31 protein-coding genes and 5 tRNA genes (1 of these 36 running past the window's edge) are annotated in these 56,045 nt (G+C 39.8%); 19 read left to right on the plus strand and 17 right to left on the minus strand.

Annotation, left to right across the window (positions count from 1 at the left end; genetic code table 11):
* The 16 genes from B3297_RS05360 to B3297_RS05435 form a co-directional block, all read right to left on the minus strand.
* Window positions 1-1,543 carry the 5' portion of an ABC transporter permease gene (locus B3297_RS05360; protein ID WP_286778540.1) on the minus strand. It extends 863 nt beyond the left edge of the window, so the window shows 1,543 of its 2,406 coding nt (coding positions 1-1,543); the start codon lies at window positions 1,541-1,543; the stop codon falls past the left edge of the window.
* A 190-nt stretch (window positions 1,544-1,733) separates the two neighbouring features.
* Window positions 1,734-3,383: an ABC transporter permease gene (locus B3297_RS05365; RefSeq protein ID WP_201639719.1), complete on the minus strand. Its 1,650-nt coding sequence runs from the start codon at window positions 3,381-3,383 to the stop codon at window positions 1,734-1,736.
* Window positions 3,384-3,686: 303 nt separating this feature from the next.
* Window positions 3,687-4,139: an ABC transporter permease gene (locus B3297_RS05370; protein WP_201303468.1), complete on the minus strand. Its 453-nt coding sequence runs from the start codon at window positions 4,137-4,139 to the stop codon at window positions 3,687-3,689.
* 33 nt (window positions 4,140-4,172) lie between these two features.
* Complete coding sequence (locus B3297_RS05375; RefSeq protein ID WP_115047335.1) at window positions 4,173-6,563, minus strand: ABC transporter permease; 2,391 nt, start codon at window positions 6,561-6,563, stop codon at window positions 4,173-4,175.
* A 51-nt stretch (window positions 6,564-6,614) separates the two neighbouring features.
* A complete protein-coding gene (locus B3297_RS05380; protein WP_286778541.1) occupies window positions 6,615-9,008 on the minus strand; it encodes an ABC transporter permease in 2,394 nt (797 codons plus the stop codon).
* A gap of 100 nt (window positions 9,009-9,108) precedes the next feature.
* The gene (locus B3297_RS05385) at window positions 9,109-11,499 is read right to left on the minus strand and encodes an ABC transporter permease (protein WP_286778542.1); all 2,391 of its coding nucleotides are present in this window, start codon (window positions 11,497-11,499) and stop codon (window positions 9,109-9,111) included.
* A gap of 215 nt (window positions 11,500-11,714) precedes the next feature.
* On the minus strand, window positions 11,715-14,078 hold the full coding sequence (locus tag B3297_RS05390) for an FtsX-like permease family protein (protein WP_070566253.1): 2,364 nt from the start codon (window positions 14,076-14,078) through the stop codon (window positions 11,715-11,717).
* A gap of 33 nt (window positions 14,079-14,111) precedes the next feature.
* Entirely contained in the window at window positions 14,112-16,493 is a 2,382-nt protein-coding gene (locus B3297_RS05395) for an ABC transporter permease (RefSeq protein WP_286778543.1), read from the minus strand.
* A gap of 69 nt (window positions 16,494-16,562) precedes the next feature.
* Window positions 16,563-18,971 (minus strand): ABC transporter permease, encoded by a 2,409-nt coding sequence (locus tag B3297_RS05400; protein WP_286709818.1) that lies wholly within the window; start codon window positions 18,969-18,971, stop codon window positions 16,563-16,565.
* Between the two features lie 45 nt (window positions 18,972-19,016).
* Window positions 19,017-21,488 (minus strand): ABC transporter permease, encoded by a 2,472-nt coding sequence (locus tag B3297_RS05405; protein ID WP_115047347.1) that lies wholly within the window; start codon window positions 21,486-21,488, stop codon window positions 19,017-19,019.
* A gap of 34 nt (window positions 21,489-21,522) precedes the next feature.
* The gene (locus B3297_RS05410; protein WP_286778544.1) at window positions 21,523-23,943 is read right to left on the minus strand and encodes an ABC transporter permease; all 2,421 of its coding nucleotides are present in this window, start codon (window positions 23,941-23,943) and stop codon (window positions 21,523-21,525) included.
* Window positions 23,944-24,003: 60 nt separating this feature from the next.
* On the minus strand, window positions 24,004-26,379 hold the full coding sequence (locus tag B3297_RS05415) for an ABC transporter permease (RefSeq protein ID WP_286778545.1): 2,376 nt from the start codon (window positions 26,377-26,379) through the stop codon (window positions 24,004-24,006).
* Between the two features lie 48 nt (window positions 26,380-26,427).
* Window positions 26,428-28,833, minus strand: coding sequence for an ABC transporter permease (locus B3297_RS05420; RefSeq protein WP_083295955.1), 2,406 nt, complete (start codon window positions 28,831-28,833; stop codon window positions 26,428-26,430).
* A 44-nt stretch (window positions 28,834-28,877) separates the two neighbouring features.
* Window positions 28,878-29,555: an ABC transporter ATP-binding protein gene (locus B3297_RS05425; RefSeq protein WP_046672289.1), complete on the minus strand. Its 678-nt coding sequence runs from the start codon at window positions 29,553-29,555 to the stop codon at window positions 28,878-28,880.
* A gap of 95 nt (window positions 29,556-29,650) precedes the next feature.
* The gene (locus B3297_RS05430) at window positions 29,651-32,017 is read right to left on the minus strand and encodes an ABC transporter permease (protein WP_286709817.1); all 2,367 of its coding nucleotides are present in this window, start codon (window positions 32,015-32,017) and stop codon (window positions 29,651-29,653) included.
* 63 nt (window positions 32,018-32,080) lie between these two features.
* Window positions 32,081-33,334 carry an efflux RND transporter periplasmic adaptor subunit gene (locus B3297_RS05435; protein WP_112373733.1) on the minus strand — a complete coding sequence of 418 codons (1,254 nt, stop codon included), beginning with the start codon at window positions 33,332-33,334 and terminating at the stop codon, window positions 32,081-32,083.
* 645 nt (window positions 33,335-33,979) lie between these two features.
* Between B3297_RS05435 and B3297_RS05440 the strand changes: the two genes are divergently transcribed.
* From B3297_RS05440 to B3297_RS05455, 4 genes are all read left to right on the plus strand, one after another.
* Complete coding sequence (locus B3297_RS05440) at window positions 33,980-35,359, plus strand: TolC family protein (RefSeq protein WP_286778546.1); 1,380 nt, start codon at window positions 33,980-33,982, stop codon at window positions 35,357-35,359.
* Between the two features lie 99 nt (window positions 35,360-35,458).
* Complete coding sequence (locus tag B3297_RS05445; RefSeq protein ID WP_286778547.1) at window positions 35,459-36,820, plus strand: sigma-54-dependent transcriptional regulator; 1,362 nt, start codon at window positions 35,459-35,461, stop codon at window positions 36,818-36,820.
* A 3-nt stretch (window positions 36,821-36,823) separates the two neighbouring features.
* The gene (locus tag B3297_RS05450) at window positions 36,824-38,143 is read left to right on the plus strand and encodes a sensor histidine kinase (RefSeq protein ID WP_286778548.1); all 1,320 of its coding nucleotides are present in this window, start codon (window positions 36,824-36,826) and stop codon (window positions 38,141-38,143) included.
* A gap of 124 nt (window positions 38,144-38,267) precedes the next feature.
* Complete coding sequence (locus B3297_RS05455) at window positions 38,268-38,786, plus strand: hypothetical protein (RefSeq protein WP_286778549.1); 519 nt, start codon at window positions 38,268-38,270, stop codon at window positions 38,784-38,786.
* Between the two features lie 175 nt (window positions 38,787-38,961).
* Here B3297_RS05455 and B3297_RS05460 read toward each other — a convergent pair whose 3' ends face one another.
* Window positions 38,962-40,125, minus strand: a complete 1,164-nt coding sequence (locus B3297_RS05460) for a BamA/TamA family outer membrane protein (protein ID WP_286778550.1) — start codon at window positions 40,123-40,125, stop codon at window positions 38,962-38,964.
* Between the two features lie 327 nt (window positions 40,126-40,452).
* On the opposite strand from B3297_RS05460, the gene B3297_RS05465 reads away from it, so the two are divergent.
* From B3297_RS05465 to rpoC, 15 genes are all read left to right on the plus strand, one after another.
* Window positions 40,453-40,525 (plus strand) — tRNA-Thr (locus B3297_RS05465).
* 26 nt (window positions 40,526-40,551) lie between these two features.
* Window positions 40,552-40,632: transfer RNA gene (locus B3297_RS05470), tRNA-Tyr, on the plus strand.
* A gap of 50 nt (window positions 40,633-40,682) precedes the next feature.
* Window positions 40,683-40,755, plus strand: a tRNA-Gly gene (locus B3297_RS05475).
* A gap of 95 nt (window positions 40,756-40,850) precedes the next feature.
* A tRNA-Thr gene (locus tag B3297_RS05480) sits at window positions 40,851-40,922 on the plus strand.
* 71 nt (window positions 40,923-40,993) lie between these two features.
* On the plus strand, window positions 40,994-42,178 hold the full coding sequence (tuf, locus tag B3297_RS05485) for an elongation factor Tu (RefSeq protein ID WP_070566283.1): 1,185 nt from the start codon (window positions 40,994-40,996) through the stop codon (window positions 42,176-42,178).
* Window positions 42,179-42,337: 159 nt separating this feature from the next.
* Window positions 42,338-42,408 (plus strand) — tRNA-Trp (locus B3297_RS05490).
* Window positions 42,409-42,431: 23 nt separating this feature from the next.
* Window positions 42,432-42,626, plus strand: coding sequence for a preprotein translocase subunit SecE (gene secE / locus B3297_RS05495; protein ID WP_028072657.1), 195 nt, complete (start codon window positions 42,432-42,434; stop codon window positions 42,624-42,626).
* Window positions 42,627-42,646: 20 nt separating this feature from the next.
* A complete protein-coding gene (gene nusG / locus B3297_RS05500) occupies window positions 42,647-43,192 on the plus strand; it encodes a transcription termination/antitermination protein NusG (protein ID WP_046672242.1) in 546 nt (181 codons plus the stop codon).
* Between the two features lie 69 nt (window positions 43,193-43,261).
* The gene (locus B3297_RS05505) at window positions 43,262-44,845 is read left to right on the plus strand and encodes a S41 family peptidase (RefSeq protein ID WP_286778551.1); all 1,584 of its coding nucleotides are present in this window, start codon (window positions 43,262-43,264) and stop codon (window positions 44,843-44,845) included.
* Window positions 44,846-45,110: 265 nt separating this feature from the next.
* The gene (gene rplK, locus B3297_RS05510) at window positions 45,111-45,554 is read left to right on the plus strand and encodes a 50S ribosomal protein L11 (RefSeq protein WP_028072660.1); all 444 of its coding nucleotides are present in this window, start codon (window positions 45,111-45,113) and stop codon (window positions 45,552-45,554) included.
* 22 nt (window positions 45,555-45,576) lie between these two features.
* Window positions 45,577-46,275: a 50S ribosomal protein L1 gene (gene rplA, locus B3297_RS05515; RefSeq protein ID WP_028072661.1), complete on the plus strand. Its 699-nt coding sequence runs from the start codon at window positions 45,577-45,579 to the stop codon at window positions 46,273-46,275.
* Between the two features lie 2 nt (window positions 46,276-46,277).
* A complete protein-coding gene (rplJ, locus tag B3297_RS05520) occupies window positions 46,278-46,796 on the plus strand; it encodes a 50S ribosomal protein L10 (protein WP_286778552.1) in 519 nt (172 codons plus the stop codon).
* 78 nt (window positions 46,797-46,874) lie between these two features.
* Window positions 46,875-47,252 (plus strand): 50S ribosomal protein L7/L12, encoded by a 378-nt coding sequence (gene rplL / locus B3297_RS05525; protein ID WP_002992785.1) that lies wholly within the window; start codon window positions 46,875-46,877, stop codon window positions 47,250-47,252.
* Window positions 47,253-47,420: 168 nt separating this feature from the next.
* A complete protein-coding gene (gene rpoB / locus B3297_RS05530; RefSeq protein ID WP_286778553.1) occupies window positions 47,421-51,230 on the plus strand; it encodes a DNA-directed RNA polymerase subunit beta in 3,810 nt (1,269 codons plus the stop codon).
* A gap of 71 nt (window positions 51,231-51,301) precedes the next feature.
* Window positions 51,302-55,579, plus strand: coding sequence for a DNA-directed RNA polymerase subunit beta' (gene rpoC, locus B3297_RS05535; protein ID WP_070566328.1), 4,278 nt, complete (start codon window positions 51,302-51,304; stop codon window positions 55,577-55,579).
* Window positions 55,580-56,045 lie beyond the last annotated feature (466 nt).

Below are 56,045 nucleotides of genomic sequence, written 5' to 3' on the forward strand. Positions count from 1 at the left end.
CGAATGCAGGCTGCATATTGGACCCCAGCAATCCAGGAGTTTCATAAGATAAGCTTACTGATTTTACTTCTGGCTGTTGGCTGAGTTCCTGTTGTAAAGTCTCCATTTTGCGAACACCATCTTCGGACCAATCTCTAGGTACCTGAACGGTTAATAAGTAGTCTTTGTTGTAACCTAGATTGCTATGGAGAAATAGGTCCACTTGTTTGGAAATAATCAATGTGCAGACAAGCAGGAGCAAGGCTACCCCAAATTGAAAAAACAAAAGAATTTTTCGCACCAGTTGTTTGCCCCCCAGCGTCGAAAACTGGCTTTTGACTGCCGGAAGTATCGCGACATTGGAAAGTTTAATGGCTGGATAGAGCCCCGCTAGTAGACCAATGAACAACGTCATTATAATCAGTAAACCAAAAAAGTAAATAGGCAATTCCACCAACGAGGGTAGCTTACGCATCAAGACATGTTCGAAGATTGGACTCGTGATGATGTAAATTGGAAGACTGATCAATGCTGCTATGGCCACAATCAGGATATATTCGGTCATCAGTTGTCTAATAAGTTGCATGCGAGATGATCCCATCATCTTGCGAACACCGATTTCCTTTAATCGCGTAATGTGCTGAGCGATACTAAAATTGATGAAATTGATGATGGCCATGATCAAGATGAAAATGGCAGTCCAAACCAACGTCTGTATCATTTTGCGGACGGCCCCTTGGTTGTCATCCAAATAATAGGTTTTCAATGGTTTTAAATTAGGGCTGTATTGATTGGAAAACTCTTTATCGGTATTCTTTCTTACCAGCGTTTCGATGGCGGCATCTACGCGCTCCACACTTACACCTGGTTTCAATTCGATATAACCGGCAATATAAGGGTTATCCCAATTGTCTATCGATCGGCCAAAGAATTGCTCGTTGATGATCGGTAAAAATATGTCTGCATGCATATTCTTTGTGAGATCCATAATGGCGTTTTGGACATCAGATTTAATGATTGCTGTAATTTCAAAATCATGTTTTTCACCCTTGAAATTTTTTATTTGTAGCGATTTGCCAAGTACATCCTCATTTCCGAAATATTTTATGGCTGCTTTGTCACTGATGACTACTGAAAAGGGATTATTCAAAGCGGTATTGGCATTGCCTGCTAAAATCTGGAATCCGAACATCGTCAATAGACTGGGATCTCCAAGAGACATGCCTTCTTCATGGATTGTTGCTCCGTTCGCTACGATACCGGTCAACCCATCAATCCGATAATAATTGGAGACCAGGTTGGGATACTCCTCATGTAAAGCTTTGGGGAGTGCCCCTAATGTAGTTAAGTCAATACCAAATCCTTCTTTCTTATACTTGCTTTGCAACAAAAATTGCCGATCAATATTTTTGATATTGCTATTCACTTGATGTACATCCCATACATAAGCACCTACAAGTAATAGAAAAGTAATACCGCAGGTCAATCCAATTAGATTGATCAGATTTTGTACTTTTTTCTTTCCGATATTTCGCCAAGCAATCTTGAAGTTTGTAAAGTTCATTGTCTTAAAATATGAATTTATTTTGGTCGTGGAGCTGCTGATAGCTTGTGCTCTACTTAAAAAATTAAAAATACAAATGTTTGGCCAAGTAATTATTCTGTTGATCATTAACGGATTGCATTCCTGATTCTTTTACTCGCTGTTCGATATCGGACAGTGCTTTGTCCATAGCTGAACAGACGAGTCTATTTCATTCATCACGTAGACTGTCGACAGGTTTTGTTAGGGCTGCGCGTATCGCTTGTGAACTTACTGTAATTAAAGCAATAAAAACGGCTAGCGCGCCTGCTAGTACAAACATCCACCATTGCATCTCAATACGGTATGCAAAATTTTCTAACCATTTGTGCATCATCCACCAAGCTAGGGGAGAAGAAATGACAATGGCAATGAGAACGAGTTTGACGAATTCAGTGGAAAGCATGCGTGTGATGTCGGGAACTGTAGCTCCAACAACTTTCCGGATCCCTATTTCCTTTTTGCGTTGATTGGCGGTAAAAATAGCCAAGCCAAATAAACCGAGGCAAGCCACAAAAATAGTCAGCCCCGCAAAGATACTCAGTAACTTACCCGTTTTCACTTCTGCTTGATAGGTTTGTGCGTATCGCTCATCCAGAAAGGAATAGCTGAATGGAATGTCTGTCGGAAAGGAACGATAGAGAGACGCTAATTTTTGAATGAGCTTCTCCATATCGGTTGTTTGTGTTTTAAGAATCAAACTCCCGGCTTGATCGCTAAGAACCATCACAAGCGGAGAGATCTGCTCATGCAAAGAACGAAAGTGGAAATCCTTAACGACACCAATAACACGATAGCTTTTGTTGTCTTTATTGGTTAATATTTTACCAAGGCTATGATTGTTCCAACCCAGATCTTTTGCTGCGGTTTCATTGATGATAACAGAAAGGCTATCATTACCAAATGTTTTTGCGAAATTCCGTCCTTCTTTAAGTTGCATACCCATAACAGGAATATATTCTTCATCAACATCGTAACGAATTGTTTTGACCCATTGATCAGTATTGCCATCTGGATAAATGAAAAAATTGTTGTTGTTGCTTTCTCCAGCAGGAAGATAGGACGAATGAGAGACATGCTTGATCCTGCTGTCTTGCATCAATAAATTATAATATGTCTTTTCGTTTTTTCCCAAAGGCCAGCTCGGTATAATAAGGACATTATCCTTGTTATATCCAAGTTTAATATGACGCATATAATCCAGCTGCTGAACAACAACCACGGTTCCAAAGATAAGCCCGACAGAAATGATGAATTGAAATACAACAAGTCCGCTACGTAAATTAAAGCCTTTAGTCGAGCGGCTTATTTTCCCTTTTAATACCCGTAGCGGATTAAATGAGGATAGATATAACGCGGGATAGCTACTGGAAAATAGACCGACAATTAGACCAAAACCTAGTAAGATGGGGATGATTTTAGATATTTCAAGTTTTTGAATATCAATCTCTTTTCCGGAAATCTGATTAAATAGGGGGAGGGCAAGTAAAACAATTCCCAGAGCTATTCCTAAGGAAATATAAGTCAGGAGGACACCCTCTAGCATAAATTGTCGCATCAGGTTTTGCTTGTCAGCACCCAGTACTTTTCGTACGCCAACTTCCTTACATCGCTTAAAACCACTGGCTGTAGATAAATTCATAAAATTAATGGTGGCTATCAATAGCATAAAAAGTGCAATAGCGCTGAAGATGTAAACGTACCGTATATCCCCAGGGACACTGAGGTCATAGTTGAAATTCGAATGTAGATGGATATCTGTGAGCGGTTGTAGGTAAAGACCGATCTTATTTCCCGTTTTTTTGAATTCTTGGTAACTCATGCCAAAACTGGCCATAAATTATGTGGCAACATGTTTGTCGAATAGGGTGGCTAAGTTTTTTTCGAGCTTTTCACGTGATGCATTTTTTGAAAGAAGCGCATACGTATAGTATTCGGAGGTCATCCATGAATCTGAACGTGAATCTTCCAGTGCATCCAAAGAGGTAAATACATCAAAATGAAAATGGGAGTTTTGAGGAACATCTTTAATTACGCCAGTGATTTTGAGAATATTTGTATTGTCTTTGATGATGAGGTCTCGACCGACAACATCGTTTGTGCCGAAGTATTTTAAGGCGGTGGATTAGGATATCACTGCAGAATTAGGGGAAGAAATAGCTGTAGACAAATTCCCTTTAATAAAAGGGAATGTGAAAATTTTGAAGAAAGAAGCATCCACGAAAGCCATTTTTTCTTCGTGGAAAACTTTATTATTGACGACAAATAGAGGCGATCCACCTATTCTTAGTCGTGCAGTTTCTTCAACTTCGGGCAGCTCTGACTTCATCGTCGAAGCTACAGGTGGCATTACATGTGCCTCATTGATCGTTCCGCCCTTAACCGTTCCTCTGAAAACAACACGTACAATACGGTCTGCATGCTCGTTGTAACGATCAAAACTAAATTCATCGGTCACATATAAGCTGATCAGAAGGCAGGTTGCAATGCCCATGGCCAACCCAACGATGTTGATAAACGAGGTAGAGAAATTGCGGGTTAAATTTCTCCATGCTATTTTTAAATTATTCTTGATCATATTGAGGCCCCCTCTATTACTATAAATGAATATTTACTCGTTTCGTAAGCTATCTACTGGATTGTTTAGTGCGGCACATATTGTTTGGAAATTGACAGTAATGATGCTGATCAAAAAGATGGCAAGCGCGGCAAGGATAAAGAACCACCATTGCACGCCCACATTGTACGCATAATCTTCAAGCCATTTTTTTGAAAAATACCCCGCTATTGGACTGGCAATAAAAATAGCCAAGGTGGATAAGATGAGATAATCTTTTGAAAAGAGACGTGATATGTCAAGCACTGTAGCGCCTAGTACTTTGCGTATGCCAATTTCTTTAGTACGCTGTTCGAGATTTTGCATAATCAATCCTGTAATTCCTAAGGCGGAGATCAACAATGTCAATGCACTGAATAGGATAAATAATTGCACTTGCTTGTTCTCTTTTTCATATTGTTTTGCAATCAACTCATCTATCCAATGGAAGGAAACGTGTTTATCAGGATAGGTATTTTGTATAATTTGAGATACCGATCGAAAGATTTGTTGTTCTTGTCCTTTCCCTACTTTTATCAGAATATTGCCGCTTCCGTTAAAATCTTTTGCCAAAATTACTGTTGGTACTATTTTGCTACGAAAAGACTCACTATGGAAATCTTTAATGATTCCGACGGGGATAATTTGAAGGTCTTTATACAGGATACCGAGTTTGTTTATCCCAAGCTTTTTTGCCGTACTTTCGGTCACAAGGGCATTATTGATACCTTCATCTTCTCCCAGATCCATTTCAACATGCGTATAATCTTCAGGAGTCAATAATCGACCTTTAACCAGCTGGATTCCCAAAGTCTTGGGCAAATCGACATCGCCACCGATGAAACTGACTTGGATATTTTTCCCTGGATCGTCCTTGTCAACGATTGTCTTGGCAAGGTAGCCTGACCCGATTGTCGGCGTCCAGGCAGCGACGCTGACCGATTCAACCCCAGTAAGTTGACCAATTCGATCTTTTATATTTGTATTTTGTGTACCCTTATTGAAATAGTCGATGTTTAGCACATTTTTGACTTCCATTCCCAAGGGAGCTGCTTGCATATAACTGAGTTGGGACTTGATTGTTATAAGGCCAATGATGACGATAATGGCAATGCTAAACTGTGTAGTGATAAGCATTTTTTTGATAAAGACTTCCGCATGGGGAATTTTTGATAGCTTATTTTTTAAGGCATCTGAACTCTTAATACCAGAGATCAGCCATGCAGGATAAAAACCAATTAGCAGGCCGAGGGCGATTGATGTCGTCATAAAGGCCAATAGCAACGGGAGCTGTATGGATTTAATATAAGCGAGATCATAGCCTATAAAGTGTTCCAGTTGGGACAATCCAAGTCTAAAAAGTACCAAACTACATAACGCAGAAATAAAAAACAGTAGGATTGTTTCTAACAGCATTCGTCTGATCATCTGGGCTCGGCTGGCCCCCAATACTTTATGTATATGAAGTGCTCTTAATTTTTTAACTGTTCTTCCAGCGTAAATATTAATAAAATTGATACAGGAAATAATAAAGACCAAAACGGCAACACCCACAAATATGTTTGTTGTTTTTTGGTTGCCGCTGATATCTGCACTGCCTAATGGCTCCATATATATATCCTGAATAGGCTGCAGGCGAAATGAAGTCACATGTTTTGTGTTAGGACTGAGGTATCCTTTATACCAATGATTTAGTTTCTGCTCGAGATCTATTCTTGGTGTCCCGGGTTTTAGTTGTACAAATTGTTCGGTGTAGTAGCCTGAGCCATCTTTGCTTAATTCCATCGATATTTTGGGGACTAAAGCAATGGCGGAAGCTCTGAGCGTTGAATTATAAGGAAGAATATCCATAACACCCGTGATGATATAATCGGATGGCTTATCGGTATAGGGGTCGGCACTTTGGATGACTTTGCCGATGACATTTTCGTTCTTAAAGTACTTTTCTTTGAATTCTTTGCCGATGAGCAAGTTTGTTTTTCCTTGGACCAGCTGTTTGGGATTGCCTTCGAGAACCTTGATGCTCAACATATCCAAGATATTTATTTCCGACTCCAAAACCTGTATGCCTATGGGCTGTGCTGAGCTTGCATGCGGTTTTAAATAATATTTTCTGGATTCTATCCGAGCCTCATGTTGAATCTCCGGAAATACTTGTTTGAGTTCCGTACTTAAATTAACGAATGTCCTGGACATTTGGCGTTCAAGGCCAGCCGTTGAATCTATCGTGACAATCCGAAAGAGATGATCCGCATTTTTCCAGCTTTTGTCGTACGAATTTTCCTCAATGACAAGAGCGAATACAAGAAGACACAAGGAGAACCCAATACTTAGACCCAAGATATTGATCCAGGTATATTGTCGTTTGACAATGATGCTGCGAAGAGCAAGTTTGAATGAATTCATAGTCTTCTATCTGGTTTTAAGCTATCGAAAAAAATGTTGTTTGACTTTAAGCTACTCATCACGTAAGCTATCGACAGGATTACCCAGTGCAGCCTTAATTGCTTGATAGCTTATCGTGGCCATACTGATCAGAATAGCCAATAGTCCAGCAATGACAAAGTAATACCACTGTATCTCAATTCGATAGCTGTAATCTTGTAACCATTTATCCATGGCCCACCAAGCAATAGGTGTGGCGATAAAAATTGCGACCACAACAAGCTTAATAAAATCGATTGAAAGTAAAGAAGTTACTTGGGTGACACTTGCTCCAAGAACTTTGCGGACAGCAATTTCTTTCAAGCGCGTTTCGGCCATATAGGCGATTAATGCCAATAAACCAAGACAGGATATAAAGATCGTCAATCCTGCAAAGATCATGGCTAGCGTACCTATAGCTTTTGTCTCTTTAAATTTTTCTTCGTAGGTCTTGTCAATGAATTGATATTCAAAAGGATAGTCTGGGTTGAACTTTTTAAAGATGGACTCAATCGTTTTTAAGTTGTCTCCGATGTCATTGTTTGGATTTAAACGATAATGGATCGTTGTAAACCAGGCTTGCGGTCCTAATATCACCATGGGTTTATTGTCTCCAAATGGCGATCCCATAATGAAATCTTTGACCACCCCAACTACGGTCCATTTTGTTCCATCACCATCCACAATGCTATTGACCGGGTTTTTGAGGTGCAAACTTTTTACCGCGGATTCATTTAAAATCAAAGCAGTACTGTCTGTCGCAAACTTGTAAATATCGATATCCCGCCCCTGTATAAGAGTTAGGCCTAGATTTTTTACGGCATCTGCATCGGTACTAAAACGGTTATAGGAAATGCGTTTGTCCTGTTCCGTTGGTGTCCCAGACGTAAATCCCCAGCCATTGCTATAGAAATCGGTTACTGGCGACATATTTTTTGATACAGAAACAACTGCGTTGCTGGCTAGTAATTCGTCGCGTAAAATTTTATAATTCTTTTCTAAGTCACCTTTGATACTGCTATAAAGCAACCCATTTTCATTATAACCACGGTCGCGCTGTTTAGTGTACTGGATTTGTTTGGCGACAATGACCGTTGCGATAATCAATATAATCGCGAGACTGAATTGAATGACCACTAAGATGGAGCGAATACTAAGACCCCTCGTTTTAGAAACGAATTTCCCCTTCAACGTTTTGATAGGTTGAAAGGAAGAAAGGAAAAAGGCGGGATAGGTGCCGGCTAATATACCTGTAAATAAAGCAAAGCCAATTAAAAATAGCCAGGTTGGTAAGTTTAATAACGATAGGCTAAGCTGTTTTCCGACAAGCTCGTTAAAGAATGGCAGGACAATAAAAACAAGTATCGTCGCGAGTACCATGCCGATTAGGCTGATCAATATGCTTTCAACGAGGAACTGCGCCATTAGGCTTGTCTTATTTGCGCCAATTACTTTGCGGACACCGACTTCTTTCGCACGGCGTTCGGAACGTGCCGTACTCAAATTCATAAAATTGATGCTTGCCACCAATAAAATAAATACACCAATCCAAGCAAATAGCTTGACGATATCGATACGTCCGGACGTATAATTTCCTCCTTTTCCGCTATTGTAAAGAAACGAATCGGGATAGGGAAAAGCAAAGATCTCACCCGTATTTCTAGCCGATTGGTAACCGGCAGCCTTATTACTTGCATTGATATGATCTCTCAGATAGGTTCTGATTTTGCTGTTAAACGCGGTAAGTGAGACACCTTTTTTTAGGAGCACATAGGTGGTTAATGAATTATTGCTCCAGTTATCATCCACGTAACCAATTATTTTTGCATATTCAAATGGTAGGAGAATATCAAATTTGAAACTTGAATTACTCGGAAGGTCTTTAAGTACCGCCTGTACGGAAACCTGATTAACAGAGTCTATCCGAACTGATTTTCCAATAGGATCTTCGCTGCCAAATAAAGCCTTGGCATAGATTTCTGTGAGAACAAGGCCTTTAGGGTTATCAAATCTAATATTCTGTTCTCCTTTCACAAAAGGCAAAGAAAACATCTTGAAAAAACCAGGATCGATGAAAACAGTATTTGCGATCAGTTTTTTATCCTTGAATGTCGTTAGAAATTGGCCGCTCTCATTATATCTGGTAAAAGTTTCTATATCTGGAAAATCGGCGGACAAGGAGGGACCTAATATTTTAGGAGTGAAGGCCCAAGCTGATTTATCGCCCTGAAATTCGTCTCGATTACTCAATACATGCAGGCGATCACCCTTTTCATGAAAGCGGTCCATGGTTAACATGTTTTGCAACCAAAGTGCTATAAGTAATGCTCCGGCCATGCCGATCGCCAATCCGATGATGTTAATCAAAGAGAAGGATTTGTTTTTCATCAGGTTGCGCCATGCTATTTTGATATAATTTTTAAGCATATTTGTCGTATTGGTTATTGCTAAATAGAAAAAACTTGAATTTTAAAGGTCCAGCTTGTTATTTATCAGGTGTCTTTATTTTTAATAGCTACTAAAACAATTACTCATCTCTTAAACTATCAACCGGGTTTAGAATCGCAGCTTTTATGGTTTGAAAACTAATGGTGATAAATGATACCAATAATGCGCTTATCGCCGCCACAATAAATACCCACCAGTCTAGCGTGATGTGGTAAGCAAAATTCTCTACCCAGCGGTGCATGGCATACCAGGCTAAGGGTACACTGATCAATACAGCACACAGGACGAGGGCCATAAAGTCAACACTCAATATGTTGACAATCTTGATCGTTGAAGCACCTAATACTTTACGGATACCGATCTCTTTAAAGCGTTGTTGTACAGCATAAGCTGATAGGGCAAAAAGGCCCATACAAGCGATAGCAATTGTAATGATGGAAAATAACTGCATTACCCGTGTTGTTTGCTGATCTTTGAGATATAATTTGTTATAGTCGTCATTGAGAAAATGATATTCAAAGCTGTTTTTTGAATCAATATCTTTGATGACAGCTCTTATCTGCGCAAGAGCATCTTTTATCGGCGACGTCGGATTGAGTCGAATGAAAATATTACCGAAATAATCATATTCAGGAAAAAGCACAATTGGTTTGACTTCGTTATGTAATGACGCAAAGTTAAAACTCGCAACGACTTGTTTGATGCTGCCCTTACGCCCATTCAAGTTGATTTTCTTTCCAATAGCCTGTTCAGGAGTAAAACCCATGGCGGATGCAGCAAGTGTATTCACTATAAAACCATATTCTGGTGAAATAGTGTCTTTTGCGCGCAAAATGTCCGCGTCTGACAACGGTGCACCGGCAACAGATGGAATATGGAAAACGGATACGAAATCTTTTTCAATCGGAATTGCAGTGACATTCATATCAAAATCATTGGGTTGGCCTTCTACTTCACTGATGCTGTAGCCACCTTGGATATTGACGGGGTTGTCATACGAAGCGGTAACCCCCTGGACACTGTTGAGCTGCATTAACTTTTCTTTTAATAGCTGCCTTTCTTTATCTTGCCATCCTCGGCCATCGATGACAAGCATATCAGAGCGATCTAACCCGGTATTCTTAGACTGGATAAAATCCATCTGTCTACTCGCAAATAAGGTACAGATAATAAAAAATATAGAGATACTGAATTGAAAAGTAACGAGCACCTTGCTTAAAGATAGGCCACGTAGTTTTTCAGTTAATTTTCGCTTGAAAATAGAAATAGGCTTTGAACTGGCAATTGAATAGGCTGGCCAGCCACCTGACAAAAGCGTCAGCAAGGCTATGAAAACAAGTAAAATTGTATAAAACCGAGGGTCTGTCCATATGGTTAATTTCATTTCGGCCCCCATAAATGAACTGAACACGGGCAACAAGAGTACCGTAGTCAGAAGGCTAAATACAACAGCTAGAAAAACCATCAGGCTACATTCAAAAAAGAACTGGAAGAATATCGTTTTCTTTGCTGCACCCAAAACTTTCTTGACACCGATTTCTTTCTTGCGTTCAAGCGCATGTGCTAAGACCAAATTTGTAAAATTGATGCAGGTTAAAATAATAAGTGCAGCACCTAATGCCAATAAAATATAGATATAAGTGATGTTTCCCGTACCTGCTGCTTTGGAGTGAAGATGGATATCGGTCAGCTTTTCCAGGACGAATCGAAATTGATAGCCTTGTTTTGTTGCTTCGGCGAATTTTGATTTTGTCATTTGGTCCAATTTCTGTTGGATCGAACCGACCTGATCTTTGTTTTTTAGGAGCGCTATGGTTATATCATTTGCAGATGACCAAGCCATTTCTTTGTAGCGTTCTAATCCTTTGTTGGAAAGGAGCGCAGAGAAGTTCAACTGTGTATTTGTGGGCAAGTCTGCGATGATACCTGTGATTTTCCAGTTGACTTTGTCAATGGATAGTGTCTGACCGATGGCCGACTGATTGGGGAAATATTTCGCTGCGAGATTTTTTGTTAAGACAATCTGATTTGGTTCTGCTAAGGCTGATCGTGAATCACCTTCGAGAAAGGTATAACCTAAAGTTTTAAAAACATTCTGGTCAGCATACAGTAGGCCTTTTTCAGTTATTAGTGCCTCTTTGGATTCTATTTTGCCGCCTTTGGAATAGCCGTATAATCTGGTTGCCTGTTCTACATCCGGAAATTCAGCCTGCAACGTAGGAGCTAAGCCTGTCGGTGTTACGGCAGAATTTACTTCTTCCGTGCTATTGGGTGCTTTATAGGTGAGGCTAATATAAGTCAGGCGGTCCGCATTGGGAAGGAAACGCTCATAACTGGATTCATGATAGATGTACGCTGCCAACAAAAGGAAACATGTTATTCCGATGCTGAGGCCAAACATATTTAAAAGAGAAAATCCTTTGTTTTTTCTGATATTCCGCCAAGCAATTTTAAAATAGTTCTTTAACATGGTTATGAGCATTTATACTGTTAATTAGGCTATATTCTTGTCACTTAGCTCGCTTTAGTAGAAGGCTCCGTTATTCGAAAAATAGCAAAGCCAAGTAGTTCAATTCGTTTGCCATAAATATAATGTATTGATTTTTAGGCTTTTGTTGTGTTTTTATAGCGGTTTTAAATGTTCGGAAACGGACAGTATAGTGTCCGTCCCCGAACAAATTGGTATTATTCGCTTCTTAAGGTTTTTACAGGATTTGCTAATGTTGCTTTAATCGCTTGGTAACTAACGGTTAATAAGGTGATGATTAGGGCGGTTAAGCCTGTGATAGCAAAGACCGTCCATGTAATTGATATGCGGTAGACATAATCTTCGAGCCATGATTCCATTAGCAGATAGGCTAAAGGGGCTGCGAGTAAAAAGCCAATGCCTGTGAGCCAAATGTATTCTGTGGAAAGTAGTCGCCACAAGCCAAGTTCTGATGCGCCCAATACTTTACGAATGCCAATTTCTTTTTCTCGTTGCTCCGTAAGAAAGGAAACCAGCGCGTAGAGACCAAGACATGAAATGAGTATGGCCAACCCTGTAAATAAACTGGTTAAGCTCTTGATCATTTCCATCTGTTGAAACTCTTTGGCATATTCCTGATCCGTAAAGGTATAATCAAAAATAAGATCAGGATCTATGCGGTTGAATGCTGTGGCAATAGCTTTTAGGTTTTGTTTGACATCTTGATTTTCATCCAGTTGAAGCGTGATTTTATTCTTTGGTAAAAATTTTAGAAAATAAGCCGTCGGTGTAATGGATTTGAACGGCGATTCGGACAGCGTGTTCTGGATAATACCCACGATATGGTAATTAATACCGGCACGTGAAAGTTGTTTGCTGTTTAGGTCGGTAACTCCCATAAATTTGGCCGCAGCTTCGTTCAGAATAACAGCTGTTGAATCTGTTTTGAAATCTTTTGAAAAATTGCGTCCTTTTATAAAGTTCCATTGTACAGTATTAGCAAAGTTTTCATCCACGGTGAAGATCCCCATGATCGCACCGTCCCTGGTATCATTGCCCTGCCAATTAAAGCCACCACCCGTTAAGGATAGGTGGTTGACAAAGTTGGAAGAAAGGGAAGCATCTTTAACTAAACGCTGACCGATCAACTCTTTTCTAAGGACATCAAAGTTTTTGACGATAGTTGAATTGGATGAAGTAATGTTTATCAAATTTGAACCTTTATAACCTATTGGGCGGTCCTTGGTATAATGCAGTTGTTGAATCACCAGATAAGTGGATATCATCAGGAAAATAGAAATCGCAAATTGCACGATGACCATTGCCTTTCTACTTCTTGATCCGCCTTTTCGGTTGTTGATCTTACCTTTAAGTGCAAGAATAGGATTAAAGGCCGATAGAAATAATGCCGGATACATACCCGCTAAAAGCCCTATAACGCCTATTCCTAATAAAGAATAGCCATAAAAACGAATATCCGCAAAAGGTATATGCAATGAAGTGTGTGTAATCGTTTTGACCCAAGGCAAAAGCAATGTAGCGAATAGAACAGCGATCAAAAATGCGCAGGCTACCGCTAGGATTGACTCAACAAGAAAGCCTGCAATAAGCTGCCGGCGGTTGACACCAACCGATTTTAAAACCCCGATTTCTTTTCCTCTTTTCAGGCTTCTCGCCGTACTCAAGTTAATAAAATTAATACTGGCCAATAAAATAATGAATACGCTTATCCAAACAAACATCCATACATATTGAATCTGCCCGCCGACGTTCTTTCCATTTTTAAATGAATCGTATAAATGCCATTTGGACATCGCATGTAACAGGATTTCAGGTTTTATATCCGTCAGTTTTTTGTTGATGATATTTGTTAGTTTATTTTCCAAAGCGGGAACAAAGGCAGCATTTTCGATCTTAGCGAAAGTGCTGAAATAACAGCTGGACCAGCTTTCTTCAATACCTTGGTCTTTAGCAAGATAATCGACAAACGGCAATACATAATCTAAGCCATAAAAAGTGTTGTTTTCAGGAATATCTTTATAAACGCCCTGAACAGTATATTGTTCTTTACCATTCAATTGGAGCGTTTTCCCGATAACACTTGTCTGATTGAACAGTCGTTTTGCTAAGGATTCGGAAATTATGATGGTCGATGGATTGCCCGGTGTGGTACTATTTCCTTCTAAAGATTCGAGGGAAAATAATTCGGCGAATTTTCCCATGGCATAGAATCCCGGTGCATTAAGCTTTTTATCACCTACTTTAAGATTGTTGCTTTCCATATTGGTGACCAAAGTGGCATCTGCCATCTCATTTTTGAAATCAGACGCGATTGTTTTGACCAAGGGAATAGGGGTGGAGCGATCAGTAGATTTCTCATCATTGAAGGTTCCAGTCATCATGACCTGATAAATATGTTGATAATTGCTGTAATGCTTATCAAAAGAAAATTGTTTCAGTACCCATAATGTACTTATCAGGGCAACAGTAAACCCCAGTGCTAACCCCAAAATATTTATTGTTGTGTTTAAGGGACTGCGCTTCAAATTTCTCAGCGCTGCTTTTAGGAATAATCGAATCATTTTATGCTGTTGTTTTTGGTTCTCAAATATAAACTATTCATCGTGCAAACTTTTCACAGGATTGGCGTATGCCGCTTTAATGGATTGGAAACTCACCGTAAATAATGCAATAGCAATGGTTATCCCCGCCGCATATAGAAATATGGTGAATGGGAGCGTCGTTCTAAAGGCAAAACCATCGAGCCAATTTATACTGAAATATACAGCAATTGGTATTGCGATGACATTGGCCAAAATGACTAAGAGTAGAAATTCCTTGTTTAATAATTGCATAATGCTAAATACCGTTGCGCCAAGGACCTTTCTGATACCAATTTCTTTGGTCCTAACCTGTGCAGTATAGGTACATAGTCCTAAGAGTCCTAAGCAGGAGATGACGATGGCGATCAGGGCAAAAAAATTGAATAAAGAGCCTTGTTTCTGCTCATTCGTATATTGCTTTTGATAGCTTTCGTCCAGGAAGCTGTAGTTCATAGGCATATCATCATAATAACTTTTCCAGATGTGTTGCAAGGAGTTTAATGCGGATTTTGTACCAGAAGTTGTTGTTTTGATGTATAGCTGCCAGCAATCTTTTGGGCTATATTGAAAGACCATCGGCTCGATCTTTTGTCTAGCGCTCGCATAATTAAAATCTTTTACAACCCCAATAATAGTTCCCGGAACTGTTCGAATGCGTAAACGTGTGCCAATAGGATCTTTTAAACCCATTTCCCGTACTGCCGTTTCATTAAGAATGAAATGTGTTGAATCTGCTATGGAGCCTGTGAAATTACGACCTTGTGTTAGTTTTATCTTAAAAAAGTTGAGTGCAGATTGATCAGAATAGGTCATATTGAACCAGAGATTGGATTTGCTGGGCTTTCCTTCCCAATCGTTGTCTCCAGTTGAAGCTCCACCATAAACCATATCCCGGCCAAGACGGATAACATCATCAATATCCTTGTTTTTTAGAAGTTCGGTTTTGACAGCATCAAAATGTTTGGACATTTTTGGTGCCATAGCAACGGAAATAATATGATCCTTTTCGTAGCCTAAATTTTGATGTTTTATAAAATCCAATTGGCGACCGATAACAATTGTTAAAGTGATAAGGATGATGGAAACAGTGAACTGCAGGACAACCAGTATTTTTCGTGCACTGGAATTTTTTATGGTAAACCGGCCTTTAAGTACTTTAATCGGATCAAATCTCGATAAAAGCAGGGCAGGATATACACTTGTAAGTACAAGTGTTCCTAAAAGCATGAGCAGTAGGCTTATCCATAACGTAGGATTAAAGAGCTGTAGGGAAATCTGCTTCCTCGAGAAATTATTAAACAAAGGGAGGCCAATAAATACTAGCGCAAGTGCCAATGTTGATGCAATGACAAATAGTATGGTTGTTTCCAATATAAATTGGAAAAAAAGTTCCTTTTTACCAGCGCCGATAACTTTACGTATCCCCACTTCTTTTGCGCGCGACAACGACCGTGCAGTAGAAAGATTGATATAGTTAATACTTGCGATAACAAGAATCATAATCGCTACGCCTATAAAAACTCGAACATTGTCAATTCCTGCATCACTACCATCCATTTGGTAGAGATGCACCTTTGCGAGTGCTTGTGTAACGTAGGGGACAGGGGCATCCTCAGGTTTATTCCTTTCGTGTATCGCCTGTAGCTTTTTTGAAACTGTGGCAAGATTTGCATCAGGCCTCAGTTGGAGATAAGTTTCGAATGAAAAATTGGACCAATCTTCATCCATGGAAGATAAAAAGGTCTTATTATCATAGGTCGTTTTGTTTTTAATGTAAGCCTGTTCGTTAAATCTCGAAATGGGGAGCAGAACCTGAAATTGAAAAGTAGAGTTTTCTGGATAATCAGCAATGACACCTGATACAACACAAAGGTCCTCGATACCCAATGTCACAGTTTTTCCAATTGGATTTTCATCACCGAAGTACCGACGTGCCGTACGTTGCGTAAGTACAATGGAATTGTTGTCGGGGAAGGGTTGTTTTGAATTGCCCTGTAGTAGTGGAAAATCGAAAACCGTAAAATAACTGGGGTCTACAAATGCAAAGTTCTTTTCATTAAATCTCTTCTCTTTATATTTAAGTGCAGCATCTCCAATTTTGAAAATACGGACTGCATCCTGGACTTCAGGAATTTCCTTTTTTGCGAAACTTCCTACGGGAGCAATGATGGATCCAAAGATTCGTTTTGATATCCCAGTTCCTCCTTCTATTCCAATTTTGTAGATGGAATGCTGATTTTTATGGAACCGGTCAAAGGACAACTCGTCTTGTATCCACAGCAATAAGAATATCCCCACAACCATTCCTGCTGTTAATCCTAAAATATTAATGGCGCTGTAGAATTTATTAGAAAAAATACTTCGCCACGCGGTTTTGATGAAGTTCTTTATCATTGTTATGGGGTTTTAAGTTCTTAATATATGTTATGCACAGGAGTACGCTTATTGCTTTTACCCGCTGATTTATTCATCCCTTAGACTATTGATCGGATTTGCTTTTGCTGCAAAGACACTTTTGGTTGATAATACAAGACTTGCAAATGCAATCAAGCCCAGTGCAGACAGTCCAAAAATCCAGGGACTTATCGTGGTTCGATAAACAAATTCATTGAGCCAGCTCTGCATAAAATAATAAGCAATTGGAAAGGCTACTAGACAGGCTATTGCAACCAATGATAGCAAATTCCGAAGCAGTAGAAAGGTTATCTGGAAAACAGATGCCCCCAATACTTTACGGATTCCAATTTCCTTTGTGCGTTGATTTGCCGTAAATATGGCTAATCCAAATAAACCTAGGCCAGCAATCAGGATTGAAAGCCCTACTGCCCATGATAGAAGCTTAGAAAGCTGTTTTTCTTGGGTGTAGAAATTTTGGACGACATCATCCAAAAATTTCAGATCCAGTTCGTCGTCTGGAAAGACCGATTTATAATTAGCCGTTATTTTATCAATGGTATTTTTCCAGTTTTCGGGATGCGATTGGTCCAATGCAATATGGAGTACGTATCCTTCCTTACTGCCTGTATACAAGACTGGTTTAACCGCCTGTCGGGCAGAGGCTAGATCAAAATCCTCCATTACACCAACGATGATATTCTGCCCATTTTCGAAAGTTTTACCAATGGCATCCTGGGGATCTTTGATATGCAGTAGCTCAAGTCCTTTTCTATTGATCAGCATTTCACTGGTTGAATCCAGTAAACGTATATTCCTTCCTGCCAGAAGTGGAATTTGATAGACTTCCAAATAATTTTCATCACCTGAGCGGCTATCGAATGTTAGCGATTCCTTTGTTGGCGACTGATCATAAGTGATTCCTGTGGTCATCCAGCCGTTCATCGCGGGTGCAATGTTCCCAAAACTAATCGCTTTGATATCCGGCAATTTTTTGAGCTCATTTTTAAGCACGAGACCTTTCGTAGAATTTTGGAAAGCTCCAGGAATATTGATGTTGACGATCGCGTCTTTCTGAAAACCCATGTCTCGATGGGAGACGTAATTGATCTGCCGCACGACAACGAGTACACAAATCAGAAAAGCCTGAGCTAAGACAAATTGGAAAATAGTCAGTGCTTTGCGGACCCATACGCTTCGGGAAAGATTGGTGTTTTTTCCAAGCTGGTTTTTGAGTGCCAATACAGGAGCGTATCCTGTCAATACCCAAGCTGGATAAAACCCCGCAAGAATGGTGACCACGATAAGCTGTCCGAATAAGAATAAAAGAATAACGGTTTTGTCTAAACGGTCTAAACTTAAGTTTTTGGGAATAAATCCTTCAAAAACATGTAAGAACAAAGGAAGCAATAAAACCGCGAGTATTGTCGCCGATAAGGTAATCAGAAATGTCTCTAGTAAGAATTGTTTAATTAATGTTGCCTTAGAGCTACCCAATGTCTTGCGAATACCCACTTCTTTAGCTCTTTCGATGGATTGTGCTGTGGATAAATTGATAAAATTTACCGCCCCTAGGGCTAACAGGAAGAATGCCAGTAAAATGAGGTTGCGAAGTGCTTCTGGATGAGTCGCTTCATAATTAAATCGCGTGTCGAAATGAACATCAGATAAGGCTTGTAATTCAAGTTTATCGTTGATTTTTTCACCTTCTTTGTATTTGTATTTTTTAAGGAGATTAGCAATATTCCGTTCCAGAAGACGCGGATTGCTGTGTGCTTTTGTCTTGATGAGTACCTGATGTGAATCAGAGATGCTGTTCCAAGCTTCCCAACTATACATCTTCTTTAGGTTGTTGTCTTGGACGATGGTCGCATCAGCGATGAAACTATCAAAATTAAAATCCGAATTATGTTGTGGATTTTCGATTACACCAGCGACCTGAAGTGGGATACTATCTGCATAGATGATGGTTTTGCCAATTACATTTGCAGGCAGTTCTTTTCCATAAAACTTTTCTAGTGTTTTCTGTGTAAGGATAATATTTCCGGATGAATTCAAAGCCTTAGGACTTCCAGCCAACCATTTCGAAGGGAAAATATCGAAGTATTGACTGTTGGTAAAAGCCATCTTTTGCTCTTTTGGAAAAGTTTGGAATTTATCCGTCGCGGTTGAAACTTTTAGTTTGGGAATATGGCTTCGATAAATGGGGGCTACTGCTTCTAAGTTCGGTAATTCCGATTCCATGGTACGAACCAATGGTACGTAAACACCGGCATTTTTAAATTCACCATTATTGACAACACGATAGACCTGTTCTTGATTTGGAACGTGTTTATCAAAACTGTAGTCGTATTGGATCATTAAGAAAATAACCAGCGTCGCCGTAATGCCAATCGCGAGACTGGTGATATTGATAAACGTGATCAACTTATGTTTTTTTAAAAAACGATAGGCTGTTTTAAGTGAATTTCCAATCATTGTTATTTCGTTTTTTGTTAACCCCAATTTGATATTCTAGTGTTGCTATTCGTCCCGTAAGCTATTTACGGGATTTTGGATAGCTGCCTTGATCGATTGAAAACTAATGGTCAGTACCGCCGCAGATAGTGCTAGCCCAGCGCCTAATAGAAAAGGTGTTGCCGTAAGATCGATGCGGTAGTAAAAATCTTCCAGCCACTTGCTACAGGTCCACCAGGTCAAGGGTGCGGCAATAAGAATGCTGATTAAAATAAGCTGTACAAAGTTTTTAGCCAATAAATGAAAGATACTTGGAATACTTGCACCCAAAACTTTACGGATACCGATCTCTTTGCTGCGTTGGAAAGCCGCAAGGGTAATCAGCCCAAAGAGGCCCAAACAACCGATCAAAACAGCAACAATTGTACTCACGTTAATTAATTTGGCCAGATTTTGCTCTTTTTGATAGAGTGACGCAATCGTTTCATCGTAGAACTTTATTTCTATGGGGAGTTCCGGAAAAAACTGCGTATATACTTTGTTGATCGCTTCAATACTGGTTTTCCATTCTTTGCTGTTTCCCGATAGTTTTATATTGAAGGTATAGGCACCACGGCTAAAACTGCGCAAAGCCAAAGGTGTGATCTCTTTATAGAATTCCTGGGCATGAAAATCTTTAATAACGCCAACGATCGGGAAGGTACTGTCTTCTTGACCAATTGACTTCCCAATAGCATCTTGAGGCGAATTGAAACCGAACGCCTTGACAGCAGATTCATTAATAATATAAGCATTGACAGTATCGGATTGTGGTAGATTGGTGCCCGCAATTAACTTCATGTCATAGACAGCGATATAATTCGCATCCGCATTTTTAAAGAAAATATCGGATGAAATTTTCTCTTTTAACGTAGGGTCTTGTCGATGAAACCAAGATGATGAATAATTATTTGATAAGGGCTTGCTGCCGATTGACGCTGCCGAAACACCTTTTATTTTTTGGATCTCATGTAGGAGTGTTTGTTTCTTACTTTGATCCAGTTTTTCCTCATAAAATTTGTTGATGAGCTTGGAAGGTAGATCGAAGGTAACAACAGCATCTTTGTCGAATCCCATATCTTTGTTGAGGGTATAGGAGAGTTGTTGGCCGATAATGAGTGCTGAAACCGTAAAAAATTGAGCAATAAAGAATTGGAATACAATCAATGTTTTCCGAAGGTTGATTTGTGTTTTTCCGATTTGGAACTGCTTGCCGGCACGAAATAAGTTGACAGGCTGTACCTTTTTAATTAACCAAGAAGGATATGCCGAGGAAATTAAAGTCGTTACGGTCAGTAAAATTGCGATAAACAGCATGGATGTCGTCGAACTTGTAAAATCCTTTACTTTCTCCGGAATCATTTCCTGAAAATAGAAAAAGGCCAGTTTCGTCAGAAAGACCGAACAAACAAGTGCAATAGCAATGGTTAAAAGCGATTCAAAAATAATTTGGCTAACCAATTTTCCCTGACTACTTCCCAATGTTTTACGGACACCAATATCTTTACTCCGCGCTGGTATTTGTGCCGTACTAAGATTGATATAGTTGATACAGGCCAAAAGCATCAGAAAAGCAGCTACGGCAATTAACCCATAAATAACGGTTTTGCTTGTTCTTTCTGCGTACCATTCTTTTATGTGTACTGCAAAATGGGAATCTTTTAGTGGCATGACTACGACCTTACGGTTGTAGTCAAACTTCGGTTTTTTTTCCTGGCTGAATTCCTGCCATTTTTTTTGTCCGATCTTATTGATAGCTGCCTGGATTGGAAGGTCTTTTACACCATCTTTTAATCGGATATAAAGTCTGTCAGTACCATTGGTATTCGTCCAGACATTCAGTGGGTAGACTTCTTCTTTAAGCAAGACGAATTCTGTGCCATTGAACTCCGTGTTGAAGCCAAGGTCATCAACAATGCCAGTTACTGTTTTGGGTATACTGTCGTTATAAAAGATGGTTTTACCGATTAAGCCCTGGACAGCCTGGTTTGGGAAATAAATGGCTGCCCTTTTTTTTGTCAATACGATGTCGTTGGCAGTTGAAAATGCTTTCTCTGGTGAACCTGCTAACCATTTGTAGCCAACGAGCTTGAAGTAGTCGCTGGTAGTCTCCGTCACATTGCCTTCAGCCTCATCAAAGTCCTCGACAAGTTTTTGATTTTTTTGTCCCTTGTTGATTGTGACAGATTCCATTTGATAATTTCTGAATGCTGGAGCGACCAGTTCCACGCCCGGAATTTCTTTTCGGATGGCCTGATAAAACGGCTTGGCCAATCCCCCATTGTAATTATCCTTGCCATCATTTTTAAACTGAGAAATGATCCTATAGGTTCGTTCAAGCTGAGGAACTCCAGCTTCAAAACTATACTCATAATTGACAATCTTAAATATGACCCAACATGACGTAATACCGATGGCTAGTCCAATAATATTTAATAGGGAGAATAGTTTATTCTTCCAAAGTTGTCGAATTGCCGATTTTAATAGGAGGTTGTTCATAGCTGGAATATCGTGATGGGATTAAATTATATTGTTATTCGTCTCTTAAACCATCTACAGGATTTGCCTTGGCAGCCTTGAGTGTTTGAAAACTCACCGTTACTAATGCGATAGTGATTGTAGCAAAACCAGCAAAGACAAACATCCACCATTGTGGTTCAATATGGTATGCAAAGTTGTCAAGCCATTTTTTCATCGCCATCCAAGATAGCGGTGTCGCGATGAGGAGCGCTACAGCCAATAACTTGATGAAGTCGGAAGAGAGCAGGAGGATTAAATTATAGATGGATGCACCGAGAACTTTCCGTACACCGATTTCTTTGGTACGCTGTTGGGCTGTATACGTAACAAGTCCCAATAAACCTAAACAGGCAATAAAAAGTGCCAGTCCGGAGAAGGCTGTAAAAAGTCTTCTAAAATTAAAATCCGCTTCATATTGTCGATTGAAATTGTCGTCGAGAAAGCTATATAAAAATGGACGGTTTGGTACAAGTTCATTCCACAGCTTGCCGATTCTGGCAACGGTCTCAGGCTGGTTTACATGTTGGATATTCAAGGTTAAATACCGGCTGCTGCTTGGTTCAAGTCGCAAAGCTAAAGGCTCAATCTTACGGTGTAAAGAAAGGTAATTGAAATCTTTCACTACACCGATAACCGTTCCTTCTCTTCCCCATTGACGAAATTGTTTGCCAATAATATCTTGTGGATTTGAATAGCCCCATTGTTTTGCAGCAGATTCATTGATAACAAGTGAATGGGCCGTATCCGCTGGGAAATCTCTGGAATAGGCACGTCCTGCGGCCATTTGCAGACCAATATTAGGAATAAAGTCAACATCGACTTCATATAAGAAAGGAGCGAATTGACTCATCGTTCCGTTTGCTGACATGATTTCTGTTCCTGCATTTGGAAAAAATGTTCCCGGTACCGTACGTGATGCAGTGACAGACAAAACATCTTTATCTTTTGCTAGTGTAGATTTTATCGCTTCCAGGTTATTGTTTACCTTATCATCGAAATTATAATCTATCACAAGCCGTTGATCTTTTTGAAATCCAAGATTTCGGTGCTGTAATTGATCTAGTTGAGAAAAGACGACGACTGTACCTGCAATGAGCGCAATAGAAAGGCAAAATTGGAAAACAACTAATACGCGACGTAATAATGTACCACCTTTGCTGTTGCTATAACTTCCTTTAAGTACTGCAATCGGTTTGAAATTTGCTAGAATCAACGCGGGATAGCTGGCGGCAAGAAGTCCCGTAAAAATGGTAGTGAATAGGAATATTGCCCAGGTCGTCCCATTTTTCAGGGATGAATAATTGAGGTGTTTGCCCGAGAATGCTTCCAAAAAGGGGAGAAAGGCCATAACGAGCAGTATAGCCAAAATACTACTGACGAATACAAGAACCAATGATTCAGACATAAACTGAAAGATCAGATTGCTTTTGCTTGCTCCTATGGTTTTTCGTACGCCTACTTCCTTTGCTCTTTCCATTGACCTTGATGTAGCCAGATTCATAAAGTTCACACAGGCGATCAGTAAGATGAATCCGCCAATAATGCTGAATATGTATAAATTCTGATAGCTTCCATTGGTACCGGGTTGACGATCTGCAGACGAGTGCATGTAAGCTTGCAGAAGTGGCTCGATATGGAAATTGTATTTTGCATTTGGGTTTTCATTTGTTGGGAGATGCCGCTTGAGAAACTCCGGTATTTTCTGGTCGAACTTTACAGGATCAAAGTCTTTTGAAGCGAGAAAGTATGTGTAGAAGTCTACATAATCCCAGCCTTCTTTATTAAATACGTCTGGCCGTGCTTTTCGGAATGTACTCATCGAGAGCAATGCATCGAACGTAAAGTGTGAATTAGCAGGTACATCGGCCATTACTGCCGTTACAGTATATAGACCTGCGTCAGCACGGCCCGCAGCTAAACCTCCCTCCAGCGTCTTGCCAATGGGATTTTGATCTCCGAAATATTTCTTTGCGGTACTTTCTGTTAATACAACAGAATAGGCGTTTTTTAAAGCTGTATGAGGATCGCCGGCCAAAACCTTCCAACTGAAGACATCAAATGCAGTGGAGTCCATGAAAAATACATTTTCCTCCTGGAATCTTTTATCGCCCTGTTTGAGCAGGATAGATGTTTGACCCGAGAATTGAACAACTTTCTCGATTTCTGGAAAGTCTGCTTTGATAGCATCACCAATAGGTCCATTGCCCCAGATTTGATGCTGCTCTGTGCTGCTAACATCTTTATAGTCGTGTACGATGCGGTAAATCCGCTCTTTGTTTACGTGATATTTATCGTAGGAAAGTTCGTTCTGAACATAAATTGCGATCAATAGGCAACAGGCCAAACCTATTGCAAGGCCAATGATATTGATGGTCGAGTATCCTCTGTTTTTCTGGATATTGCGCCAGGCTATTTTTATATAATTCTTGATCATAGCTTTATTTCTTAAGTGCCAGTGTATACATGCCAATCATCCACTTTCTTATATTCGTTTTTATTCGTCCCTTAAACTATCTACGGGATTGGATAAAGCTGCCCGAACAGCCTGGTAGCTGACGGTAACAATGGCGATCAGCAAGGCCAAAATACCACCGAAGACAAATGTTTGCAGCTCTAGATCTGTTTTATAAGCAAAATTGCTTAACCATTGTTTCATCAGGTAAACCGCTATGGGACAGGCTATCAGAATGGAAATGGAAACGAGTAGCACGAAATTTTTTCCCAATAGCCGGACGACACCAAAGGTGCTAGCTCCAAGAACTTTACGGATGCCGATTTCTTTTATACGCATTTGCACTTCGTGAGTTGCCAATGCAAACAGACCTAAAGCAGATATAAAAATGGCAATACCTGCAAAAACATTGAACAACAAACCTGTACGCTGTTCGGATTTGTATAGACTATCAAATTGTTGATCAATGAAAGTATATTTGAAAGGAGCGTCTGATGGATAGCGGTTATAAACCTTCTCTAAGGCTTTGATAGCCTCAGCGGCTTTTGTGGTACTTGTTTTTACATAAAGCGTGCCCGATCCCCAGCGCGTCCAGAAGACCATTGGACCTATTTTATCTTTGATGGATTTGAAGTGAAAATCTTTCACCACACCGATAATTTGTCCAGGGAAATCGTGGAAACTCATATTGGATCCCACATATGGCGGCTTTAACCCCATTTGTTTTGCTAAGGTCTCGTTGATAATATATCCGGAAGAATCCGCTGGCAGGCCTGTGAAATTTTTCCCCTCAACGAACTGTATATTCATTAACGGAATAAAATCCTTGTCAATTTTGGCTTGCGCTACGATTAGCTTGTTGTCTTTGGATTTGCCAGGCCAATCTATATCGCCCGTGGCATTTCCGAAATCCGTCATGTTGTAAACACTTGAAAGAGAGACTCCTTGTATTGCGTCGTTATTTTTGAGTTCGGTCTGTATGGCGTCCATATGTTTGTAGGCCTCCTCAGGAAGACCAAGTGTAATGACATGATCTCGGTCGTATCCGAGGTTGATCTTTTGGATAAAATCCAGTTGATTGCGGATAACCAAGGTGCATACAATCAGTGTTACAGAAAGTGTAAATTGAAAAACCACCAATATTTTACGCATGGTCGTTGAGGAAACTCCTTTAACTGATTTTCCTTTTAACGAATGAATGGGATTGAATGAGGAAAGTTGTATCGCAGGATATATACTGGATAAGCCTAGTGTGCCGATAATCGCAACACCTATATATAACCATATTGTACTGTTTTGGAAGGAGTAGCTGATTGATTTTTGTGCAATTTGATTGTATCCAGTATGAAGTACAAGGATAAGAATGAAAGCTATTACGAGCGAGCAAAAGAATACAACAACCGTTTCGGTGATAAACTGTAAGAATAGATGGAGACGATTAGCACCGATTATCTTTCGGATGCCAACATCTTTGGCCCGGTCCAATGCCCGTGCAGTACTCAAATTGACATAATTTACTGCACCAATAACCAATAATAAGATTGCAATGATCCCAAAAATTTGCACCATGCGAAGTGTCGATTTATTGCCGTCCGGGGCGATTAAGTGCATGGTTTTTAAAGGATCTAAAACAAAGATGGTTGAATTTTCACCATCGCGGGCTTTGGTATAATTCTCCGAGATAAATTTTCCAATGAGGGTAGGAGAAGCCGTTGGTTTTACTTTGACGTAGGTAGCGAAGCTGTAATTGCCTAAGTCTTCATCGATTGTTTTCCATTTTCCATTACCGCCCCAATTTGTAAACCGTTGTGCATGATAACCTAATGGAATGATCACATTGAATTGCATCGAGGAATTTTGTGGAACATCTTTTAAGATACCGGCTACGGTGAACAGATCTGCACCATAACGGAAGGTCTTTCCAATGGCCTGCTGGCTGCTAAAGAGTTTTTCTGCTGTTGATGCTGTGACCAGTGCCTGTTTATAATTTTCCTGAAAACCTACAAGCGAGCCCTCTTGTAAGGGAAAATGAAACATATTAAAAAAACTGCCATCAACATAATAGATACTCATATCCGTTACAGGGCGTTTCAGCTTATCGTTGACCAAGGTAACATTATAATCCTGTGAAACGCGCGTTGCAAATTCTACGTCGGGTGCATTTTTGGCATAGTTGCCTATAGGGCCGGGAGTTATGCCCCAAATTGCGCCGTTATGTTCTGGATCCAAATGGGAATTTACGGTATATATTGCCTCATAGTTTGGGTGAAATTTATCAAAGCTCTGTTCATCCTGTACCCAAAAAATAATTAATATCGCTGCAGTAAGACTGACCGACAGACCTAATATATTGATAGCGGTATAGAATTTTCTTTTCCTTAATTCTCTAATTGCGGTTATTAAATAATTCTTTATCATAGGGACAGGTGTTAGTTGTATTGTTCATTAATGAGCTTCTTTATCATCTTATTCATCTCTTAAACTATGTACTGGATTTGCACGTGCCGCTTTTATGGATTGGTAGCTCATCGTAAAAAATGCAATAAGTAAGGTTGCGGCAGCCGGAATAATAAACATCCACCAGGATAGCTCTATTTTATACGCAAAATCATCCAACCATTTGTGCATCGCCCACCAAGCAATTGGGGTAGCAATCAAAATAGAAATGAGTATAAGTTTGATATAATCTTTTGATAATAATCCAATAATCCCCAATACCGTGCTTCCCAATACTTTTCGAATACCAATTTCTTTGGTACGTTGTACCGTGGTGATGGTAACCAGACCGATCAATCCCAGGCAGCTGATGAGAATTGTCGTCGATGTAAATAGATTGATAATCTTCGAGAATTTTAGATCACTGCTATAGAGTTCTTTGATTTGCTGATCATAGAAATCATATTTGAATGGGGCTTTTGGATAATATTTTTTCCATTCTTTCTCAATCTGTTTTAAAGTTTCCGTCCAGGTAGTTGAATTACTATTGAGTTTGACGCTTAGTCTGTTTAATTCCCATTTTTTAATAGAGCTCAGCATGACAACAGGTTGAATGGCTGCATGGAGATTTTTTGTGTGAAAATTGTCGGTTACACCCACAATCTGCCGCTGTTTGTCTGTGTACGTGACAAAGCTACCTACAGCATTTTCAGCAGATTTAAAGCCTAACTTTTGAACGGTGGCTAAGTTTAACACGATGCCAGTGCTCGTATCGGCCAACTGCAGCGGGCGGCCAGCAAGCATTTTAAAATTATAGAGCTTAAAGTTATCTTGGTCGACAAATTTCATTTGTACATCAGCTTGTACCTGTCCCGTATCACTTTTCGCAAACAAGGCATTTCCCCAATGATCGTTACTCATGGGCAGATGCCCCAAGGAAGCCTGCTCTACACCTGTGATGTGCTTAATCGCTTGCTTAAAAACAAAAGGATCAACATTACTGTCCTGGTAGCTTTTACTCGGGAAACGTAGGGTAATAATCGCATCCTTATCGAAGCCGGAGTTATTCTGTAGCGCATGTTTCAACTGTAGACCAATGATGCAAGTTGAAATAACAAATAGCTGAGCAATCAAAAATTGAAATATAATGAGCATTTTCCGAAAAGAAAGATTGCCAAATTTGAGACTTTGCGCATTTGAGATTTTAATGACTTCAACAATCTTGACTTTGTTTGTTAGTAAAATCGGGTAACCCGAGGAAATTAAGGTAATCGTGATTGTAAGTGTTGCTAAAAATAGCGATACTCCCCACGGATCGGGATACAACTTGAGCTGATCGGGGATATAGGAGGCTAAAACTGTTTGAATGAGAATAAGTAAAGGCCATGATAAAAGTACCGAAAAAGCCGTAATGCAAAATGTTTCCAACAAAAAGGACTTTGTAATTCTTTTCTGGCTTTCTCCTAATGTCTTTCTGATACCAATCTCTTTAGCGCGTTGTGGGATTTGGGCGGTAGCGAGATTGATGTAATTGACACAGGCGAGTAGAAGCAAAAATATACCTATGCCGATTAGGCCATACATTATTTTCTTATTAACATTATTTTGCGCGTAAGAAGTAAAATGTAAGTCTTTTAAAGGTACTGTGTTTACATGCATTTTAAACCCAAACTTGTCAAATTCGGCATGCGTCATCTCATAGGCCTTTTTATCGGCTGTCTTTATGAGGTTAGGAAGGGAAGCCGATGATTTTACCTTAATAAAGAGCTGCCAATTTGAATTTGAATTGTTCCAGTTTGTGCTATTCCATTCCTTTTCTGGAATCTGGATAAATTCTTTACCCAAAAAGCTGCTTGGATGGGCTAGATCTTTTACAATGCCGGTGACATTGTATAATGTACTATCATAGGACAAAGTCTGTCCTATGATTTGGTCTATTGACCTGTTTGGGAAATACAATTTAGCCCGCGATTCTGTCAGGATGACTTCATGGCTATTTTTTAGTATATTCCTTTGGTCGCCAGCTAACCAAACATAAGGTGTCATTTTGAAATAGTCTCCCGTGGTACCGATGATATCGGGTTGATCTTCAAACTCTATTTTCTGCGTGTCGCCAATATTACTGACACGTTCGAAGTATTGTTTAAAGATGGGTACAGTCAGTTCAACACTAACAAAGTTTTCCTTAATATATGCCGGTAATGGTGCGGGAACACCATCGAAATGATCTAATTTATCCTTTTCTTCATAGGAGGTATGGACCTTGTAAATCTGCTCACTTTTCGGATGATGCTGATCAAAACTAAATTCATAATTGACGATACGGAAAATAAGCCAACAGGCACTTATTCCGATGGCAAGCCCAAATACATTTAAAAATGTGAAAAGACGGTTACGCCATAGTTGTCTGAAAATTAATTTAATCGTGCTCATCATTTACAGGTTATTAGGATAAATATCTTGGTTATATATGTGTGTCTTTATACCGAAGTTGTTTCCATAATCACTTGCCCGTCTAGCATGCGGATTACACGGTCAGAAAACTTTGCATCGTGTTCACTATGTGTTACCATGACGATGGTTGTGCCGGCTTCGTTCAATTCAGTCAGGAGTTGCATGACTTCGTTACCATTATTGGAATCGAGGTTACCTGTAGGCTCATCGGCAAGAATCAATTTTGGATTATTCACGACAGCGCGAGCAACGGCCACACGTTGTTGCTGACCTCCGGAGAGCTGTTGTGGAAAGTGATTTCGGCGGTGCATGATCTGGACTTTTTCCAAAACTTCTTCTACACGCTTTTTGCGTTCTGCAGCTGGAACATTGGTATAAACCAGTGGAAGTTCCACGTTTTCAAATACTGTTAGTTCATCGATTAGATTGAAGCTCTGGAATACAAAACCAATGTTATGTTTGCGGAGATCTGAGCGACCACGTTCTTTGAATTTGGCAACTTCAATCTCGTTGAACAGATAGCTTCCTTCATCCAAATCATCCAGCAATCCGATAATATTGAGTAAAGTCGATTTTCCACAGCCCGAAGGACCCATTACAGCAACAAACTCGCCCTCTTTGACATGAATGTTTAGGTTGTTTAATGCGACGGTTTCAACTTCTTCAGTGCGGTAATACTTTTGAAGGTTTGTGATCTTGATCATATTTTTTGTGCTCATGGTTTTTATGTTTTGGATCCTTGGCGATATTGCCTTGGACAGTTATTATTTCTGTTATTAAATTCTGTTTATTTAATTGTTTATTGATCTCTTAAAGTCTTCGTCGGATTGGCTATCGCTGCTTTAAATGCCTGTGAACTGATCGTCAGTAGGGCAATTACAATTGCTGCTACAGCACTGATGACAAAGATGGTCCAGGAAATCTCTACATGATGTGCATAGTTGGTTAACCATTTGCTCATAATCATCCATGCAATAGGAAAGGCAATGATACAGGAGATCGCTATAAGCGTAACAAATTCACGGTTGAGCATTTGGATAAGTCCCGAAACAGAGGCCCCCAGGACTTTACGAATACTGATTTCTTTTGCGCGTTGCTCTGTTGCAAAGGCGGCTAAACCAAACAGGCCTAGGCAGGATATAATGATAGACATCAGTGCAAATACACTGGATAGTTGCTGTACAAAAAGCTCAGCTTTAAACTTATTATTGAAACTATCATCTAAAAATTTATAGTCAAAGGGGAAGCCCGGGTTATTTTTGACGATGACCTTCTCGATTTGTTGAATGGCATCTGGTAAATCTACTCCAGCCTTTGTCTTGATGGTCATGATGCCATTATCTCTATTCATCGGTAGAAATAGCATCGGCTCAGGATCGGCATACACATTGTTATAAACGAAGTTCTTGACGACACCGGCGATGGTGAACTTTTCCTCACCGTAACTGATGATACTACCGGCCACAAGGCCATCTTTTTTGATCAGTTTTGCAAATGCTTCGTTGATGATAACCGAGGTGCTATCACCTACAAAATTTTGATGGAAGTTTCTACCGTCAGAAAGCTTTAGATCCAAAGCTGGAATAAGACCTTCATCAGAACGTAACATGCCAATCAAAATACTAGCATTTGGATCTTTTCCATCCCAGCTAAAACCGGACGTATTGGAGTTGATATTGAGTATACTCATATCACTGACACCGACCTCTTGCACAACTCCTGTTGCCAATAATTGATTTTTAATCAGTGGGAGATGTTTGGCCATATCGCCTTGTAGCGCTGTTGTCAACACCTGACTCTTATCAAATCCGAGATCCCTGTTCTTGTTGTGCTGAATCTGTTGGTAGATAATAATGGTACAGATAATCAAAACGACGGATTCCGTATATTGTAAAATCACCAATCCTTTGCGTACAAGACTTCCGCTTCCAGCTTTTTGCTTCGCACCTTTAATTGTCGTTAGTGGTTTGAATGCGGATAGGAAAAATGCGGGATAGCTACCTGCAAATAGGCCACAGGCAAGGGTAATTACCAACAGAAAAAGGAGGTGTAAAGGTGCCGATAAATTAACCTTCAGCTCTTGGCCTATCATTTCATTGAAAGGACCGATTAAGATGTAAATCAGCAACAAGGCTACCAAGGAAGAGATGGTTGCCAATACGAGCGATTCCCCTAGGAATTGCGTCACTAAAGATTTGCGGCTTGCGCCAACAACTTTACGCATACCCACTTCTTTTGCTCTTTTTTCTGACCTTGCTGTTGCGAGATTCATAAAATTGATGCAGGCAATTAATAGAACAACCCAAGCAATAAAGGTAAATAGACGTATATTTTTAATACCGCCTTCTATTTCATTTCCGCTATTGTCAAATTGGTTGTACGTAATCCAACGTTCCATTGGATAGAGGTAATTTTGTGAGAACGTGACCTCACCATTGGTTTTGCGTTTGACAAAATCCATCATCTGTTTGTTGATCTGGTCAACATTGGCATTATCTTCGACCTGAACCAATGTTTGTACGCCATTGTTTCCCCAGTTTTCCAACCAATCCTGACCAGCTTCAAACTTTTTGAAAGGAATCAGCCATTGAAAATCATAGCTGCTATTTTTGGGTAGGTCCTTGATTACCCCTGCAACAATAAATGGCTCAGTATTGTTTGTTTTGACGGTTTTTCCCAATGCCGGGCGGTTACCAAATAATTTATGGGCAGCTGTTTCTGATAACACGATATTGTTGACCTGATCGAAGGCGGTATTTCGATCACCCTCCAAAAAATCCAAGGAAAGCACATCTGCAATGGAGCCATCGGCATATACCCCTGTCTGAAATATATTATTGTCTCCTACAGAAAATAACATGGGCGAATTCCAGCTCATGCGAACGGCATGCTTAATACCGGGTATTTCTTTTGCTACGCTTTGGGCAAATGGTCCAGGTGTCGATTCGAATACATAAGTAGCACCATCGTAAGTCTGTTTTGATTTGACAACATAGATATTCTTTTTGTTGGCGAAATTATCGTTGTAGCCCAACTGGCTTTCAACCCATAAAAAAATCAACGATGCCGCAGCGATACCGACCGCCAATCCAAAAATATTAAGAAAGCTGTACCCCTTGGTTTTCCAAAGGTTGCGAAGTGCGGTTTTAATAAAGTTTTTAATCATAATTAAGTCGTATGATAAAAGCGGTTATCGAGAGATATGATGTGCTCGATAACCGCTAGGATGTTACTTTTTAATATTTAGCTCTTGCACCTTATCGTAGGTCTCATAGCTCGATACGATAACCTTATCGCCCGGTTGTAGACCTTTGATAACCTCATAATATTCCGGATTTTGTCTTCCTAATTGGATATCGACACGATATGCTGTACTTCCATTTTTATCCAATTTGAAGATCCAGTTACCACCGGTCTGTTGATAAAAACCGCCTTTTGCCAGCAATAACGCTTTGGTTTCATCGCTTAATGCCAAACGTATTTGTAAAGTCTGTCCACGGCGGATCCCTTTGGGAACATCATTGATAAACTCCATGTCAACCTGGAATCGGCCATTGGTGACTTGTGTATAGACTTTCTTGATACGGAGTTTGTAGGTTTTTTCACCGATAGAAAACTCCCCTTGTAGATCTGGGAAAATACGGTTGATATAATGTTCATCGATGTCAGCACGCACTTTGAATCCTGTTAAGACGTCGATTTGTCCCAATCGTTCCCCGGCGTTTTTATTTTGCCCGATCTCTGCATCGAAGGCGGTCAATTGCCCGTCAACAGGTGCCCTAACAATCAAGTCGCCAATTTTCCTTTTCATCAGTTCCAATGCACTCTGCGTGCGTTGGTAAGTTTGTTTGTCCTGATTGGTTTTTTGTGCATTGGAGATTTCGTCCTGTTTCAGGATCTGTTTGGTCAAGTTGACCCGTTCTTTTTGATAGTTGTATTCGTTCTTTGATTTTTCGAACTCTTGTGTACCAATGGCTTTTTCGTTAAGTAATTTTCTGTTTAGATTATAGATCCGCTCCGCTTCCCGATAGGCCTGTTCTACATCAGCCATTTGGTTGCGGTTGTTAATTGATGCTTGTTGTGCATTGGTCTGCGCAATTTGTGACTGTGTCAATAGATTGAGCACTTGCGTTTCTTGTTGTACCAGGGTAAGCTCCTGATCGGTATTGGAAAGACGCATGATTGCATCCCCTTTTTTTAAGATAGCTCCGTCTTCTACAAATTTTTCTTCGACGCGTCCGCCAACAGAAGCATCGAGGTATATACTACTAATAGGAAGCACGGTGCCATTTATCGGGATAAATTCTTGAAAGTTTCCATTTTTTATTTCGACAATAGAGATGCGGTCAGCTTCAACATTCAGTTTGCTTTTGCCGGAGGTAAAATAGAAACTGGCGCTGATCAATCCAACTAAGCCAGCAACCCCCACAATAGTCATGATACGTTTGCTATTCCACTTCTTCTTTTCTAAAGGTCTGTCCATAATTTAATATCAATTTTGTATGTAACTATGAAAGCTGTGCCAAGAATGTAAACTATTGATTGATAGATCCTTATTTTGTTTAGTTTTAAGCTTGGTGTTCGATAGCGGACACTTCTTGTACGAAGGCGTACAACTGGAAGTTTTTTGCTGTTTTGGGCGTCAACTGAAGCACTTTTAGCAAATATAAGCTAACTGCCGTGAAGCACATTAGTTCCGGTGGGGCAAAGGTTACCCTGGTTGGGTAAATTAGGTAAGGGGTAGGTCGCTATATTGACCGATAGGTCCTAAAGGTTTGTAAAAATGGTCTGTTAAAATTTAGGATTTAACTATATTACTTTCGTTATTTACTCGGAGCTTGTTCGGTGCTTAGTCGGAGCTTGTTCGGTACTTCTTCGGTGCTTCTTCGGTCACAACCGAAGAAAAACCGAAGAAGTACCGACTTATATCCATTGAATGGAAGAATAACTATCGAACTTGATTTGAATTATTCTGCTATTTATACAGTTTGTCTTTGCTATTGTCCAACTACGCACACCGACTGTTCATTAATGAACATTTTTGAAAATATGTTTTTTGTATCTATTTGATAGTTAGTGTTTTTGTTGTTTGGCATGGCGATGGTCAGCAAGAAAATAAAAACTGGATATGAAGAGAGTCTATATATATAGTACATTATGCTTTTTATTGAGTTATGCCAAGGCAGGGGCGCAACAGACGGAGCAGCGATTAACGGAAAGAGTGGCTGGGACAGCAACAATTGCAGCGGTCGACGATAAACAAATTACCAAGCGGAGCTTAGCTGAGTGTATTCAGTTGGCAATAAAGGCCAATCCAACCTTATTGCAGAATGAACTGGACGTGAAGCGTGCGGAGGTGAATTTGGCGCAGGCCAAAGCGAATAGATTGCCCAATCTGAACGCAAATATGAATCATGTATTCAGTTTCGGTAGATTCTTTGATGAATCTACCAAACAGTATGTAAATAACAATAGCGAATTTGGAAGTTATGGTATTGATGCCAATATTCCGCTATTTAGAGGATTGGGTTTGCTTTATGATATCCGCATGAAGGCAGATGCAAAGTCGGCCAGCAAATTGGAGTTCGATTCTCAGATCAATACGTTACGTTTAGATGTCATTACATGTTTTATCCAAGTGCTCACAGCAAAAGATGTACTGAGACAGTCTGAAATGCAGACTGAGGTTACAAAGGAGCAGGTCAATAGGGCCGAGTCTATGCATAAGGAAGGTGCAATTAATCCTGGAGATTATTTTGACTTGAAAGGACAACTCTCCAATGACATAAATACAATTCAGAATAATCGACAGTTGTTATATGCTTATCGGGTTAAATTAGCTAATCTTCTAAATATTGATGAACAGCAGCTTGGTGAGTTGCAGACACCAGAATATAATGAAGATGGAAGAAAATTATCTTCTGAAGAGCTTTTTCAGCTCGCTACCGAAGCTTTACCAAATATTCCTGCTCTAAATTGGCGGATTAAAGCTGCGGAAAAGAATATAAAAGTCGCGAAGGCGGCTTATTGGCCATCACTGAGTTTAGGGGCTGGAATAAACTCAAATTTTTCGAATACAAAATCAGAGAAATTTTGGGATCAGGTAAATAACAACTTAGGTAAATCTATTTCTTTAGGGCTTTCTATACCTATTTTTAACAGATTTCAGGTCCGAAATCAAGTTAAACTGGCAAAATTGGATTTGGAATCCGTAAAATTCCGTAGGGAAATGGAATTAAATAATCTCCGTACTGAAACGTCCAATGCTGTTTTTAACTTACAGAACGCAAGCAATATGATTACACAATTGCGTAGTCAAAATGAAAATTACGCCGAATCTTTTCGTATTGCCAAAGTCGTTTTCGAATTAGGAAATAGTAATTCAGTAATATTTTTGACCGCGAAAAATAAATACGATAACAGCCAAATTCAATTGTTGGTAAAACAATACGAATGGCTGCTGCAAAAATATATCAATGATTATTACGCAGGCTCGTTAAATTTATAGCTATATTAGTGTCTTCGTATTTTAGCACATGGAAAAATCACATAGCGTGTGACAAGTTCTTTAATTCCATTAAAATAAAGAAAATCATAATTTGAAAAGATGAAAAAAGCATCAATTTTAGTGGTTGACGATGATCAGGACTTACTAACGGCAGCGAGAATCTTGCTTAAACCTAAAGTCAGCCATATTCAGGTCGAGCCTAATCCGGAGAATCTTATCGCACATTTGGAGAAGATACCTTACGATCTGGTGCTTTTAGATATGAATTTTAAAAGTACAATCAATACCGGTAATGAGGGCTTGTATTGGTTGTCTCGAATCAAAGAAAAGTTCCCACAGATACATGTGATTATGATAACAGCTTATGGAGCTGTTGATCTGGCCGTAAAATCATTGAAGCAGGGAGCTTCGGATTTTGTGGTGAAGCCCTGGGAAAATGAGCAGTTGCTGGCAACGATCGAAAGCGCTCTTGCTGAATCAAAAAATAAAGAAAAGAAAAGTAAAAGTTCCTTGCTCAGCAGTGCGAACAGTCCCGATTTGATTGGTAACTCCATTGTTATGGACGAACTGCAATACAAGTTGGAGAAAATAGCGCCTACAGATGCCAATATATTAATATTAGGGGAAAATGGGACCGGGAAAGACCTGATTGCTCAAGCCATTCAGCGAAGATCACTGCGTTCCGATCGGACTTACGTTAAGGTTGATGTCGGGGCGCTGACAGAAACATTATTTGAAAGCGAGCTTTTTGGTTATAAGAAGGGCGCATTTACGGATGCGCGTGAAGACCGTCAAGGGCGATTCGAAGCGGCGAATGGCGGGACATTGTTCCTCGATGAAATTGGCAATATCTCTTTACAGCAGCAAGCTAAATTGTTGACTGTATTGCAGAATAGACAGGTGACCCCCCTGGGATCCTATCAGCCAATCTCGGTAGATATACGCTTAATTTCAGCAACGAACGTACCGCTTAAACAACTCGCGGATGAAAGTCGTTTTCGAAAAGACTTAATTTATCGGATCAATACCGTTGAAATTCAAGTACCGCCCTTACGTGAACGAGGAGAGGACATCAAGCTATTGGCTGATCATTTTCTCGATATCTATTCAAAGAAATACAATAAACGGATTGAAGGCTTTGAATCGGATGCGGTTAAGAAAATGTTTGCCTATCATTTTCCGGGCAACGTCCGGGAACTCCAATACAGCATCGAGCGTGCCGTTATTATGGCTGATCAGCTCAGTATTGCTGGAAATGATCTCTTTTTCTCGCCAATAGAACAACAAATAGATAACCGCATTGTCGAATCTAGTCCTAGCAGTCAAAACCTGGAAGAATTGGAACGTAAAGCAATCAAATCGGCGATTGAGCGTTACAACGGAAATATCAGTAAGGCAGCAAAAGAATTGGGACTGACAAGAGCTGCGCTTTATAGACGTCTGGAGAAATATGATATTTAGTCGATGAGGCACGGAAAAATCTTAAATGCGATTAAGATTATAGTACTGCTAGCAGCTGCTCTCATGAGTGCTTATTTGCTGCTAAAGGGTGAATACGTGCAGGCGTCTTTGATCTTTTGTATTATGCTTTATCTGGGCTTTAACCTATATGCACAGTATAATTTTTTGGCCCGGCAGCTGATAGAATTTTCCGAAGCGGTCAAATACCGCGACTTTACCAGGCGGTTCTTGGTGAAAAATACAAAGTCAGTGGAAGGGCAGCTTTTTACGGCCTTTAATCAGATCAACGAGACTTATAAGGAAATCAGCATTAAGCAGGAGATTCAGCACCAATATCTGGATCGTGTGATCAATATGCTGAATTCGGCGATTATCTTTTACGAGATGGATAGTGGTAAGGTCATGTGGGTGAATGAAGCATTTAAGCAACTGTTTCACTTGCCGCATCTCGGGAACATTGCCGGGCTAAAGAAAAAAAACAATGATCTTTATGAAAAAACCATGTTACTTGAAAATGGACAGCAGCAGATGGAGTCCGTTCAGTCAAGTAAAGGAAAAATAAAGCTATTGATTCAGAGCTCAAGCTTTGAAACACAGGACGCCTTGTTTCGCATTGTGGTGTACCAAAATATCAACGAAGCAATTGATGAGACTGAGACAAAAGCATGGCACAAGTTATTACGTGTACTGACACATGAAATCATGAATTCCATCGCTCCGATCAGCTCACTGGCTGAAACCTTAAACGGTCGTTTGGACCATTTTAAAGGAACTGAAGATATTGATGATTTAAAAACAGGCATTTCCACCATCAAACGTCGTAGCGAAGGACTTTTACATTTTGCGAAGAGTTATCGTATGATCAATAAGGTCGATCAGCCTCAGCTGGCGCCGATTCAGATTTCTCAGTTATTTGAACATATCTATCAATTGCTTGAGCCTACACTGATCCAAAAAAATATTGATGTTGATATTATTCTGAAAAATACCCGATTAGTGCTGTCTGCAGATGTTAACTTGATCGAACAGGTTATTATCAACTTAATGTTGAATGCCATTGATGCGGTTAAACATAGGGAAGAGGCTTATATCAGTTTATCTGCTCTTGAAGTAGACGGAAAAGTGCAGATCCGGATTGAAGATAATGGGGCCGGAATTCCTGCCGATCTCCAGGAACAGATCTTCACGCCATTTTTTACAACAAAGAAAACGGGTACAGGGGTCGGCCTCACCCTTAGCAAACAGATCATGCTTTTGCACAAAGGGACTATTTTCCTCAATAGTACAGAAGGCGAGGGGAGTGTTTTTGTGCTTCAGTTTTAACACCATTTATCCGGCGGCAAAATTTCTTTCTTGTCTTGATAATCACGTTGGTCGAGCAAATAAAGCGTGATGTTCCATGTGAAAAATCATAAAATTTAGCGATGTTTGCAGCGAAATGAACTACATGCTTAAGTATTGGCGGCATTATTTTATATCCCATAGTCGCCATGGGACCCATTCTCCTTTTGTTTATAAATTGGTAGACGAAGTAATCTATCAAAAGACATCCAAAGCGAGCGTTTCACAATTACCACAAACTATTCAAAACGAGAGCAAGGTAGAACAGAAAAAGTATGCATTAATCGATCGATTATTAACGACATTTGCCTACGACAATTTTAGCTATTGGGCCGATCGGCCTCAGGAAAGTTACGCTAGTCTCCTGCAGCAGCAATGTGGAAGTTATGCCTATCGACATATTTATTATATTGATCGGGAAGATCTTGACCTTAATTTTTTGGAAAATATTGACGATCGAGATCTATTGATTATAAACGAACCTCATCAATCGGAGAAGAGGGAAGCCTATTGGGATAAGATTAAAAAAGATGATCGCGTGGTGGTTACGATCGATTTATATCGCGTTGGTTTGGTTTTCTTTAGGAAAGAACAGCGAAAAGAGAATTTTCTGATTCGGTTTTAGGCTGCTGTTGCTACCAATGCATGGTGAGCGATCGGACATCCAGTCACTGGTCTTTTGGACCTAAAATATTATTTAAAGCTTGCAATATTGGATAAGGAGGGGAAAAAGGAAAAGTTGGATGTCATTAGGCAAGAATAAACAAGAGCATCCATAAATTTATGGATGCTCTTGTTTATTAAAAAGCTTCACTTAGGGACAAATAGAAACCCGACTGTCTTTTTTCTCCGGGTCTTTGTTCACCAAAAGAATAATCAAAGCGTATACTGCTATTGTGTTCGAGACTGAAGAAGTAACGCAAACCACCGCCATAGTTTGCGATATATCGGCTGCTATTTTCCTTGGAAAAGGTCGATCCGAGCCCTGAAAATCCAACGATACCAAAGCGTGGATGAAAACGATAACGCAGTTCAGCCTGCGAGGCCAGATAATTCTTATCGCGATAACGTCCGAGGTAATAACCGCGCATCATCATGTCGCCACCGAGCTCACGGTAGTTGTAAAATGGGACGGTTTTTCCAAATGTGGAACGAAAGATTCCTTGAAGGGCCAGCGTGACTTGATTGTGCAGGGGAATAAAGCCACGGAGATCTACATCAAGATTTGCTCCTGTAAAATCCGTACTTGTCCATAACTTTGGTGCATAGGCCAGCCGCAATTTAGCATAATACCCCTTTGTTGTATAAGAAACGTTGTCCCTATTGTCAAACAATTGCGAAAGACCTAGGAGTAGCTGTTGTCCGCCATGCTTTCCAATAAGATCAGAATGATTGAAAATGCGATCGGCACTATCGCTACGAATGGTGAAGTTATCGTATTGAATGTTGATACCCGAATAAAGGCCGTTGCTGATTTTTTTCTCAGCTTCGAGTTTGACGCGAAATAATTTTTGATCAATGCGTTCTTCATCTGCTTTCCAAGTGTCCATACCGATACCATAATAGTTAAAGGGCCAATTGCGGTAGCGTATTTCACTAATCAGATGGTAGTCGTTGTTTTTAGTCCAAAGATCGGTCTGCAGTTTGAAGTTGGACTGACTATTGGATGTAAAGGTTCCCATGACCATGACGGTGGAGGTGCGGATTTTGGGATCAGATTTGTCCAGATAAAAATTATAAGCACTGGCCAGGCCGTATTCGACACCCGTTTCCTGCGCATAGCCAACGGCCGGTAATACCATAAAACTACCCGAACGTGTCGAATCTCTTTCAGCGGAAAGAAATTTTTTACTCAATTTTTGAATAATATTTTGAGCTTTCAATTCGGCCGATCCCATTAAAAGTACCGTAAATAGTACGGAGTATCGGGTAAGTTTTGAAAGTGATTGCGGTAAAATTTGCATGCCCAAAGATAGTATATTAGCCAAATAACCAAAACAGGTAAATATACTATCAAAAATTATTGTGCTGCATATCAGTATAATTGCCAAAAACTGTCGTTTTTTTTTGATAAATATTTTTGTAAAGTGAGTTTTGTGTCTATCTTTGCATCAGCAAACAAGGGAACAACGGTTCAAAACAACGAAAGTTTGCTTAGTTCTTTAAATGAAAAAAAAATAAAAAATAAACTTGCAGAAATCAAAAGTAAATTCGATATTTGCACTCGCTGAAAAGGTAGGGATACTTGGTCAGACGTTGATAGAATGTAAGTTTAAATAAAGATATTAGAAGCCTCTTTAGCTCAGCTGGTAGAGCAACTGACTTGTAATCAGTAGGTCATTGGTTCGATTCCGATAAGAGGCTCTAAATGTAACGAAAGTTACAGGTCTGGAGGGGTTCCAGAGCGGTCAAATGGGACGGACTGTAAATCCGTTGCTTCGGCTTCGAAGGTTCGAATCCTTCTCCCTCCACACTTTATTTTAATTAGGGTGTTAGATTTACTCTAGTTTCTAATTATTAAGCGGAAGTAGCTCAGTTGGTAGAGCGATAGCCTTCCAAGCTATAGGTCGCGAGTTCGAACCTCGTCTTCCGCTCAAATTTTTCAAGTATTAAATTTAGTCTCTATCTTCTTTGATAATAATGTATCTAAAGGTGGGGGCATTAATACGTAAATAAGGTTTTTTAGTAAGCCGAAGTAGCTCAGGGGTAGAGCACTTCCTTGGTAAGGAAGAGGTCGTGGGTTCAAATCCCATCTTTGGCTCGTACTTGTGTAAAGTTAAGCAAGAGTATATAACAAATAGAAATAATTTATAATTACTAATTCGCATAAACATGGCAAAAGAGAAATTTGACCGTAGTAAACCACACTTAAACATTGGTACTATCGGTCACGTTGACCACGGTAAAACTACAACTACAGCTGCTATCACTAAAGTATTGGCTGATAAAGGTTTGTCAGAAGCTCGTTCATTTGATTCAATTGACTCTGCTCCTGAAGAAAAAGAGCGTGGTATCACAATCAATACTGCACACGTAGAATATTCTACAGCTAACCGTCACTATGCACACGTTGACTGTCCAGGTCACGCTGACTACGTTAAGAACATGGTAACTGGTGCTGCTCAAATGGACGGTGCTATCATCGTAGTTGCTGCGACTGATGGTCCTATGCCTCAAACTCGTGAGCACATCTTGTTGGCTCGCCAAGTAGGTGTTCCTGCGTTAGTAGTATTCATGAACAAAACTGACTTAGTTGATGACCCTGAGTTGTTAGACTTAGTTGAAATGGAAGTTCGTGAGTTATTATCATTCTACGAATTCCCTGGTGATGATATCCCTGTAATCAAAGGTTCTGCTTTAGGTGCATTGAACGGTGAGCCTGAGTGGGTTGAGAAAATCATGGAATTAATGGATGCTGTAGATAACTACATTCCAATTCCTCCACGTTTGACTGACTTACCTTTCTTGATGCCAGTAGAAGACGTATTCTCGATCACAGGTCGTGGTACAGTTGCTACAGGTCGTATCGAAAGAGGTGTAATCAACTCTGGTGATCCAGTTGAGATCTTAGGTATGGGTGCTGAGAACTTGAAATCTACAGTAACAGGTGTTGAGATGTTCCGTAAAATCTTAGATTACGGTGAGGCTGGTGATAACGTAGGTTTATTGTTACGTGGTATTGAGAAAACTGATATCAAACGTGGTATGGTTATCTGTAAACCAGGTTCAGTAACTCCTCACGATCATTTCAAAGCTGAGGTTTACGTATTGTCAAAAGCTGAAGGTGGTCGTCACACTCCATTCTTCAACAAATACCGTCCTCAATTCTATTTCCGTACAACTGACGTAACTGGAGAGATCTCTTTACCAGAAGGTACTGAAATGGTTATGCCAGGTGATAACGTTACAATCAGCGTGAAATTAATTTCTGCTATTGCAATGGAAAAAGGTCTACGTTTCGCTATCCGTGAGGGTGGTCGTACAGTAGGTGCTGGTCAGGTAACTGAAATTTTATAATCTGAATCAGATTATTCTAAATAAAATAAGCTAATCGACTGAGGTTGATTAGCTTATTTTTTCGATAAGCGATTTATCGGATTAGAATAAAAAAAAGTAAAAAAAGATTTGCAGAAAGTGGTTTAAAACACTATATTTGCATCACAAAATAAGAAATACACGGGCATAGTTTAAAGGTAGAACGAAGGTCTCCAAAACCTTTGGTCTGGGTTCGAGTCCTGGTGCCCGTGCTTATAAAAACAGATAAACTAAAATGGCAAAAGTACTTGATTTTTTTAAAGACTCTTATGTAGAGATCACTGAGAAAGTGACTTGGCCTACATGGTCTCAGTTACAAAGTTCAGCTGTTATTGTGCTTGTTGCTTCTCTTCTTATTGCATTGGTTGTCTTTGTAATGGATAAAGCCTCAAGTGTAGGGTTAGAATTCTTGTACGGTATTGCTTCTTAATTTTTCAATCGTATTTATTTATGGCAGATCAAGGTTTAAAGTGGTACGTAGTTCGTGCTGTAAGTGGTAAAGAAAAGAAAGTAAAGCAATATATTGATGCCGAAGTTAGCCGTTTAGGTATTGAACACTTGATTCCTCAAGTGTTGATTCCAATGGAAAAATACTACTTGATGCGCGATGGTAAGAAAGTTGCTAAAGAGCGTAACTATTATCCTGGTTATGTATTATTAGAAGCAGCTCTTGACGGTGAGTTAGAGCACATCATCAAAAATATCAATAGTGTAATTGGTTTCTTGGGAGATAAAGCCGGTAACGCGGTCCCTTTACGCCAAGCAGAAGTAAATCGTATCCTAGGTAAAGTGGATGAAATGGCCGAGCAAGGTGAAACCATTAACGTTCCTTACTATGTGGGTGAAACAGTGAAAGTAAACGATGGTCCTTTCAACGGATTTACCGGAGAAATCGAAGAGGTCCACGAAGATAAAAAGAAATTAATCGTGATGGTGAAAGTCTTCGGTCGTAAGACTCCACTTGAACTGAACTACATGCAAGTAGAAAAAGAGTAAGATTAGTAATTAACGATAGAGAAAAGCTTTTCATGAAAATTGAAAGGCTTTTTTTGTATCTTACTACAAATGAAAAGGCCAACTATTTATCTATTCGTATTGGTGTATGTGCTGACATTATTAAGCTGTGCAAATGTCGAGAAGTACAATCGATTTATTGAAACTCCCCTGTCAGTGGAAGCTATGCAGCAAGATATCAACTATGTTGAGCATAACTTATGGAAAATGCATCCAGACCTGTTTCTGTATGTGCGGGAAAATCAGTTAAAGACTAAGTTTGATAGCCTTCGTGCTGCGATCCGTCAACCCTTATTGCCCAACCAGTTTCAGCTGGAATTAGCATCTGTACTGGCTCAAGTTCGGCAGGGGCATATGACGCTGAGTCCTCTTATTTCCAAATTTGATCCAAAAGGTAAGGATAAAGTCCGTTATCAAAAAAGTAAGGGTCCCTTTTCACAGCTGGGTTTCCATTGGCAGGAAAATACACTCTATCTCTCAAAAAATGGGACGTTAGATTCAAGCTTGGTCCTAGGCTCTAAAATTCTTGCCATTGAAGGCATACAACCGCAAAATCTATATACAAAATATCGTCCGACCTTTACGTCGGACGGCTATAATACGACATTTATAGATCAGGCTTTTGAGCGTTTATTGCCTCGGTTTTACCAATTGGAACTGGGGTATAAAGATTCTATCTCGGTTTTGTTCTCTCGGGCCGATAGTACATATGAGCGGATTGTTGTCAGAAGGTTTGACAGTGTCGATACAAAGGCTAAGTCAGGGATAACGACCACAGCTGTGAAAAAAGTGCGCCAGCCTGATCAGAAGAAAAGTGATCTAAAAAAGCAGCGTAAAATCTTTGGTTATAATGCCAATCTAAAAAGAATGAGTAAACAGCTCTCTTTCCCTGTCAAAGGCGATAGCAGCGTTGCTTTACTGAAGGTGGTTGATTTTTCGTATGGGCGTCCAAAAGAAGCCTATAGAAGGATTTTTGATCGGCTGGAGCTTAATTCGGTACAATACCTGATCTTGGATCTTCGTGGCAATTTGGGCGGACGCTTATTCGATGTGAAGGAGCTGTATAGTTATCTGGTAGAGGAGGATAAATTCCAATTTGTTCAGCCAGCAGTAATCAATTCAAAATTCAAGTTGCCGTTCTATCAGATAAAAGGATTGCCGGGCTGGTCTTATCCCGTTTTATCGCCATTTATCATACCTAGTGCGGTTGTATCCTGGACAAAGACCTTTTCCAAAGATGGGAGAAATTATACCCACCTTACAGGGAGTAAAAGTGAAAAATCAAAAGGCAATCGCTATCGCGGTGATTTATTTGTATTGATTGATGGCGGGACATTTTCTGCCGCGAGTTTAATTGCTACAAATTTAAAAGTTGGGAAGCGGGCTGTGTTTGTGGGCGAGGAAACTGGTGGTGCAGCTAGCGGTACGGTTGCGGGAGTTCTTCCTTTACTGAAACTGCCAAACTCCCATCTACGTTGGCGTTTCGGCTTAATGGATGTCAAACCTTATTATCAAGTAAACGAAGCGGGGCGGGGTGTCATGCCTGATGTTCCTGTCGTACGGAGTGTTGATGATGTTATCAAGGGGAAAGATCCGGCATTGGATAAGGTGCTGAAGTCTATTAAAGTTCAATAGAACTGATGTGAATTTGTTTAATCCGATAATTCTAGTGTTAATATCTAAAGAAGTGTCAAGATTTTTTGTAGGAAGATGTGCGATCTCGGCAACTATATAAAAAAAGTATAAATTCCTGAAAAATTAAAAGTTAGATACTTGCAGGATTCAAATCTTCTTATTAACTTTGCACCTCGGTTGGGGTGTTACGTCCCGATCGATGAATGTTACGTTATTTGCTTCCAACTTACTAACAGACATTTAACAAAATTAAATTCAAAACAAAATGGCAAAAGAAGTCAGTGCGTTAGTAAAATTACAAGTTAAGGGCGGAGCTGCGAATCCTTCACCTCCAGTAGGACCTGCATTAGGTGCTAAAGGTGTGAATATTATGGATTTCTGTAAGCAGTTTAACGCTCGTACGCAAGACAAACCAGGTCAAGTATTGCCTGTTGTCATTACAGTTTACGCTGATAAATCATTTGATTTTATCATCAAGACTCCACCGGTAGCGGTTCAGTTGAAAGACGCTGCTAAATTGAAAAGTGGATCTGGCGAGCCTAACCGTAAAAAAGTTGCGGCTATCACTTGGGAACAAGTTGAGACAATCGCTAAAGATAAAATGCCTGATTTAAATGCATTTACTGTAGAGGCTGCTATGAGAATGGTAGCTGGTACAGCACGTAGTATGGGTATTACTGTATCAGGTAATGCTCCTTGGAACAATTAATTAAGAAATCAATTTAAGAAAAGTGGCTAGATTAACAAAAAATCAAAAAGCGGCACTATCCAAAATTGAAGCTGGTAAAGCATACTCTTTAAAAGAAGCTTCGGCTTTAGTTAAAGAAATCTCATTGACCAAATTTGATGCTTCTGTGGATATCGACGTTCGTTTGGGCGTAGATCCTCGTAAAGCAAATCAAATGGTTCGTGGTATTGCAACATTACCTCACGGTACTGGTAAAACTGTTCGTGTTTTAGTTTTATGTACTCCTGATAAGGAAGAAGAAGCTAAAGCGGCAGGTGCAGACTACGTAGGTTTAGATGATTACATCAGCAAAATTGAAGGTGGTTGGACTGACGTTGATATCATTATTACTATGCCTAGTGTTATGGCTAAAGTTGGTAAATTGGGTCGTATTTTAGGTCCAAGAAACTTGATGCCTAACCCTAAAACTGGTACAGTTACAACAGAAGTTGGTAAAGCTGTAACAGATGTAAAAGGTGGTAAGATCGATTTCAAAGTTGACAAAACCGGTATCATCCATACTTCTATTGGTAAAGCGTCGTTCGATGCAGATAAGATATATGATAACGCACTAGAGGTATTACAAACTCTGGCTCGTTTGAAACCATCTGCAGCTAAAGGAACTTACTTTAAAAGTATTCACATTTCCTCAACTATGAGTCCTAGTATTCATATTGAGACTAAATCAGTAGCAGGTATTTAATCATGAGAAAAGAAGAAAAACAAGAAATTGTTCTAGCTTTGGCCGAACAGATTAAATCTTACGGTAACTTTTACATTGCCGATACTGCTGATTTAACAGTTGAAAAAATAAATGGCATCCGTCGCAAATGTTTCGAGCAAGGTATCGAAATTAAAGCGGTAAAAAACACGTTGATCAAAAAAGCATTGATCGAAGCTGGTGTTGACGAAGAAGATATTTTTGGCACACTAAAAGGTGCTTCTACAATGTTATTTTCTGAAGTTGCAAATGCACCTGCAAAATTGATCAAAGAGCTTCGCAAAGCTGGTGATAAACCAGTATTGAAAGCTGCTTACATTGAGCAAACTGCATTCGTTGGAGATAACCAATTAACTGCATTAGTTAATCTTAAATCTAAAAACGAACTTATCGCTGATGTTATCGCTGCATTGCAATCGCCTGCGAAAAATGTTATTTCAGCTCTTCAATCTGGAGGAAATACTGTTGCTGGCTTAGTAAAAGCTTTAGAAGAAAGAGGTTAACGAATCCTCTAGAACAGAAACATTCGTTACAATTTAATTAACAATTTTTATAAAGTACATTCAAAAATTCAAAATAAAATGGCAGATTTAAAACAACTTGCTGAACAGTTAGTTAACTTAACAGTAAAAGAAGTTAAAGAATTAGCTGATATCTTAAAAGACGAGTATGGCATCGAGCCTGCTGCTGCTGCTGTTGCTGTAGCTGCTGCTCCAGCTGAAGGTGGTGCTGCTGCTGCAGAAGAGAAAACTTCATTTGACGTTATCTTGAAAGAAGCTGGTGGTCAAAAATTAGCTGTAGTTAAATTGGTTAAAGATTTAGCTGGATTAGGCTTGAAAGAAGCTAAAGATTTAGTTGACGGAGCACCTAAAGAATTAAAAGCTGGTGTATCTAAAGACGAAGCAGAAGCTTTGAAAAAACAATTAGAAGAAGCTGGTGCTGTTGTTGAGATTAAATAATCTCAACTAATTAGCCCGAAAAGGTTTAGACTCTGACGATTTTTCGTCAGAGTCTATTCCTATTTATATCAATACGCCACTATGCTGTGTATATGCTGGGCACAGTGGAAAGGTGGTTTACAGCATAAGTGTAAGCGCAGTTTTTTTAAAACTAAAATTCATATTCCCTTGGCAAACAATAATATTCAACAAGAAAGAATAAACTTTGCGACAAGTAAGAAAGTATTGGAATATCCAGATTTCTTAGATGTGCAATTGGAATCTTTCAAGGAGTTTTTTCAATTAGAAACTACTTCTGACAACCGCCATCAGGAAGGGCTGTTCAAGGTATTCTCGGAAAACTTCCCTATTTCTGATTCAAGAAACATTTTTGTGCTAGAGTTTTTGGATTATTTCATTGATCCACCACGTTATGATATCCAAGAGTGTATCGAGCGCGGCTTGACTTATAGCGTTCCTTTAAAGGCTAAGTTAAAGTTATCTTGTAATGATGAAGAACACGAAGATTTCGAAACTATTGTTCAGGATGTGTATTTAGGGACTATCCCTTATATGACTCCTAAAGGTACTTTCGTGGTAAATGGTGCAGAGCGTGTCATCGTATCGCAATTACACCGTTCACCAGGCGTTTTCTTTGGTCAAAGTAGACACACAAATGGTACTAAACTTTATTCTGCAAGGGTAATTCCTTTCAAAGGATCTTGGATCGAATTTGCAACTGACGTAAACAACGTCATGTATGCTTATATCGACCGTAAAAAGAAATTCCCAGTTACGACCTTATTGCGTGCTATCGGTTACGATTCGGATAAAGATATCTTAGAATTGTTCGATTTAGCGGATGAAGTAAAAGTGAGTAAATCTGGTCTTAAAAAATATGTTGGTCGTCGTCTTGCGGCTAGGGTATTGAAAAAATGGGTAGAAGATTTCGTGGATGAGGATACAGGTGAAGTTGTATCTATCGACCGTAACGAAATTATCCTTGAGCGTGAAACTGTTCTAGAAGAAGATCACATTGATTTGATTATTGAAGCTGGCGTTAAGTCTATTATCTTAGCGAAAGACGATGAGTCAAACAATGCGGACTATTCTATTATATATAACACTTTACAAAAAGATACGTCCAACTCAGAAAAAGAAGCGGTAGAACATATCTATCGTCAATTGCGTAACGCTGAACCACCAGATGAGGAAACCGCTCGTGGTATCATCGATCGTTTATTCTTCTCTGACAAACGTTACGATTTAGGTGATGTAGGTCGTTACCGTATCAACCGTAAGTTGAAGTTGGGAACTCCGGATGATACGAAAGTATTAACCCGTGAGGATATCATTGCGATTGTGAAGTATTTGATCAATTTGATCAATTCTAAAGCTGAAGTAGATGATATTGACCACTTGTCAAACCGTCGTGTACGTACTGTAGGTGAACAATTATATGCTCAATTTGGTGTCGGTTTATCTCGTATGGCCCGTACCATCCGTGAGCGTATGAACATCCGCGATAATGAGGTATTTACGCCTACAGATTTGATTAACGCACGTACACTTTCGTCGGTAATCAATTCGTTCTTTGGTACAAACCAGTTGTCTCAGTTTATGGACCAAACTAACCCTCTTGCTGAAATTACGCACAAGCGTCGTTTGTCAGCTTTAGGCCCAGGTGGTCTTTCTCGTGAGCGTGCAGGTTTCGAGGTTCGTGACGTTCACTATACACACTACGGTCGTCTTTGTACAATCGAAACGCCAGAAGGTCCAAACATCGGTTTGATTTCTTCATTGGCTGTACACGCGAAAATTAACCACTTAGGATTTATCGAGACTCCTTACCGTAAGGTAAAAGATGGGGTTGTTGTGGTTGACGAGCCAGTCGTATATTTATCTGCTGAGGATGAAGATGGTAAAACAATCGCACAAGCGAATGCTTTGTATGATGACAAAGGTAATTTCGAAGATGCGAAAGTGAAAGCCAGATATGAGGGTGACTTCCCAATTATCGAGCCTAATATGCTTGATTATATGGACGTTGCTCCAAACCAAATTACATCTATTGCGGCTTCATTAATTCCTTTCTTGGAACACGATGATGCCAACCGTGCATTGATGGGATCGAACATGCAACGTCAGGCCGTGCCTGTATTGCGTCCACAAGCTCCTATTGTAGGTACTGGTCTTGAAGGTCGTGTTGCGAAAGATTCTCGTACATTGATTAATGCGGAAGGTTATGGTGTAGTAGAATATGTAGATGCTGATGAAATCAAAATCCGTTACGACAGAAACGACGATGATCGTCTTGTATCATTCGATGATGATGTCAAAACATATAAATTGATCAAATTCAAGAAAACCAACCAAAATACATGTATGAACTTGAAGCCTATCGTTAAGAAAGGTCAACGAGTTGAACCAGGACAGGTATTATGTGAAGGTTATGCGACTGAAAATGGTGAATTGGCATTAGGTCGTAACTTGAAAGTAGCGTTCATGCCTTGGCAAGGATATAACTTTGAGGATGCGATCGTAATTTCTGAGCGTGTAGCGAAAGAAGACTGGTTTACTTCTCTTCACATTGAAGAATTCGAACTTGAAGTTCGTGATACAAAACGTGGTGAAGAAGAGTTAACAGCTGATATTCCTAACGTATCTGAAGAAGCGACAAAAGATTTGGACGAAAACGGTATTATCCGTATCGGTGCTGAAGTTGGTGGTGGTGATATCTTAATTGGTAAAATCACACCTAAAGGCGAGTCTGATCCTTCTCCAGAAGAGAAATTATTACGTGCGATCTTTGGTGACAAAGCTGGTGACGTGAAAGATGCTTCATTGAAAACTCCACCGTCATTAAAGGGTGTTGTTATCGATACGAAGTTATTCTCGCGTGCGAAGAAAATGTCTAAAGAGGTTGAGCGTAAAACTTTAGAGAAATTAGAGGTTGCTCACGATAGAGCCGTTAAATCATTGAAAGATCGTTTGGTTGAAAAATTATTCACTGTAGTGAATGGTAAAACAAGCCAAGGGGTATACAATGTCTATAAAGAGTTGTTGGTTGCTAAAGGTGCTAAGTTTACGCAAAAAATCCTAGCTGAATTAGATTACAACAACATCAACCCAATGGGATGGACAACTGACGAAGATAAAAACGAGTTGATCAAAATGGCCCTTCATAATTATAATATCAAAATTAATGAAGAGTTAGGTTCGTTCAAACGTGATAAATTCGCAGTATCTGTCGGTGATGAACTTCCATCAGGAATTGTGCAAATGGCTAAGGTTTACGTTGCTAAAAAACGTAAGTTGAAAGTAGGGGATAAGATGGCCGGTCGTCACGGTAACAAAGGTATCGTTGCACGTATTGTACGTGATGAGGATATGCCATTCTTAGAGGATGGAACACCAGTTGATATCGTGTTGAACCCACTAGGGGTACCTTCACGGATGAACTTGGGACAGATCTACGAAACCGTATTGGGTTGGGCCGGTCAAAAATTGGGTGTGAAATTCGCTACACCTATCTTTGATGGTGCTGAAATGGATCAGGTACAGGATTGGGTGGCGAAGGCTGGCTTACCAAAATCTGGACGTACATATTTGTACAACGGATTGACAGGTGACCGTTTCGATCAACCGACGACAGTGGGTGTAATCTACATGTTGAAATTAGGTCACATGGTAGATGATAAAATGCACGCACGTTCAATTGGTCCGTACTCATTGATCACACAACAACCTCTGGGTGGTAAAGCACAATTCGGTGGTCAACGTTTCGGTGAGATGGAGGTTTGGGCATTGGAAGCATTCGGTGCATCTAACATCCTTCAAGAAATCTTGACTGTGAAATCGGATGACGTGGTTGGTCGTGCCAAAACTTACGAGGCAATCGTAAAAGGTAACAACCTTCCGACACCATCGGTACCAGAATCGTTCAACGTATTGGTACACGAGTTACGTGGATTGGGTCTAGATATCACATTGGATTAATTAAGCAAATAGGGCTTTGAAGGGCTCAGTCCTTCAAAGCTTCTTTATAAAGCTTTAACTTTTGAATAAGTATGTCTTACAAAAAAGATAATAAAATTAAAAGCAACTTCACTTCGATTACGATCAGCTTGGCTTCTCCAGAAACTATTTTGGAACGCTCAAGTGGTGAAGTTACAAAACCGGAAACGATTAACTATCGTACCTACAAACCAGAACGTGACGGTTTATTCTGTGAGCGTATTTTTGGTCCTGTAAAGGATTACGAATGTCACTGTGGTAAATACAAACGTATCCGTTATAAAGGTATCGTATGTGACCGTTGTGGTGTTGAAGTAACAGAGAAAAAGGTACGTCGTGAGCGTATGGGACACATCAATTTGGTTGTTCCTGTTGCACACATCTGGTACTTCCGTTCTCTTCCTAATAAAATTGGTTATTTATTGGGACTTCCTACCAAGAAATTGGATATGATCATTTACTACGAACGTTATGTGGTTATCCAAGCTGGTATTAAGGAAGAAGATGGTATCAACTTTATGGACTTCTTGACTGAAGAAGAATATTTAGATATTTTAGATACCTTACCAAAAGAAAATCAATATTTAGACGATAACGATCCTCAAAAATTCGTTGCCAAGATGGGTGCTGAGGCGTTGGAAGATTTGTTGAAACGTATTGATTTGGATCAATTGTCATACGATTTACGTCACCAAGCTGCTAACGAAACTTCTCAACAACGTAAAAATGAAGCATTAAAACGTCTTCATGTGGTTGAAGCTTTCCGTAGTTCACGTGAAAATATCGAGAATCGTCCAGAATGGATGATTGTGAAAATCGTTCCAATCATTCCACCTGAATTGCGTCCTTTAGTGCCTTTGGATGGTGGTCGTTTTGCAACTTCGGATTTGAATGACTTATACCGTCGTGTGATTATCCGTAACAACCGTCTAAAACGTTTGATCGAAATCAAAGCTCCTGAAGTAATCTTACGTAACGAAAAACGTATGCTTCAAGAAGCGGTAGACTCTTTGTTTGACAACTCACGTAAAGTGAACGCTGTGAAGACAGAAGGTAACCGTGCATTGAAGTCTTTATCTGATATTTTGAAAGGTAAACAAGGTCGTTTCCGTCAAAACTTGTTAGGTAAACGTGTGGATTATTCGGCTCGTTCGGTAATTGTTGTAGGTCCTCACTTGAAATTACACGAGTGTGGTCTTCCTAAAGATATGGCTGCTGAACTTTACAAACCGTTTATCATCCGTAAGATGATCGAGCGTGGTATTGTAAAAACAGTAAAATCAGCTAAGAAAATCGTTGATCGTAAAGATCCTGTTGTATGGGATATCCTTGAAAATGTATTGAAAGGTCACCCTGTATTACTAAACCGTGCACCTACGCTTCACCGTTTGGGTATTCAGGCTTTCCAACCTACATTGGTAGAGGGTAAAGCTATTCAATTACACCCATTAGTGTGTACAGCGTTCAACGCCGATTTTGACGGTGACCAGATGGCAGTCCATTTACCTCTTGGTAATGCTGCAGTTTTGGAAGCCCAAATCTTGATGTTAGGTGCGCACAATATCTTAAACCCTGCGAATGGTTCTCCAATCACAGTACCATCTCAAGACATGGTATTGGGTCTTTACTATATTACTAAAGGCCGTAGAACTGCTGGCGATCACATCGTAAGAGGTCAAGATATGACTTTCTATTCGGCTGAAGAGGTTATCATTGCTTTAAATGAGAAGCAAATTGACCTTCACGCTTGGATTAAAGTAAAAACAAAAGTTAGACAAAAAGATGGTAGCATCGTTGATACCTTGTTAGAAACAACTGTAGGTCGTGTGATCTTCAACCAAGTTGTTCCTGATGAAATGGGATTTGTCAATGAATTGCTTACGAAAAAATCGTTGCGTAATATCATCGGTGAAATTGTGAAGACTACGGGTATGGCCCGTGCAGCACAGTTCTTGGATGATATGAAAGAATTGGGATATCAAACGGCCTTCAAAGGTGGTCTTTCGTTCAACTTGGAAGATTTGAACATTCCTGCTGCGAAAGCTGAATTGATTCAACAAGCAACTAACGAGGTTGAAGAAGTAATGAATAACTATAACATGGGTTTCATTACAAACAACGAACGTTACAACCAAATCATCGATATCTGGACGCGTATCAACAACAGATTGACGGCACACGTTATGGATATTCTTTCGAATGATAACCAAGGATTCAACTCAGTTTACATGATGTTGGATTCTGGAGCCCGTGGTTCGAAAGAGCAGATCCGTCAGTTATGTGGTATGCGTGGTTTGATGGCGAAACCTCAAAAATCAGGTACTTCTGGTGGTGAGATTATCGAAAACCCGATCTTGTCAAACTTTAAAGAAGGTTTGTCCGTATTGGAGTACTTTATTTCTACCCACGGTGCGCGTAAAGGTCTTGCCGATACGGCATTGAAAACAGCGGATGCGGGTTACTTGACACGTCGTTTACATGACGTAGCGCAAGATATGATCGTTGTGGAACAAGATTGTGGTGGTTTACGTGGTATTTATACAACAGCATTGAAAGATAATGATGATGTTGTTGAACCATTGTTCGATCGTATTTTGGGTCGTACACCATTGCATGATGTTCTTCATCCGGATACTGACGAATTGATCGTTTCTGCAAATGAAGATATCACTGAGGAAATTGCCGAAACTATCGAAAAAGCAGGTATCGAAGGAATTGAGATTCGTACGGTATTAACTTGTGAGTCTAAGCGTGGTGTTTGTGCTTGTTGTTACGGACGTAACTTGGCGTCAGGTAAGCGTGTTCAGTTAGGTGAAGCTGTGGGTGTTATCGCCGCTCAATCAATTGGTGAGCCAGGTACACAGTTGACACTTCGTACCTTCCACGTGGGTGGTACGGCATCGAACATTGCTGCTGATTCAAGTATCATTTCTAAATACGATGGTAAAATCGAATTTGAAAACGTACGTACTGTTTCGCAAACAAACGATAATGGCACACATCAGGTAGTCTTAGGACGTTCTGGTGAGGTTAAGATCATTGATGCACATAATAAAATCGTATTCCAACAAAATATCCCTTATGGTTCACAGTTGTTCGTTGAGGATGGCGGTACAGTAGCTAAAGGCGATAAATTGGTCGAATGGGATCCATATAATGCAGTAATTATTTCTGAATTTGCTGGTAAAGTTGAATTTGACGCAATTATCGAAGGTGTTACCTTCCGTGAAGAGTCAGATGAGCAAACTGGTCACAAAGAGAAGGTAATTATTGAAACACGTGATAAAACGAAAAACCCATCCATCAAGATTCTTGATAAATCGGGAGAGGTTATTCGTACCTACAATATCCCGGTAGGCGCCCACGTTGCAGTTGCTAATGGTGTAACAGTGAAAGAAGGTGGTATCCTCGTTAAAATCCCTCGTTCTACAGGTAAAACGCGAGATATCACAGGTGGTCTACCACGTGTAACGGAGTTATTCGAAGCACGTAACCCTTCTAACCCTGCTGTAGTAACAGAAATCGACGGTGTGGTAACATTGGGTGGTGTGAAACGTGGTAACCGTGAGATGTCTATCGAGTCTCGTGATGGTCAAATCAAGAAATACTTGGTACCTCTTTCTAAACATATCCTTGTTCAGGATAATGACTTTGTGAAAGCTGGTATGCCATTATCAGATGGTTCGATCTCTCCTGCGGATATCTTGTCGATCAAAGGTCCATCAGCAGTGCAACATTACATTGTGAATGGTATCCAAGAGGTATACCGTCTGCAAGGTGTGAAGATCAACGATAAACACTTCGAGACGATCGTTCACCAAATGATGCAAAAAGTTAACATCGAAGATCCAGGAGATACTCGTTTCTTAGAAAAAGAAGCCGTTAACAAATGGGATTTCATGGAAGAAAATGATTCTTTGTTTGACAAGAAAGTTGTTGTTGATGCAGGGGACTCTAATAATTTACGTCCGGGACAAATTGTTTCTTTACGTAAGTTGAGAGAAGAGAACTCTAGTCTGAAACGTCGTGACTTAAAACTTGTTGAAGTTCGTGAAGCAATTCCGGCGACTTCAAGTCCATTGTTGCAAGGTATTACCAGAGCTTCATTGGGTACGAAATCGTTCATCTCTGCTGCCTCTTTCCAAGAGACTACAAAAGTGTTGAACGAGGCTGCTATCGCAGGTAAACGTGATAACTTATTAGGTTTGAAAGAAAACGTAATTGTTGGTCACTTGATCCCTTCTGGTACAGGTATCCGTCAATACAGCAATTTAATCGTGGGCTCTCGCGAGGAGTACGATCAATTGTTGGCTTCGAAAGAAGAAGATTAATCGTTACTCGATTATTTTATATAGGAAGGTCCAGACATTCGTCTGGACCTTTTTTGTTTCGATAACGACCTTATATGATATTGAAGAAGGTCGTAAAATATATTTAGCTTGCTTTTTTAGCGGTGAAATTGCTTGTTAAGGAAGGGGGCGAACTGAAATTTATAGCAAGCAGCTTGGCCGTTTAATTGGTTAATTTTACCTGATAGGACGGTTTAAAGCATAGCTGTCTTAAATGAATCGTTCAATGTTACAGTTAGTTAACTTTAATATTAAAAAATAATAAACAAAAGGCTTGGAAGTTTGTTAGTAAACTCCCTATCTTTGCACCACTCCGCAAGGGAGGGACGGTTACTTCGAGAGAAGGAGTCCTAAAAAAAAGAAGGGTTTAAGGGAGTTTGGCAGGATTTAAAATCCCGCTGGGTTTATTTTAAACGCGGAAATCGGAAAAGAGAAAAGAAAAAAAACT

This window comes from Sphingobacterium sp. UBA3519 (genome assembly GCF_002377215.1).
GTDB classification, from domain to species: Bacteria; Bacteroidota; Bacteroidia; order Sphingobacteriales; family Sphingobacteriaceae; genus Sphingobacterium; species Sphingobacterium multivorum.

Bases quoted from the DNA above. Each gene is read 5' to 3' on its own strand.
- B3297_RS05365 (WP_201639719.1), bottom strand. From the start codon at position 3,383: ATGAGTTACCAAGAATTCAAAAAAACGGGAAATAAGATCGGTCTTTAC.
- B3297_RS05370 (WP_201303468.1), bottom strand. From the start codon at position 4,139: ATGATCAAGAATAATTTAAAAATAGCATGGAGAAATTTAACCCGCAAT.
- B3297_RS05375 (WP_115047335.1), bottom strand. From the start codon at position 6,563: ATGAATTCATTCAAACTTGCTCTTCGCAGCATCATTGTCAAACGACAA.
- B3297_RS05380 (WP_286778541.1), bottom strand. From the start codon at position 9,008: ATGCTTAAAAATTATATCAAAATAGCATGGCGCAACCTGATGAAAAAC.
- B3297_RS05385 (WP_286778542.1), bottom strand. From the start codon at position 11,499: ATGTTAAAGAACTATTTTAAAATTGCTTGGCGGAATATCAGAAAAAAC.
- B3297_RS05390 (WP_070566253.1), bottom strand. From the start codon at position 14,078: ATGATTCGATTATTCCTAAAAGCAGCGCTGAGAAATTTGAAGCGCAGT.
- B3297_RS05395 (WP_286778543.1), bottom strand. From the start codon at position 16,493: ATGATAAAGAACTTCATCAAAACCGCGTGGCGAAGTATTTTTTCTAAT.
- B3297_RS05400 (WP_286709818.1), bottom strand. From the start codon at position 18,971: ATGATTGGAAATTCACTTAAAACAGCCTATCGTTTTTTAAAAAAACAT.
- B3297_RS05405 (WP_115047347.1), bottom strand. From the start codon at position 21,488: ATGAACAACCTCCTATTAAAATCGGCAATTCGACAACTTTGGAAGAAT.
- B3297_RS05410 (WP_286778544.1), bottom strand. From the start codon at position 23,943: ATGATCAAGAATTATATAAAAATAGCCTGGCGCAATATCCAGAAAAAC.
- B3297_RS05415 (WP_286778545.1), bottom strand. From the start codon at position 26,379: ATGATAAAGAATTATTTAATAACCGCAATTAGAGAATTAAGGAAAAGA.
- B3297_RS05420 (WP_083295955.1), bottom strand. From the start codon at position 28,833: ATGATGAGCACGATTAAATTAATTTTCAGACAACTATGGCGTAACCGT.
- B3297_RS05425 (WP_046672289.1), bottom strand. From the start codon at position 29,555: ATGATCAAGATCACAAACCTTCAAAAGTATTACCGCACTGAAGAAGTT.
- B3297_RS05430 (WP_286709817.1), bottom strand. From the start codon at position 32,017: ATGATTAAAAACTTTATTAAAACCGCACTTCGCAACCTTTGGAAAACC.
- B3297_RS05435 (WP_112373733.1), bottom strand. From the start codon at position 33,334: ATGGACAGACCTTTAGAAAAGAAGAAGTGGAATAGCAAACGTATCATG.
- B3297_RS05440 (WP_286778546.1), top strand. From the start codon at position 33,980: ATGAAGAGAGTCTATATATATAGTACATTATGCTTTTTATTGAGTTAT.
- B3297_RS05445 (WP_286778547.1), top strand. From the start codon at position 35,459: ATGAAAAAAGCATCAATTTTAGTGGTTGACGATGATCAGGACTTACTA.
- B3297_RS05450 (WP_286778548.1), top strand. From the start codon at position 36,824: ATGAGGCACGGAAAAATCTTAAATGCGATTAAGATTATAGTACTGCTA.
- B3297_RS05455 (WP_286778549.1), top strand. From the start codon at position 38,268: ATGCTTAAGTATTGGCGGCATTATTTTATATCCCATAGTCGCCATGGG.
- B3297_RS05460 (WP_286778550.1), bottom strand. From the start codon at position 40,125: ATGCAAATTTTACCGCAATCACTTTCAAAACTTACCCGATACTCCGTA.
- tuf (WP_070566283.1), top strand. From the start codon at position 40,994: ATGGCAAAAGAGAAATTTGACCGTAGTAAACCACACTTAAACATTGGT.
- secE (WP_028072657.1), top strand. From the start codon at position 42,432: ATGGCAAAAGTACTTGATTTTTTTAAAGACTCTTATGTAGAGATCACT.
- nusG (WP_046672242.1), top strand. From the start codon at position 42,647: ATGGCAGATCAAGGTTTAAAGTGGTACGTAGTTCGTGCTGTAAGTGGT.
- B3297_RS05505 (WP_286778551.1), top strand. From the start codon at position 43,262: ATGAAAAGGCCAACTATTTATCTATTCGTATTGGTGTATGTGCTGACA.
- rplK (WP_028072660.1), top strand. From the start codon at position 45,111: ATGGCAAAAGAAGTCAGTGCGTTAGTAAAATTACAAGTTAAGGGCGGA.
- rplJ (WP_286778552.1), top strand. From the start codon at position 46,278: ATGAGAAAAGAAGAAAAACAAGAAATTGTTCTAGCTTTGGCCGAACAG.
- rplL (WP_002992785.1), top strand. From the start codon at position 46,875: ATGGCAGATTTAAAACAACTTGCTGAACAGTTAGTTAACTTAACAGTA.
- rpoC (WP_070566328.1), top strand. From the start codon at position 51,302: ATGTCTTACAAAAAAGATAATAAAATTAAAAGCAACTTCACTTCGATT.